The sequence below is a fragment of the Streptomyces sp. LUP47B genome (assembly GCF_001746295.1).
Taxonomy (GTDB): Bacteria; Actinomycetota; Actinomycetes; order Streptomycetales; family Streptomycetaceae; genus Streptomyces.
Genome location: NZ_MJAH01000017.1, coordinates 54,598 through 108,554, shown reverse-complemented (window position 1 = coordinate 108,554; position 53,957 = coordinate 54,598). Strand labels below are relative to the sequence as shown.

Sequence of the window (53,957 nt, the reverse complement as noted above, 5' to 3'; positions counted from 1 at the left end):
ATGCACGCGGGCCTCGTTGCGGATCTCCACCTCGGCCGGCAGGCCGGCGAACACCTCCTGCCCTGCCTTGATCACGGCATCCTCCGCCTCCCAGGAGAGGTCGGTGCCGTCGAAGTAGAAGATGTCGTAGTCCTTGATGCCGCCGGCCGGAGGCCTGTCGGTGACCACGTTCCACACCGTCTGGAACAGGCAGCCCGCCGTGACGTACCAGCCGGGCAGCTCCAGCGTCGCCGCCCTGGTCAGCACGTCGGTCAGGACCTCGTTCCGGGAGAGCACGGACCGCAGGCCATCGAGCTGCTCAACGAGCGGGAGTCGACCAAGCATCCGTACTCCCTACCACGGACAGCCGCTCTCGCAGGGCGCGTTGGCCGCAAGCAGGCGTCCCAGCCCGTGAGTCGGGCGAGGTCAGGAGCGGGCGGTCCGGAACGCCAGATACCGGCTGAAGGCCTCGTGGCTGTCGGGGGTGAAGCGCCACTCCAGCAGGGCCGACCGCAGCTCCGGCTCGGTCAGCCAGCCGTGCCAGGCGACCTCATCGGCATCGGCGGCCATGGCGTCCGGCACCACGGCTTCGTGCACGCCGAGCCAGTGAGGGCTCAAACCGCTGCGGTTGAGGAACGTGAACAGCAGGCGCGGCAGCACACGAATGCCCAGCTCTTCGGCCAGCTCCCGCGCGGCGGCCTGTACGTAGGACTCGCCGACGTTCACGGCGCCACCGACCATGACCTCGTAGAGCCCGGGGAACCGCGACAGCTGCTCCGACCGCCGGTGAACGAGGATCCGCCCACGCTCGTCACGACACACCGTCACGGCGACCCGGTGCAGCCAACCTTCCCGGATGGCCTGCCGGCGTCCGACCACCACCCCCAGCACGCGATCTTGATCGTCGACACGCTCCACCAGTTCATCCACGAGGCACACCCTGGCAGAGCCCACCGACACCTACCCTGCTCAGGCACGGGGCTCCGCCCCCGCGTGGCATGGCACACTTTTGCAAGCGGGTGCTTGCAATAGTTAGCGTGGGTGGTGCAGGGTGGAGACATGGCATCGCTCAACGTCGGCAATCTCGGTGAATACCTGCGTGAACAGCGGCGCACCGCGCAGCTGTCGCTCAGGCAGCTCGCCGATGCCGCCGGGGTGTCCAATCCGTATCTGAGCCAGATCGAGCGCGGGCTGCGCAAGCCGAGCGCGGAGGTGTTGCAGCAGGTCGCCAAGGCCCTGCGGATCTCCGCCGAGACCTTGTATGTGCGGGCCGGCATCCTCGACGCGGAGCGGGACCGGGACGACGTGGAGACACGTGCGGCCATCCTCGCCGATCCCACGCTCAACGAGCGGCAGAAGCAGGTGCTGATCCAGATCTACGAATCCTTCCGCAAGGAGAACGGGTTCGAGATAGCCCCGCCGGACGCGGTACCCGCCGCGCAGGGCGACGGTGCGGCCCTTCGGGGCAGCGACGTCCAGGACAGTGACGTACTGGACGACGACACCGCCGTAGAAGACCCCCGTAAGACCGACGGCAGCGACGCCGACCCGCACCGGACGGCCAGTTGAGACCCCACCGGAGACTCACTGGCACCGCGGGACCCAAAACCCTCATCAGAAAGCGACCCGGGAGGACCACCACCATGGCCATCACCGACGACATCCGCAAGGCCGTCAAGGACCCGACCCCGCTCTACTTCCTCGCCGGCGCCGGTGACCTCGCCCTTCAGGAGGCCAAGAAGGTGCCCGGCCTGGTGGAGCAGCTGCGCGCCGAGGCGCCGGCCCGTATCGAGGCCGTGCGCGGCACCGACCCGAAGGCCGTCCAGGAGAAGGCCCAGGCCCGTGCCAAGGAGGCCGGCGCCAAGGTCAAGGAGACGCAGGAGACCCTTCAGAGCAAGGTCGGTGAGTTCATCACCAGCCTGGACGGGGACATCAAGAAGCTCGGCACCACCCTCGACGCGGACCTGAAGAAGCTCGGCGAGTCCGCCCAGGACTTCGCCCTGCGCGGTGTCGGCGTCGCCGCCGAGTACGCCGTCAAGGCCCGGGAGACCTACGAGAAGGTCGCCGAGCACGGCGAGCAGGCCGTCAAGACCTGGCGTGGCGAGGCCGCCGAGGAGATCGAGGAACTGGCGATCGCCGTCGAGCCGAACGCCGAGCCGGGCGAGGTCAAGCAGCCGGCGACCGCGACTCCGGCCGCGAAGCCCGCCCCGGCCACGGCCACCGCCGCCGTCCCGGCCCCGGCGAAGAAGACGACCACCACCACCGCCAAGAAGACCACGCCGGCGCGCAAGACCACGACGGCGAAGAAGGCCCCGCCCGCCAAGTAAGGCGCCGCGGGACACTTCAGGACTCAGGGCCGGGCACTTACCGAGTGCCCGGCCCGTTCTGCGGGTAGCGGACACGCGGGAGCGGGTACGGTGACCGCGTAATCGCGAAATGACGAGCCGAGTCGGGTGGTGGACGTTGTGCTGATGCAGGGGTTCGCAGGCTTCATGTGGCTGCTGAGCATGGCCCTGATCGTTTTCAGCGGCTTCGCGCTGTTCGACGCTGCCATTCGCCGTGAGGACGCCTACCGCGCGGCCGACAAGAAGACCAAGCCCTTCTGGCTGATCATCCTCGGGCTCGCCTTCGTGGTGAACCTGATCTTCAACATCCTGTCGTTCCTGCCGATCATCGGTCTCATCGCGACGATCGTCTACATGGTCGACGTACGCCCGGCTATCCGCGCCCTCCCGGGCGGCGGCCGCAGCGGCCGGGGCAGGGGTTCGAGCAGCGACGGTCCCTACGGGCCGTACAACGGCGGCAGGTGATCACGCGGGCCGAGCGCAGCGCCCCTCAAGGGGCGCGGGCCGTGTCGACATGCGGCTCCGCCGCGTGGGTGCGACCAGCCGCAACGCATCCGCAGCCGGCACCCGGCCAACACCCCTGCGGCGCGAGCCGCTAACCCTCCCGGTCCAGCAGCAGTACCGCCACGTCGTCCGCCAGTTCGCCCCCGTTGAGCGAACGCACCTCGTTCACCGCGGCCCGCAGCAACGCCTCGCCCCGCAGCCCTTCGGAGAGCTGGCGACGGATCATGGCGACCATCCTGTCCTGCCCCAGGCGCTCCCGGCCCTCCCCGATCCGCCCCTCGATCAGCCCGTCGGTGTAGAGCATCAGACTCCACTCGGCCCCCAGCTCCACCTGCATCCGAGGCCACCGAGCCCCCGGCAGCAGGCCCAGCGCGGGCCCGTTGTTGTCGTACGGCAGCAGCCGCGCGGGCCGACCCGGCCGGGCCACCAGCGGCGACGGGTGCCCGGCGAGACACAGCCCCGCCCGCCGCCCGTCCGGCGCGATGTCGACCGTGCACAGCGTCGCGAAGATCTCGTCGTCGGAGCGCTCGTGCTCCAGTACCTCCTGCAGCGTGCCGAGCAGTTCGTCCCCGCACAGCCCCGCCAGGGTCAGCGCGCGCCAGGCGATGCGCAGCTCCACACCGAGCGCCGCCTCGTCGGGGCCGTGCCCGCAGACGTCGCCGATCATCGCGTGCACGGTCCCGTCGGGAGTCCGTACGACGTCGTAGAAGTCACCGCCGAGCAGCGCACGCGACCGGCCCGGCCGGTACCGCGCGGCGAACCGCAGCGACGACCCCTCCAGCAGCGGCGTGGGCAGCAGCCCGCGCTCCAGGCGCCGGTTCTCCTGCGCCCGCACCCGGCCCTCGGCGAGCCTGCGCTCCGCCGTGTCGGAACGTTTCCGCTCCACCGCGTACCGGATCGCCCGGCTCAGCAGCCGTCCGTCCAGCTCGTCCCGGAAGAGATAGTCCTGGGCGCCCACCCGCACCGCCTCCGCACCGCGCTCGGCGTCGCCGGAGGCGGTGAGCGCGAGGACGGCGTGCCGGGGTGCGAGCTCCAGGACATGACGCAGTACGGCGAGCTCGTCGTCGTCAGCGGAGCGGCCGGGCGCGGGCAGCGCGAGGTCGAGCAGGATGCAGTGGACGTCGTCCGTGAGCAGCCGCTCCGCCTCGGTGAGGTTGCGGGCGGTGCGGACGCGGATCGGCCTGCCGGCCGAGTCAATGAGTTCGGGGACGACTGTGGACCCGCCGGGATCGTCCTCGATCACCAGCAGGCTCAGTTGGGTGGTGGCGTTGTTGTCGACCGTGGCTTCCTTGCGCGGGGCTTCCGTGGAGGGGGCGTCCTTCGGTGCGGCCGGCGCCTGACCACTTTCCACGGCCGGGATCGCTCGCTGCCGCGGTATGGGTACGGGCATGGTCTCGGATTCCTTCCCTCCCCCCGAGGGCATGGTGGAGCGAGGGACCTCGATCCACCGACGGGGACCATAGCGGGTGCCGGGCCGGGAAAGGAATGGCGTGAGACACGCCGCTTGGCCGGTGGCCACTGTCATATGCCGCGTTATCCACCGCAGTTGGACAGTTGGGGGGTGTCGCGGGGATGACGAACGTCACGTCTGCGCAAGGTTTGCGGGGCCTTCACGCGTGCCCCGCATCACATGGTCCAGGTCTCATTCGCCTGCCCGGCGGCGCTCACGCGTCCGGCCGCACCACCCCGAGTATCGGCATCGACCCCGCCCCGGCCATCGTCACCGTGCGCCCCGGCCGCGGTGCGTGCACGATCGCGCCCTCGCCGAGGTACATCGCCACATGGCTGGCGTCGTCGAAGTAGATGATCAGGTCGCCGGGCCGCATGTCCTTGACGTCGATGTGCTTGAGCTGTTTCCACTGCTCCTGCGAGGTGCGCGGAATCGGCTTGCCGGCGCTCGCCCAGGCCTGTGAGGTCAGCCCTGAACAGTCGTACGAGTCAGGGCCCTCGGCGCCCCATTCGTACGGTTTGCCCATCTGGGTCGTCGCGAAGGCGACCGCGATCTTCCCGGCCGCGCTCGCCTTGCCGTCGATCTCGTCGAGGATGCCGGAGTCCAGCCAGGCGGTCTGCGCCTGATGCGCGGCCTGCTCCTCCAGTTCGGCGAGGCGCTTCTTCTCCTTCTGCTCCAGCTGGGACTCGAGCTTCTCGGCCGCCGCGATCTGCCGCTGGACCTTCTTCTTGGCCGTCGCCTTGGCCTTGCGGTTCGCCTCCAGCTTCGTCCACTGCGCCGAGGCGTCGTCGGCGTACTGCCTCAAGTCCTGCTGGGTGCGCGTCAGTTCCGCGATCAGTGTCTTGGTGGCGCGCTGGCCCTGCAGAACGCGGCCGGTGTTGTCCAGGAACTCCTGCGGATCGTCGCTCAGCATCAGCTGCGCCTCGTCCGACAGCCCGTAGCTGCGGTACTGGGCGGCGGCCGCGGCACCCGCGCGGGCCTTCAGCTTCGCCAGCTTCTCCTGGCCCTTGACGATCTTCTGGGCCAGCGCGACGATCTCCGCCGACTGCTGCTCGGCCTTCTCCTCGGCGGCGTTGTAGGCGTCGGTGGCCACGGCCGCGTCGTGATAGAGCGCGTCGAGCTGCTCGCGTACGGCTTCGATGTCCCTGTTGGTCACGGTGGTCGGCGAGGCCGTGGGACTGGGGGTCGGACTCGGGGCGGCGAAGGCGGTACCCGGTGCCGCCAGCACGGCCACCGCGCCGATCACGGTCACGGCCGTGGCGATCAGACCGCGCTTGCCCGTTCCCATACCCCTGCCCCCAAATCTGATTTACCGTCAGTAACTTACGGTGCTCGGGGGATCGTGCCACGTCATGGCCGAAAGCGACAGAGGCAGGCCTTGCCGGCACAGCCCTTCGCGACCCGGCGCTTGCCGGGTGCATCCCCCTCTCCCCGCCGCCCGAAGACGATCTCCCAGCCTTTGTGACGAACGACTCACGGAGATCGTTCCCCGCAGGTCACCACCGGAGCGGGTTCACCCGCAAGGCGCGCCGGAGTTCGCGCGTGCGGCACTCCGCCCGGTCCACCGGAGTTCACGCCTGCCGCCCTCCGCGCGGGGTCAACGCCCCCCACGCCACCGTCACTTCCCCCTGCCGCCACCGCGAAGGCCCGTCCACCACCGGCCAGTCGGCCGTCAGGTCCCGTACCGTCCGGATCCACCGCTGCCGGGCGCCGTACGACGCGTAGGGCGCGGCGGCCGCCCACGCGCGGTCGAAGTCGCGCAGGAAGGAGTGCACCGGCTCACCCGGGACGTTGCGGTGGATCAACGCCTTCGGCAGCCGCTCGGCGAGGTCGGAGGGCCGCTCCAGCGAGCCCAGCCGGGTCGCGAAGGTGACCGTCCGCGGCCCCTCCGGACCGAGCGCGACCCACACGTGCCGACGCCCGATCTCGTCGCAGGTGCCCTCGACGAGCAGCCCGCCGCGCGACCCCCGCGCCGGATCGGCCGGCGCCAGCCTGGCACACAGCCGCTCCCATACGGCGGCCACCTCGGCCTCGTCGTACTGGCGCAGCACATTGGCCGCCCGGACGAGCAGCGGTCGCTGGGGGACCGGGATCTCGAACCCGCCGTGCCGGAAGACGAGCCCGTCGCGCTCGTACGGCTTCGCCGCCGCCACCCGGGCCGGTTCGATCTCGACACCGACCACGCGCGTGCGTGGAGCTTCCTCGCGGAGCCGGGCGAGCAACTCGACGGCGGTCCAGGGGGCGGCGCCGTACCCGAGGTCGACGGCGACCGGATCGGCGGCGCGGCGCAGCTCGGCGCCGTGTGCGGCCGCGATCCAGCGGTCCATGCGGCGCAGCCGGTTGGGGTTGGTCGTCCCGCGCGTGACCGTGCCCACAGGGCGCGAGGCGGCGCGGGATGTCATGCCTATGAGGGTATGCGGAGGGCGACGGGCCACCGCGTGCCGTCCCGCCCGCCCGACGCACCCCACCCTCGAACGGTTGAGCGAAATCCGGTAATACCTCGGCAAAAACCGCCCCCGCACGGAATGGGAATGCCTACTTCCGTGTTGCCTCCGTCGGAGGGTCCCCACGCCCTCCGTCAGGCATGTCCGCAGCAAGGAGGAACGCCACGTGAGCCAGTACGTCAGCAGGCTCCAGCGTCGCTCCCAGGCCGCACCCCACCGGTTGCGCCTGCACCGCCGCCCCCGCCGCGTCGCCATGCTCTCCGTGCACACCTCACCGCTCCACCAGCCCGGCACCGGCGACGCGGGCGGCATGAACGTCTACATCGTCGAGCTCGCCCAGCGCCTCGCCGCGATCAACATCGAGGTCGAGATCTTCACGCGCGCGACGACGAGCGGTCTTCCCCCGACCGTCGAGATGGCCCCCGGCGTCCTGGTCCGCCACATCGACGCGGGCCCCTACGAGGGACTCAACAAGGAGGACCTCCCCGCCCAGCTGTGCGCCTTCACGCACGGTGTGATGCAGGCGTGGGCCGGCCACCGCCCCGGCTACTACGACCTGGTCCACTCGCACTACTGGCTCTCCGGTCACGTCGGCTGGCTCGCCGCCCAGCGCTGGGGCACTCCGCTCGTGCACGCCATGCACACCATGGCCAAGGTCAAGAACGCCAGCCTCGCCGACGGCGACACCCCCGAGCCCGCCGCCCGGGTCATCGGCGAGACCCAGATCGTCGCCGCCGCCGACCGCCTCATCGCGAACACCGCCGAGGAGCGCGAGGAACTCGTACGGCACTACGCCGCCGACCCCGCCAAGGTCGCCGTCGTCCACCCCGGCGTGAACCTCGAGCGCTTCTGCCCGGCGGACGGCCGAGCGGCGGCCCGAGCCCGTCTCGGTCTGCCCCAGGACGCCCTGATCCCCCTGTTCGCGGGCCGCATCCAGCCCCTGAAGGCCCCGGACATCCTCCTGCGGGCCGTGGCGGTGTTGCTCGACCAGCGCCCCGACCTGCGCTCCCGCATCCTCGTCCCGGTCGTCGGCGGCCTCAGCGGCAGCGGCCTCGCCAAACCCGAGGGCCTGCAGAAACTGGCCTCCCGCCTCGGCATCGCGGATGTCGTACGGTTCCAGCCGCCCGTCGGCCAGGAGCAGCTCGCCGACTGGTTCCGGGCCGCGTCCGTGCTGGTCATGCCCTCCTACAGCGAGTCCTTCGGACTGGTCGCCATAGAGGCCCAGGCGGCCGGCACCCCGGTGCTCGCGGCGGCGGTCGGCGGGCTGCCGGTGGCCGTGGCCGACGAACGCACCGGTTTCCTCGTACGCGGACACGATCCGGCCGCCTACGCGCGCGTGCTGTGCGATTTCGCCGACGACCCGGCGCTCACGCCCCGCATGGGCGAGGCGGCCGCGCGGCACGCCCAGTCCTTCGGCTGGGACACCGCGGCCGCAGCGACGGCGGACGTGTATGTGGCCGCGGCACAGTCGTACCGGCGTCACGTACGCTCCCACCATGGCTGAGGCAGAGAAGGCAGCGCAGGTCATCGAGGGCGTCCTCAAGGACGCCGAGGTCGAGTGGGAGAGCCCCGCACCCGGAAACTACGTGGTGCAGCTCCCCGGCACCCGCAAGCTGAAGACGACCGTCTCGCTCATCGTCGGCCGCCACTCCCTGTCGCTGAACGCCTTCGTCATCCGCCACCCCGACGAGAACGAGTCAGGCGTCCACCGCTGGCTCCTGGAGCGCAACCTCAAGCTGTACGGCGTGAGTTACGCCGTCGACCGGCTCGGTGACGTCTACGTCGCCGGCAAGCTCCCCCTCGCCGCGGTCACCGCCGACGAGGTCGACCGCCTCCTGGGCCAGGTCCTGGAGGCGGCCGACGGCAGCTTCAACACCCTGCTGGAACTGGGTTTCGCCACCGCGATCCGCAAGGAGTACGAGTGGCGGGTGGCCCGGGGCGAGTCGACGCGCAACCTGGACGCGTTCGCGCATCTGACCCAGCGCTCGCAGGACTGACTTCGGGCTTTCCGCGGTCCTGGGCCTAGTTGGGCGGAAGTGAGTCGGTGGGCTGCGGCTCGGTGGTCGGCTCTTCGGTCCCGCCGGGATCCCCGGGCGCGGTCGGCTTGTCCAGCTGGTCCGCGAAGGCCCGCAGCGCGTCGGCGAGTTCCTTCTTGGTGGGCAGCTCGTCGACCTTCCTGTCCGGCTCGGCGATCCGGCGGTTGAGCTCCTCCAGCTCGCTGGGCGTGGAGGGTTCGTCGGGGGACGTGGAGGTCGGACTGGGATCGGAACCGCCGGTGGTGCTCTCGTCGCCGCCACCGCTGACACCGACCGTGCCCTCGCCCGGCGGGAGGCTGGTCGACATGCTCGGCTCGGCGCTGCTGGGCTCGTCGTCCGAGTTCGCGGCGATGGCACCACCGACGCTGAGGGCGCCCAGGGCGGCCGCACCCGCGACGGCCACGGAGAGACGTCTGAACGGTAAGGAGTTCTGTCTGTCATCCATGCCGGCGACGCTGATCGGTGCCGATCGCCGGACGGACGCCTTCCGTCGAACTCCTGTCTGATCCGGTCCATGAGCTGTTGCGATAGCGCCCCGGCGTCACCCCCACCAGCCGCTTGAAGTGCCGGGTGAGATGGGCCTGGTCGTGGAAACCGGTGAGCGCGGCGACCTCGGCGGGACCCTGCCCCGCGAGCAGCAGACGCCGGGCCCGGCCGACCCGGCGGGAGGTGAGGTACTGGTGCGGCGCGATGCCGTAAGCGGCACTGAACGCCCGTACGAGATGCGCCGGATGAGCCTGGACGACCCCTGCCGCCTCCTCCAGCGACAGCCCCTCCACGACCCGCTCGTCGAGGAGTTCGCGCAGCCGGCGGGCGAGGGCGGGATCGCGGCGCGCGGGCCCCTCGTGCAGCGGCGGCCGTAGGAGCATCCTGAGCCGGTCGCCGATGAGCGTCAGCCGGCTCTCCGCCTCGAACTCCTCACCTGGCCTGGTCAGCGCCGTGTGCAACTGCCCCACCCGCTGCCGCAGTACGGGATCGCGCAGATCGGGGCCGTCGACGGCGGGCCCGATGAGCTCGTCGCCGAGATGGGTGCCGTCGAGATAGACGACCCGCTTGCGGAAGCCGTCCGGCGACACGGGCGAGCCGTTGTGCGGGACGTGCGGCGGCAGCAGCGACACGGTGTCGTCCGGCGTGCCGTGCTCGTGCCGGTCGAGGTCGTACCGTACGGCCCCGTCGTCCACGATGAGCAGCGTCCACGCCTCGTGCACATGCATCGGATAGGCGTACTCGGTGAAGTGGGCGTGGAAGACCTCGGTGACGCCCGGAACGGCGGGGCGCCACGCGGTGACCTCCTGCGCGGGCATGGTTGTGGCCGCCATGCAAAGAACGTACAAGACGAGGCCGTACGACGCCCGCGAGTCTCATTCCATGAGTACTGAACCCATCCGCTTCGACACCAAGATCGCCGTCCTGCTGCGTGAGGACCTGGAGACCTGGCAGCGCCTGAACGTCACCGCGTTCCTCGTCAGTGGCCTGGGCACCCAGGCCCCGGAGGTGGTCGGCGAGCCGTACGAGGACGCCGACGGCGTGCCCTACATGCCGATGTTCCGGCAGCCGGTGCTGGTCTTCGAGGGCACCAAGGAGACGTTGAAAACGGCCCACGCGCGCGTGCTGTCCCGTTCGCTCCCGCGCGCGCTCTTCACGAGCGACCTGTTCGCGACGGGCAACGACCGCGACAACCGGGCGGCGGTCCGGGCGGTCGCGACGGGAGAGCTGGACCTGGTGGGCCTCGCGGTGTACGGGCCGCGCAACGCCGTGGACAAGGTGCTCAAGGGCGCGCGGATGCATCCTTGAATCCTCCCCCTCGTAAAGCGAGGGGGATTCCTGGCTCAGGCTGCCTGGCGGAACTGCGTCCCGCCGGGTCTTGCGCCATCAGCACCAGCCGGGTTGAGACCAGCCCGGGCCAGCATCACGCGGGCGGAGTTCTTGTCTCTGGGCGAGACGGTTCCACACGCGGCGCAGGCATAGGTTCGTTCGGACAGCGGTAGCGCGTGCTTGGTTCTCGCTCCGCACCGGGCGCAGTCCATCGTGGTGTGCGCGGGATGGACCAGGTGCACGATCCTGCCGTGCTTGCGGGCCATCTCCAGCAGCGCCTTCTTGGTGGCACCGATGGCGGCATCGGCGGCCTTCCTCGCCACGGTCGACTTCGCGAGGAACTTCGGCCGGAAGTCCTCCACGGCGATGGCGTCGTGGTCGGCCACCACGCGCTTGGCCCACTTGCGGCCGGTGTCCTGGCGTTGCCGGGACACCTTCTTGTAGGCCTTGGCCCGCAGCTTCTTCGCCTCACGGTAGCCCTTGGAGGCTGCCTGTCCTGTGGCGGGTTTGCGGCGGGCCATCATGCGGTCGTACCGCGACAGCTTCGCCTGGGCCTTCTTCCCGTGCCCGGCGTGAGGGAGGTCGTGGGTGTCGCTGGTGGTGGTCGCGGTCTGACTGACGCCCCAGTCGACCCCGATCACCTGGCCGGTCCCGGGCAGCGGCTGGGCTTCGGCGGGCACGACGAACGAGGCGTACCAGTGCCCGAGGCTGTCGCGGTATACGCGCACCGAGGACGGTTCGGCGGGAAGATCCCGCGACCACACGACCGTCAGGGCTATGGTGCCTGCGAGGTGCAGACGGCCGTCCTTCAGCCGGAAGCCGCGCCTGGTGTAGTTCAGGCTCGGGTCGGCCTCACGCTTCTTCTTGTACTTCGGCATCCCGGCCCGGCGATGCTGCGGCAGACGTTCGCGGATGTCCTTGTGCGCCTTCGCGCGGGACTTGCCGAAGTCCCGGATGATCTGCTGCTGGGGAACCGATGACCCCTCACGCAGCCACGGCGTCTTCGCGCGGGCTTCGGTCAGCATCGTGTCGAGCCGGGCCGGACCGCACATCGCCTTGTCGGCGCCTTTAGGGCGATTCTTGTTCCACAGGTCGGTCTGCTGGGACTTGGCGACGCACTCGTTCCAGATCCACCGGCACCGGTCCCACTCCGCCAGCAGCGCACGCTCAGCGGTCGACGACACACGCAGCCGGAACGTCCACCGGGCATGGACGGCGTCGCCGGCCCCCTTCACCACCGACACGACATGCCCCTCCCACACCCCGCCCGATCGCCGCAGCTTCCACGAAGAGACCGTACGTGCGACACGCGCACACCCGTACCCCACTACGGCGAAGCCACCCCCACCAGCGAACACGGGCACACCCCTTCGCTTCCCGGCTCCGCCGGCGGCCTTGCGGGCGCTCCGCGTCGCCATCCACGGGATGCGATTCCTCCCCGGCGTGAACGCCGGGGCATCCTCGCAAGAATCAGGTGACGGATCTCAGGCCGGGGTGGCCTCGGGATCAGGCCGGGCTGGCCTCGGTGGCGGCGGACTTCTCGGCTACGGCGGTCTCGGCGGCCGTATCCCCGGGCAGGCGGCGCATGAGGGCGGCGTACCCCGTCGCCGCCACCGTCCCGACGACCGCGCACAGCCCCCACAGCCACTCCGCACCGAACCGGTCGATGACGAAACCGGACATGAGCGGTGCCACGAGGGCGGCGAGGGACCAGGACAGGGTGTACATGCCCTGGTAGCGGCCGCGGCCGTGGGCGGGGGAGAGACGGACGACGAGCCCGGTCTGGGTGGGTGCGTTGATCATCTCGCCCAGGGTCCACACGCAGACGGTGAGGGCGAAGAGGCCGACGGACCCGGCGAAGGCGGTGAGCCCGAAGCCGTAACCCGCCAGCAGGGACGAGACCACCAGGAGTCGCTGCGGGTCCCGGTCCTGGATGAACCGGGTCACCGGGATCTGCAGCGCGACGATCAGGACGCCGTTCAGGGCGATGGCCAGGCCGTAGTCCGCGGGCGTGAACCCGGCCTCGCCCATCGCGACGGGCAGTCCGATGGAACCCTGCTGGAAGATCACGGCGACCAGGAAGGACAGCCCCACGACGCTCATGAACCGCCGGTCGCGCAGGACGGTGCCGAGGCCGACGTCGTTGCGCGCCTGCGCCGCCTGCGGTGCGGCGGGCCGGGACTCGGGCAGCTTGAGGAAGACGAGGACCGCGCAGACGGCCGTCATCCCGGCCTCGATCAGGAAGCCCGCGAGATAGCTGTACTCGGCGATGAACCCGGCGGCCATGGAGGAGACGGCGAAACCGAGGTTGATGGCCCAGTAGTTGAGCGAGAAGGCCCTGACCCGGTCCTCGGGCCGCACGATGTCGGCCATCATCGCCTGCACGGCCGGCCGGGAGGCGTTCGAGGCCATGCCGACCAGGAACGCGACGGCGGCGATGGCGACGGGGTGGTGCATGAAGCCGAGCAGCACGACGGAGGCGGCGGTGGCGGACTGCGCGACGAGCAGGGTGGGCCGCCGTCCGAGCCGGTCGGTCATCACCCCCGCCCCGATCGACGAGACGACCCCGCCAAGACCGTGCAGTGAGGCGACGAGGCCGGCGTAGGAGGCGGAGTAGCCGCGGTCGAGGGTGAGGTACAGGGCCATGAAGGTGGCGACGAAGGCGCCCAGCCGGTTGACGAGGGTGCTGGTCCACAGCCACCAGAACTCGCGGGGGAGCCCGGAGACGGTCTCGCGGGTGGCGCGTCTCAGGGTGGCGAGTGGCATGGATGGTCCCCCATGTGTGTAAGCGGCTCAGGAAGTGAGCACAACTTACGAAGACCAGCTGACCACGGGCCACTCAATTAACAGATCCCGTCAACCGTCCGTCTGTCGAGCGGGCACCACCCGGACCGAAGGCGTGGATTACGCTCATACGCATGGCCGACGCACCGTACAAGCTGATCCTCCTCCGCCACGGCGAGAGCGAATGGAACGCGAAGAACCTGTTCACCGGCTGGGTGGACGTCAACCTCAACGAGAAGGGCGAGAAGGAGGCAGTCCGCGGCGGCGAACTCCTGAAGGACGCCGACCTCCTGCCCGACGTGGTCCACACGTCCCTCCAGAAGCGCGCGATCCGCACCGCCCAGCTGGCGCTGGAGTCCTCGGACCGCCACTGGATCCCGGTCCACCGCTCCTGGCGCCTGAACGAGCGCCACTACGGCGCCCTCCAGGGCAAGGACAAGGCCCAGACCCTCGCGGAGTTCGGCGAGGAGCAGTTCATGCTGTGGCGCCGCTCCTACGACACCCCGCCGCCCCCGCTGTCCGACGACTCCGAGTTCTCCCAGGCGTCGGACCCGCGCTACGCCACGATCCCCCCGGAGCTCCGCCCCCGCACGGAGTGCCTGAAGGACGTCGTCGTCCGCATGCTCCCGTACTGGTACGACGGCATCGTCCCGGACCTCCTGACGGGCCGCACGGTCCTGGTCGCGGCCCACGGCAACAGCCTCCGCGCCCTGGTCAAGCACCTGGACGGCATCTCCGACGCCGACATCGCGGGCCTGAACATCCCGACGGGCATCCCCCTGTACTACGAACTCGACGCGTCCTTCAACCCGGTCACCCCGGGCGGCAAGTACCTGGACCCGGAGGCGGCCGCGGCGGCCATCGAGGCGGTCAAGAACCAGGGCAAGAAGAAGTAGGGGTTGTGATCACGCCCCTGACCTGCGCATATAGCGCGGCTCAGGGGCGTTTTCATGCCCTGGGCCCACCAATTTCAACCGTGCTGTGGAACGGCATCGCTTGCCTGCTGCCACATTTCGTAGTTCCCGCATTCCGCTGTGATCTCGGCGGTCGTCTGGGCCGCGGTGATGAAGTCGTCGATCACTGGTGAGGTGTGCGATGCCGCTGTCGCGAGGCACACCTGGTCGGGTGTCAGGTCCGGGACGGGCACGTAGACGACGTCCGGATGTGAGTAGAAGACGGATGCCGAGCGGGCCAGGAAGGAGATGCCCCGGCCGGCCGCGACGTGCTCGAGGGTCTCGTCCACTCCGCGTACCAGGTACCCGGCGTTGGGGTGCGGGCGTCGGGTGGGCTGTGTGTTGGGGTCGGCGTGCCAGAGCAGGGGTTCGCCGGCCAGGTCGGCCTCGGTGAGCTCCTCCTTGCCGGCCAGCCGGTGGCCGGCGGGCAGTACCGCCACCCGCGGCTCGGTGTACAGCGGGAGGACGCGCAGGCCCACCTCGTCGAGGGGCAGCCGCACATAGGCGACGTCGATACGGCCGTCGAGGAGCATCGCGGCCTGGTCGTCCCCCTCGATGCGCTGTACGTCCACGACCACGTCCGGGTGCCGGGCCTCGAAGGCCCGCGCCGCCGGGATGACCGGGATGCCGGCCCGGAAACCGACCATCAGCCGCCGACCGCCCCGGGCCGCCGCGGACACCCGGCGGCGGGCCGCGTGCGCGGACGCGAGCAGCGGACCGGCGTCGGCCAGCAGCTGGCGGCCCGCGTCGGTCAACGCCACGCCGTGACGGTCCCTGGTGAACAGCGAGACACCGAGATCCTGCTCGAGCGCGCGGATCTGCCGGCTGAGCACCGGCTGCGCGATATGCAGCTCATCGGCGGCGCGGCCGAAGTGCAACCGGTCGGCCACGGCGACGAAGTAGCGCAGTTTACGCAGGTCCATATCCTCCATGGCATCTCCCAATCCGGTGATGCCTCCAGGGTATCACCGCGCCTAAAAGAGGTCTTGGACACCCGTTCAGATGGATGGCAGCCTTAATAAGTACCTATTGGGGCCGAATCGAATTCGGCAGAAGAATTCGGCATCGGAATTTTTTCGGATACCCATCAATTCAACGGAGTGATCGTGGGAAAGCTCGATGGCAAGGTAGCGGTGATCACCGGCGCATCCACCGGCATGGCACTGGCCGGCGCCAAACTGTTCGTCGAGGAAGGAGCACACGTCTTCATCCAGGCCCGGCGGCAGGAAGCACTGGACGACGCCGTCAAGCTGATCGGCCGCAACGTCACCGCCGTCCAGGGTGACGCGAGCGACCTGGACGACCTGGACCGCTTGTACGACACCGTCAAGCGGGAGAAGGGCTCGATCGACGTGCTGTGGGCCAGCGCCGGGATGGGCGAGCCCGCCGTCCTCGGCGAGATCACCGAGGAGCAGTTCGACCGCGCCTTCCTGCTCAACGCGCGCGGCACCCTGTTCACCGTGCAGAAGGCACTGCCGCTGATCAATGACAACGGCTCGATCTTCATGACCGGATCCAACGCCTCGCTCGGCGCCTTCCCCGGCTGGAGCCTCTACGCGGGAAGCAAGGCCGTCCAGCAGGCCTGGGCCCGCGTCTGGCTCAACGAACTGCGCGACCGCAAGATCCGGGTCAACGTTCTGACCCCCGGCCAGGTCGCCACCGCCAAGCAGGAGGAACTGTTCGACGAGGCGACCAGGGCCCAATTCGAATCCCTCATTCCTCGCGGAAAGATGGGCCGCCCCGAAGAAATCGCCACGGTCGCCCTGTTCCTCGCCTCCGACGACTCCAGCTATGTCAACGGCCTGGAACTGGTCACCGACGGCGGCACCACTGCTATCTGAATCACACCAGAAGTTCCGCGGGCACATCCCACAAAGGAAGAGAGCACACCTCATGAGCAGCATCACCCTCATCGGTACGGGCAACATGGCCCGCGCCATCGGCACGCTCGCGGTGGCGGGCGGCAACACCGTCGAGGTCATGGGACGCGATCAGTCCAAGGCCGACGACCTGGCCAAGGCTCTGGGCGGCGGCGCGACGACGGGCAAGTGGGGCGCCGTCCCGGCCGGGGACATCGTCATCACGGCCCTGTTGTACGACGGTGTCGTTCCGGTCGTCGCCGAGTACGGAGACGCCCTCGCGGGCAAGGTCATCGTCGACATCAGCAACCCGTTCAACGCCACGTTCGACGGACTGGCCCACAGCGAGGAGACCTCGGTCGCGCAGGAAGCCGCCAAGGTGGCCCCGGCCGGCGCCAGTGTGGTGAAGGCGTTCAACACCATCTTCCGCAATGTCCTGGAGAAGGGCCGGCCCACTGTCTTCATGGCCGGCGACAACGCGCAGTCCAAGGCGGACGTGGCGGCGTTCGTCGAGAGCCTCGGGCTGCGCCCGCTGGACGTCGGCGGCCTGAAGATGGCGCACTGGCTGGAAGGTATGGGCCTGGTCACGGTGAGCCTCGCCAACAACGGGGTCGGCCACTGGGACTTCGCCCTCGGCGTCGACGAGTTCACCGGCTGAGCCCGGGAGCGCGCAGATGCGTGCACGCGTCACCACGAGGGGCCCCGGTGTCACCCGGGGCCCCTCGTCGTCGTACAAGATCCAGCCGTACGAGATCCAGCCGTACGAGATCCAGTCGTACCGGATTCAGCCGCACTGGCACGGATTGCCCGACTGGCACCCGCACCCGCAGCCCGATCCGCAGCCGCACGCGCCGATGACCGTCAGGGTCCTGATCGCGGCGGGCTGCTCGGTCGGGCGTTCCTGCGTGGGGTCCGGCTGGGGAGTGCTGGGGGATTCGGCCATGGGTCCCTCCTCGAGGCGAGGGCCAGAACGTCCCGACGGTCGGACCAGGCCCTGTACCCATTGCATGCCCGCCCCGCTGGGCGCATCAACGGCGCACAGAGGCTCGCCCACGCCTCGAACATCCCCAAGGCGCCGGGTTCAGGCCCCCTCCACCCCTGTCACCGGCTGGATGTCCTGCTGGATCTCGTCCGCGTGCTCACCCGTCACCAGGTACACCACCCGCTTGGCGACCGACACCGCGTGGTCGGCGAACCGCTCGTAGTAGCGGCCGAGCAGCGTCACGTCGACCGCCGTCTCGATGCCGTGCTTCCACTTGTCGTCCAGCAGGTGCTGGAAGAGCGTGCGGTGCAGCAGGTCCATCTCGTCGTCGTCCTGCTCCAGCTGGAGCGCCAGGTCGACGTCCTTGGTGACGATGACCTCGGCGGCCTTCGCCATCAGGCGCTGGGCGAGCTGGCCCATCTCCAGGATGGTCGCGTGCAGGTCGTGCGGGATGGCCTTCTCGGGGAAGCGCAGGCGGGCCAGCTTCGCCACGTGCTGGGCCAGGTCGCCGGAGCGCTCCAGGTCGGCCGACATGCGCAGCGAGGTCACGACGATCCGCAGGTCCGTCGCCACCGGCTGCTGCCGGGCGAGCAGCGCTATCGCCCGGGCCTCCAGGTCGTGCTGGAGGTCGTCCACCTTCTGGTCGGCCTCGATCACACTCTCGGCCAGCTTCAGGTCGGAGTCGAGGATGGCCGTCGTGGCGCGTCCGATCGCCGAGCCGACCAGCCGGGCCATCTCCACCAGACCGTCGCCGATCGAATCAAGTTCCTCGTGGTACGCGTCCCGCATCAGGGTTCCCTCTCGTACGTCATTCCTGTGGGTTCCAGGGGCCAAAACCGGCCGCGAAACCGGTGCTGCGTACCCCACGCTCCCACGTTCGGCCCTGTACGCGTCCGTTTCCGCCCTCCCAAATGAACCAATACTGGCTCCAAGGTGAACTCTGGGCGACGAGTGTTCGAGCTCGCACTCGGACGGCTGTGGCCAGGACCGATCCCATGCCTAACCTGGAGGCATGGACGTGAACGCGGCGGTCGCCGCAGCGGCAGCGATCGCCGGTGTGCTCACCGGTGTCATCGCCATGCTGGCGTTCCGCTGGAGCGAGCGGGAGCAGAAACGCCCCACCCGCACCTCCCTGCACACGGACCCGGTGCTTCCGCCGGGCGTGGACACCGTCCTCTCCGTGCTCCGCTCCTCGGCCGTGGTCCTCGACGAGGCCGACGCCGTGGTCAAGGCCAGCTCCGCCGCGTACGCCCTCGGGCTGGTCCGCGGCGGCAAGCTCTCCGTGGAGCCGATGCTCCAGATGGCCCGGGACACCAGGAGGGACGGGGAGATACGGCAGGTCGAGCTGGATCTGCCCAGGCGGGGGACCGGACGCGGGGAGGCACTCGCGGTCTCCGCGCGTGTCGCGCCCCTCGGCTCCCGGCTGGTGCTGCTCCTCGTGGAGGACCTCACCGAGGCCCGGCGGATCGAAGCAGTACGACGCGACTTCGTCGCGAATGTCAGCCATGAGCTCAAGACCCCCGTCGGCGCGCTCTCCCTCCTTTCCGAGGCCGTCATGGACGCCTCGGAGGACCCGGAGGCCGTGGAGCGCTTCGCCGGCCGGATGCAGATCGAGGCCACTCGCCTGACCAGCCTGGTCCAGGAACTCATCGACCTCTCCCGGGTGCAGAACGACGACCCGCTGGAGGACGCCGAGCCGGTCCGGGTGGACGAGCTGGTCGCCGAGGCCATCGACCGGTGCCGGCACCAGGCGGGCACCAAGCAGATCACCATGGCCGCCGCCGGCGCGGCCGAGCTGCGGGTCTGGGGCAACCGCGGCCAGCTCGCCGCCGCTCTCGGCAACCTCGTCGAGAACGCCGTCAACTACTCGCCCGCCCGCACCCGGGTCGGCATAGCCGCCCGCCGGGTGTCCGTGCCGAGCGGCGACCTGATCGAGGTCGCCGTCACCGACCAGGGCATCGGTATCTCCGACAAGGACAAGGAGCGCATCTTCGAGCGCTTCTACCGCGTCGACCCGGCCCGCTCCCGCCAGACCGGCGGTACCGGACTCGGTCTCGCGATCGTCAAGCACGTGGCCGCCTCGCACGGCGGGGAGGTCACGGTGTGGAGTTCTGAGGGACAGGGCTCCACGTTCACTCTCAGGCTGCCGGAGGCGGGCGCGGCCCGCGACCGCGCGCTCCAGCACCCCGACCTCGACGACGAGGACGGGCCCACTCCCGAGTCGGCTTCTTACGACCCGCTTCCCGCCCCGGAGGTCCTTCCGTGACCCGAGTGCTCGTCGTCGAGGACGAGGAGTCCTTCTCCGACGCCCTTTCCTACATGCTCCGCAAGGAGGGCTTCGAGGTCGCTGTCGCGACCACGGGCCCCGACGGACTCGACGAGTTCGAGCGCAACGGCGCCGACCTCGTTCTCCTCGACCTGATGCTGCCGGGCCTGCCCGGCACGGAGGTCTGCCGCCAGCTGCGCGGCCGCTCCAATGTCCCCGTCATCATGGTGACCGCCAAGGACAGCGAGATCGACAAGGTCGTCGGCCTGGAAATAGGAGCCGATGACTATGTCACCAAGCCGTTCTCCTCGCGCGAGCTGGTCGCCCGCATCCGCGCCGTCCTGCGCCGCCGCGGCGAGCCCGAGGAAGTCACCCCGGCCGCCCTGGAGGCCGGTCCGGTCCGTATGGACGTGGACCGCCACGTGGTCACGGTCTCCGGCTCCAAGGTCGACCTGCCCCTCAAGGAGTTCGACCTGCTGGAGATGCTGCTGCGCAACGCCGGCCGCGTCCTGACCCGCATGCAGCTCATCGACCGCGTCTGGGGCGCCGACTACGTCGGCGACACCAAGACCCTCGACGTCCACGTCAAGCGCCTGCGCGCCAAGATCGAGCCGGACCCGGGTGCGCCGAGATACCTGGTGACGGTGCGGGGTCTCGGCTACAAGTTCGAGCCGTAAAGAAGAACGCCTCACGAACGCCGAAGGGCGGGACCTCCTCGGAGGTTCCGCCCTTCGGCGTACGACGATCCGGTACGGCCGCTCAGTGGCTCGCTGCCGACTCGGTCGCGGTCGCGCTCGCGGAGGCCGCGTCGGTCGGCGTGCCGGAGCCGCTCGGCGTGGCCGTGCCGGTCGGGGTCGCGGGGCCGGTCGGCTTCGGCGAGGTCTGCGGCGCCGACGGGACGGCGCTCGGGCCCCACTTGGTGTAGTAGCTGTCGGCCGGGACCACGAAGGCGCGCAGGCTCACGTCACCGGTCGTGCTGAAGGTGAAGGTGACCTTCTGCGCGTTGCCGTCCTGGACGTTCTCGCCGATCTCGGTCACCACGGCGGAGGCGTTGCCCTTGCCGCCCAGGAGCACGGAGCCGTGGGCCGGGACGGTCACCCTGCCCTTGCCCTTGGCGGGCGTGATCTCGGCGCTGCCGCCGCCCTCGATGCGCACGGCGTCCAGCGTCTGGGCGGTGCCGGTGTTGTTGAAGACGCTGGCCGAGACCACGGCGGGACCCTTGGTCTCGCCCGAGGCCTGAGTGGTGGGCTGGGTGATGACCACGACGTTCTGGAGCCTGATGCCGCCGACGCTGGTCTCCGCGTTGTCCGGCTTGACCTCCAGCGTCTGGGCGTTGGTCCCGGCCGCGCACGCGGAGAGCGCGGTGACCGAGAACGCGATGGCGGCGGCGGCGAGGACGCCGCGTCGAAGGCTGCTGCTCACGGCGGCGGCAACTCCTTGACTTGAGCGAGGCGGCCGTAAAGCCGCGCTAAGTGTCTGTCAGCGGCCTCAGGTTACCGAGCCGTTCCCGCCGGGCCGCACCCGACCCTCCCCAAGGGGCGTATCTCTCCGGTCACTCCGGTCCACAAGTGACTCGTGAGTCACTTCCGCCCGCACTCCGGCGCTCGTCCGGCATTCACATAAGAGCCTTCGGTATCCAGTAGCAAAACTTCCGTGAAGGAATGCGCGATCATCCTCGGAATTGATCACCGGCTGATCCGCCCGGCTCGTGTGATCAATTCCCGAATCGGCGTGGAGCCGACTCCGGACTCCGAACGGAGTAGCGTAAGTCGCACACCTGGAACCGGACATTTGTGGACGTTTGCCCGTCCGGAAGGGCTTCCGGATGTGTGTAACGTACGCGTTTCACCTCGCCCGGAGAGCCGCTCCGACCTGCGAATACCTTCTTCCGCTCGGCCCGCGCAGCACGTTCCTGTTGCTGTTGTCAAGCCCCGAGATATGCCCTGACCTGCGAAAACGCCATTCAGAACCCGCAGTTTCCGTGTTACCCTGGATAGCCACGGAAGGGGTACCTGTCACATGACGTTCAAGGTTGGCGACACCGTGGTCTATCCCCATCACGGGGCCGCGCTGATCGAGGCTATCGAAACTCGCCAGATCAAAGGCGTGGACAAGACCTACTTGGTTCTGAAGGTCGCCCAGGGTGACCTGACGGTGCGTGTGCCAGCGGACAATGCGGAGTTCGTCGGCGTGCGTGATGTGGTCGGTCAGGATGGGCTGGACCGGGTCTTCGAGGTGCTGCGCGCACCGTACGCCGAGGAGCCCACGAACTGGTCCCGTCGATACAAGGCAAACCTGGAGAAGCTCGCCTCCGGCGATGTCATCAAGGTCGCGGAAGTTGTGCGCGACCTGTGGCGTCGTGAGCGCGAGCGCGGACTCTCCGCAGGTGAGAAGCGCATGCTCGCCAAGGCTCGGCAGATCCTGGTGAGCGAACTCGCCCTCGCGGAGAACACGAACGAGGACAAGGCCGAGGCGCTGCTCGACGAGGTTCTCGCGTCCTGAGCGGTTCCTGTGCAGGCACCTTGCCCGCTCAGCTCAGCACACACTGAATCCGAATTGCCGCACTGAAATGCCGCGGTGCCCGATGACGCAACAGCTGTCGCCGGGCGCTGCGGCATGTCCGTCTCCGGATGCCGGGCCTACGACGCCCCGTATCGACGTGCGCGTGTTCCTCTCGGAGAGAGATCCCCCGATACTTGGCGTGCCGGGCCCGGGCAGCTGGCTCGACCGGTGTCACGGAAGGGTCCGGTCAAGGCGTCGCGCCCGGCACGCTGTGTCCGTACCCACGTTGGCCGAGCACACAAACCTGACAGGAACCGATGTCTGACGTTTCGCGCCCTTCGCCCGCCGAAGCACGTGCGGAAGCCCGCACCGCGGTGGTGATTCCCGCCGCCGGAAGGGGCGTACGCCTCGGTCCGGGCGCCCCCAAAGCACTCCGCGCGCTGAACGGCACCCCCATGCTGATCCACGCGGTCCGTGCGATGGCCGCGTCCCGCGCCGTCTCCCTGGTCGTCGTCGTGGCCCCGCCCGACGGCGCCGGCGAGGTCAAGTCGCTCCTCGACGCCCACGCGCTGCCCGAGCGGACGGACTTCCTCGTGGTCCCTGGCGGGGACTCCCGCCAGGAGTCGGTCAGGCTCGGCCTGGATGCCCTGCCCCCCGACTTCGGCATCGTCCTGGTCCACGACGCGGCTCGCCCGCTCGTCCCGGTCGACACGGTCGACACGGTCATCGAGGCCGTACGGGAGGGCGCGCCCGCCGTCGTCCCGGCGCTGCCCCTCGCGGACACCGTGAAGGAGGTCGAGCCGGCGACCGCTCCCGGTGCGCCGGAGCCGGTGGTGGCGACCCCGGTCCGCGCGCGCCTGCGTGCCGTACAGACACCGCAGGGCTTCGACCGGTCGACCCTGATCCGCGCCCACGAGACGGTCACCGAGGACGTCACCGACGACGCGAGCATGGTCGAGCAGCTCGGGCTCACGGTCATGGTCGTGCCCGGCCACGAGGAGGCCTTCAAGGTGACCCGCCCGCTGGACCTGGTCCTCGCGGAGGCGGTTCTGGCCCGCAGGAGGCTCAACGATGGCTTCTGAGTCCGTGTTGCCGCAGGTCGGCATCGGCACCGACATCCACGCCTTCGAGGAGGGCCGCGAGCTGTGGTGCGCGGGCCTGAAGTGGGAGGGCGAGGGCACGGGTCTGGCCGGCCACTCCGACGCGGACGTCGTCGCCCACGCCGCGTGCAACGCGCTCTTCTCCGCGGCCGGCCTCGGTGACCTGGGACAGCACTTCGGCACCGGCCGTCCCGAGTGGTCGGGTGCGTCGGGCGTCACGCTGCTGACGGAGGCGGCCCGCATCGTGCGTGCGGCGGGCTTCCGCATCGGCAACATCGCCGTACAGGTGGTGGGTCCCCGGCCCAAGATCGGCAAGCGCAGGGACGAGGCGCAGAAAATCCTGTCGGAGGCGGCGGGAGCCCCCGTGTCGGTGTCGGGGGCGACCACGGACGGCCTCGGCTTCCCGGGGCGCGGCGAGGGTCTGATGGCGGTGGCGACGGCCCTGGTCGTCAGGGGAGGGTGACAATCGGCCGTAAGGGAAGGGTGACAAAAGGACTGCTCCACGCACCCCCTTCGGCCCACTACCCTAGGTCCCGTGACTATTCGCCTGTACGACACCAGCGCCCGGCAGATCCGTGACTTCGCCCCGCTCACGCCGGGCTGTGTCTCGATCTACCTGTGTGGTGCCACCGTGCAGGCCGCCCCGCACATCGGTCACATCCGCTCCTACCTGAACTTCGACATCATGCGCCGCTGGTTCCGGTACCGCGGCTACGACGTCACGTTCATCCGCAACGTCACCGACATCGACGACAAGATCATCGCCAAGGCGGCCGACCAGAACCGCCCCTGGTGGTCCATCGGCTACGACAACGAGCGCGCCTTCAACGACGGCTACAACGCCCTCGGTTGCCTCCCGCCGACCTACGAACCGCGCGCCACCGGGCACGTCCCCGAGATGATCGAGATGATGCGCGGCCTCATCGAGCGCGGACACGCCTACGAGGCTGACGGGAGCATCTACTTCGACGTGCGGTCCTGGCCCGCCTACCTGGAGCTGTCCCGGCAGGACCTGGACGAGATGCGCCAGCCCGCCGAGGAGGGCATCACCGGCAAGCGGGACCCGCGGGACTTCGCCATGTGGAAGGCCGCCAAGCCCGGCGAGCCCGACTGGGAGACCCCGTGGGGCCGCGGCCGCCCCGGCTGGCACCTGGAGTGCTCGGCGATGGCCCACAAGTACCTCGGCTCCGTCTTCGACATCCACGGCGGCGGCCTGGACCTGATCTTCCCGCACCACGAGAACGAGATCGCCCAGGCCAAGGCCTACGGCGACGAGTTCGCCCGCTATTGGGTGCACAACGCCTGGGTCACCATGAGCGGCGAGAAGATGTCCAAGTCGCTCGGCAACTCGGTCCTCGTCTCCGAGATGGTCAAGACGTGGCGGCCGATCGTGCTGCGCTACTACCTCGGCACCCCGCACTACCGCTCGATGATCGAGTACAGCGAGGACGCCCTGCGCGAGGCCGAGTCGGCGTTCGCGCGGATCGAGGGCTTCGTGCAGCGGGTCACCGAGATGACCGGGAAGGCCGTGGAGCCCGCAGCGGAGGTGCCGCCCGCCTTCGCCGAGGCCATGGACGACGACCTGGGCGTCCCCCAGGCGCTCGCCGTCGTGCACACCACCGTCCGGCAGGGCAACAGCGCCCTCGCGGCCGACGACAAGGAGGCCGCGGTGGCCCGCCTCGCCGAGGTGCGCGCCATGCTCGGCGTCCTCGGCCTCGACCCGCTCGACGCGCACTGGGCCGGTGAGTCCGACCGGGGCGAGGACCTGCACGGCGTGGTCGACAGCCTCGTACGCCTGGTCCTCGACCAGCGGGAGGCGGCCCGCGCCCGCAAGGACTGGGCCACCGCGGACGCCATCCGCGACCAGCTGGGCCAGTCGGGACTGACCATCGAGGACGGTCCGCAGGGGCCGCGCTGGTCGCTGGGTCCCCGCTAGCCGCTTTCTTGATCGATTGTGCCGCCCGGCCCTCCGGGCGGCACACTGCATAGACGTACGAACATTTCACCGACGCAGACACTCACGTAGAACAGGTAGGTCATGGCAGCCAACAACCGCCGCATGTCCGGCAAGAAGGGCGCGCAGGTCGGCAGTGGCGGCCAGCGGCGCAGGGGCCTGGAGGGCAAGGGACCCACCCCGCCCGCCGAGATGCGCAAGGGCCACAAGAAGAACCGCGTCGCCAACGCCAAGGCGAAGCAGGCGGTACGCCGGCCCGTGGCGCGCGGCCGGGGCGGCAAGGGCACCTCGGAGATGGTCGTCGGCCGCAACCCCGTCGTCGAGGCGCTGCGCGAGGGCGTGCCCGCGGTGACGCTCTACGTCCAGCAGTTCATCGACAACGACGAGCGAGTGCGCGAGGCGCTCCAGCTCGTCGCCGACCGGGGCGGCGTCCACCTCATGGAGGCCCCCCGCCCCGAGCTCGACCGCATGACCAACGGGCTCAACCACCAGGGCCTGGTCCTCCAGGTCCCGCCGTACGAGTACGCCCACCCCGAGGACCTCGCCGGCGCCGCCTACGACGAGGGACAGGATCCGCTGATCGTGGCCCTCGACGGCGTGACCGACCCGCGCAACCTCGGTGCCGCCGTGCGCTCCGTCTCCGCCTTCGGCGGCCACGGCGTCCTCGTGCCCGAGCGGCGCGCGGCCGGCATGACCGCCGGTGCGTGGAAGTCGTCCGCCGGTACGGCCGCCCGCACCCCTGTCGCCCGCTGCACCAACCTGACGCGCGCGCTGGAGGCGTACAAGAAGCAGGGCATCGCGGTCGTCGGCCTCGCCGCCGACGGCGAGCACGAGGTCGGCGAGCTGGAGGCCCTCGGCGGCCCCGTCGTCATCGTGGTCGGCAGCGAGGGCAAGGGCCTGTCCCGCCTGGTCGGCGAGACCTGCGACTTCCGGGTGCGGATCCCGATGCCGGGCGGTGCCGAGTCGCTGAACGCCGGTGTGGCGGCGGGAATCGTGCTGTACGAGGCGGCTCGCCGACGGGCCTGAACGGCCGTTCGGCGCCGTCACCCACACGGGGTGTTCCTGGCGTACGGGGCAAGCTTGACGGAGTCCGGACAGATCCGGCGAGTCAAAGCAGTGTCCTAAGCACACGTCACTCGGTTAGATGAGTGTGGACACCAGAACACCCCGCACACCCACGGGGGGCCGCTCGTCGGGATTCGATACCGGGCTCGATGACGCTCCCGCGCTGAGCATGGTGAAGGTGCCGAGCGATCCGGCGCAGATCATCGTCAACCACGCCAGTTTCCGCGTCCAGTTGGGCGCGTCGACGCGGCGTGCCGCTCAATCCCCGCGGATCGCACGGCACTTGAGCGCCACCGAGGACACCGCACGTATCCCGGCCGGCGCCGCCGCGCCCGCCGCGGGGCGCCGCCGGCCCGTCGTGTGGAGCGGCAGGTCCGCCCCCGACGACACCGGCGCCCACCGCCTGCTGCAGGCCGTGCGAGGCGGCAGCGTCGGCCATGCCGAGCCGCCCGCCGCCGACGCCGGAGCCACCCAGGTCATCCCCCGCATCGACGTCGACCACGGCTACCACGCCGACTACGGCGGCGAGTTGGCCCAGACCATGGAGACCCCGCTCGTCGGCGCCCAGCGCACGGGCGACGGCACCCGACTCCTGCCCCACATGCGCACGGCCGGCAGCGCGTACGACGAACCGGCCTACGAAGGCGAGGAGTTCGACGAGGGCCTCGACGAGACCCCCGCCGAGCGCGCCACGAGACGACAGAACGACGAAGCCGCGCGGCACGCCTACTACCCGGGCCGCCGGATGAACCTGGGCGTCGTCCTCCTCCCGCTCCGGATCTTCCTCGGCTTCATCTCCATCTACGCCGGCATGGGCAAGCTCTGCGACCCCGTCTACTTCGACGGCGGCAAACGCGGCTCCATGGTCAAGTGGCTCAACACCCTGCACCCGTGGGAAGTGGCCGAACCACTGCGCCAGTTCGCCCTCCAGCACCCCGTCGGCTCCGGCCTCGTCATCGCCTTCTTCCAGGTCATCGTGGGCGTCCTCACGATCCTGGGCTGCTGGCAGCGCGTCGCCGCGGTCGTCGGAGCAGGCCTGTCCGCCGCGCTCCTCGTCACCGTCAGCTGGAAGAGCGTCCCCGCCTACGACACCCCCGACATCATCTACCTCGCCGCCTGGTCCCCGCTGATCATCGCCGGCGCCCCCGTCTACTCCATCGACGGCCGCCTCGCGGGCAGCGCCTGGCGCCGCCTCGGACCCCTCTCCGACATCTGGGAGCTGCGCCGCTACGTCCTGCGCCGCGGCGCCCTCATCACCGCCATCGCCACCGGCCTCACCCTCCTGATCGGCTCCGTCCTCGGCGGTGCCGTCCGGGACGCCGACCGGGTGATCGTGCCCGGCCCCGGCGAGGCCCCGCGCAACGAACTGCCCGGCTCCCCGCTCCCGCAGGACTCCCCCAAGGCCCACAAGAAGAGCCCGTCGGCGTCCACCTCGCCCAGCCAGGGCGCCACCAGCGGACCGTCCGCCGGCACCTCGGCCGCCCCCGGCGCCACCCGCGACACCGGCGCCACCGCCGGCGGCTCGCCCAGCCAGACCCAGGGCACCACGGGCCGGACCTCACCCCAGCAGTCCTCCCCGGTCCAGCAGGCCCCCAGCACCACTTCGGGCCCCACCGGAGGCACGAGCGCCTCCGGCGGCTCAACAGGCGGCTCCGACACGGGAGGCTCCTCCTCCGGCGAACCGGGCCTGGTGGGCGGCCTGTTGGGGTAGGCGGGCCGGTGGGCGACATACTGGGCGACCCCACCGGCTGAGAGACACGGGCCCACCAAAAGGTCCCGCACCCATGGAGGTGCGGGACCTTCTCGGCGTACGACGCCTCGCTCGACGACGCCTCTATGACGACGCCGCTATCGACCGAGCGCTGCCAGCTCCTTAGCCGCCTCGCTCAGGTCCTTCGCCGTGTCGATGGCCCGCCAGTACGCCCCCTGAGGGATCGGGAACCCGGCCAGCCGCAGCTCACGCGCAAGCGTGGGAAACGTCGTCCGCTCATGGTCCCCCCGCTCCGGCAGCAGATCGGCGAACCCGGGCGAGAAGACGTACACACCCGCGTTGATCTCGAACGTCGACGGCGGCGCCTCTATGAAGTCCGTGATGTGCCCGAACCCGTCGGTCTGCACCGCCCCCCACGGAATCCGCGGCCGCGCCAGAGCGAGGGTCGCCACCGCGTCGCGCTCGGCGTGGAAGTCCGCCATGTCGCGCAGCGAGAAACGGGTCCAGATGTCACCGTTCGTCGCGTACCACGCCCGCTCCGGATGCGGCAGATGCGCGGCCGCGTACTTCAGACCACCACCCCGCCCCAGCGGCTCCGTCTCGATGACGGTCTGCACGCGCACCGGCAGCTCGGCCGTCTTCAGCCAGTCCTGCAGCACCTCGGCGAGATGCCCACAGCTGACCACGACGTCCGTCACACCCTCCTCGGCGAGCCAGACAAGCTGATGGCCGATGATCGGAGTCCCCGTGCCGGGGATCTCGACCATCGGCTTGGGCCGGTCGTCGGTGTAGGGACGCAGCCGGGAACCCTGGCCGCCGGCCAGGATCACGGCCTGGGTGGGACGGGACGCGCCGTTCGGATCGGTCATGACCGGAACTCTACGGCGCGCCCCTTCCCCGACCTCGGTCGGTGTCCTCTCTCACGGAGTCAGCTGTGCGCGGCCGCCACACCCGTCGCGAAGGACGTGTCGCAGACGGGGCGGGCATAGGACTGCGCGCGCGTGGGGCCGTACACACGGACCGCCGCGCGGCCCAGGGCCTTCGCGATGGACACGCAGTGCCTGGCGAGCGACGGACGGTCGTTCACGGCCTCCTGGAGGTGCGTGAGGGCGGTGCCCGGGTCCTTCTCCTGGAGCTCGGTCAGGAGCTGCTCGCGCAGGACGTCCTGCGGCGCCATGGGCGCGCTGTGCGGCTTGCTGTCCGAGACCGAGGCGTCCGCGGCGGTGAGCACCGAGGAGCTCGAGGGATCCCCCGACCAGTTGACTCGGGTGACCGCGAGGGTCCCGGAGAGCACCAGGACGACGGGCAGGACAAGGGCGAGGGAGCGGCCGATACGGCGGGCGGGGCCCCGGCCGCGTCGCGTCTGTTGGTTAGTGGTGTGCTTCACGCGTGTGAGGGTAGCGTGCGGTAATGATTTGGCGACATTTAGTCACCGGTTCGGGGGATGAGACGGTGCCGATTTTTGGGTAGGGCGTTGACGCACACTGCTCGAAATGACCGGTGTGCCGGGGTATTTGTCGACACCCTCCGGACGCGAGAAGGGCCCCGCGGACGCTCCGCGGGGCCCTCTTCGTCAACCAGGGTGAATTGCTGCCGTACGTCCTCAGTCGGTGAGGCGCTCGCCCGTGGAGGTCGAGAACACGTGGGTCTCGCCCGGACGCGGCACCACGTGCAGCGTGGCGCCCTTCTCCGGGACCGCGCGGCCGCTGACGCGGACGACCAGGTCCTTCAGGTCGCCGTCGACCTTGGCGGAGCCGTAGACGTAACCGTCGGCGCCGAGCTCCTCGACCACGTTCACGGAGACCGCGAGACCGGCCGGGGCGTCCTCGGTGTCCTTGGACAGGGCCGAGGCGGCGGCGCCGTTGTGCTCGACGATGTCGAAGTGCTCGGGGCGGACACCCACGGTCACCGTGGTGTCACCCTTGTCGGAGGCGGCCTTGAGAGCCTCGCGGTTGACGGGCACCACGCTGTTGCCGAACTTCACACCGCCGTCGGTGATCGGGACCTCGACGAGGTTCATCGCCGGGGAGCCGATGAAGCCGGCGACGAAGAGGTTCGCCGGGCGGTCGTACATGTTGCGCGGGGAGTCGACCTGCTGGAGCAGACCGTCCTTGAGCACGGCCACGCGGTCGCCCATCGTCATGGCCTCGACCTGGTCGTGGGTGACGTAGACGGTGGTGATGCCGAGACGGCGCTGGAGCGAGGCGATCTGCGTACGCGTCGACACACGGAGCTTGGCGTCCAGGTTGGACAGCGGCTCGTCCATGAGGAAGACCTGCGGCTCACGGACGATCGCGCGACCCATCGCGACACGCTGGCGCTGACCACCGGAGAGCGCCTTCGGCTTGCGGTCCAGGTACTCGGTGAGGTCGAGGATCTTCGCGGCCTCCTCGACCTTCTGCCGGATCTCCGCCTTGTTGATGCCGGCGATCTTGAGCGCGAAGCCCATGTTGTCGGCGACCGTCATGTGCGGGTAGAGCGCGTAGTTCTGGAACACCATGGCGATGTCCCGGTCCTTCGGCGGCAGGTGCGTCACGTCGCGGTCACCGATGCGAATGGCACCGCCGTTGACGTCCTCGAGCCCCGCCAGCATGCGGAGCGAGGTGGACTTGCCACAGCCGGACGGGCCGACCAGGACGAGGAACTCGCCGTCCTCGATGTGGATGTCGAGACCGTCGACGGCGGGCTTCGTGGAACCCGGGTAAATGCGGGTCGCCTTGTCGAACGAAACAGTGGCCATGGCTCAGAGGCCCCCTTCTACCGGCAGGAACGTGCCGGACGATCCGTTGTAGGAAGGTGGTGGTGTAGTCCACACGAGTGGACTGGCTTGGACGGTACCCGGCGTTCACGCGTATGTCAGTACCTGGAGGACTGTGAACTTCGCGGAAACTTTCGAACGGGGCAGAGCGACGCACTTTTGACCTTGCTCTTCGGCTTCCTGCTTCATCACCCACAGCCGACCACGCCCAGCCCTGGTGAGCTGCGTCTGACCGGTCTTACACGGACTCCACAGGCATTCCGGCCGACGGCCCGTCGGTCCGTACTGCAACGGCCGCGCTCTACGCGGCCAGCAAACGCAAACCCTCGTCTCGGAGGTTCACGGCGGCGTTCACATCGCGATCATGCAGGATCCCGCACCCGGCACACGTCCACTGCCGAACCGAGACATCCATCCTCGGACCCATGACGTGACAGGCGGAGCACCGCCTCGTCGAAGGGAAGAACCGGTCCACGACCACAAGCGTCCGGCCGTACCACTCGCACTTGTAGCGCAACTGCCGAAGCAACTCGCCCCACGAAGCGTCGACGATCGCCTGGTTCAGCTTCGCCTTCCGCCGCCGCCCCTTGCCGCGCACCGCAGACATCAAGGTCGCCACCGACAGGTCTTCCACCACGAGCACTTGGTTCTCGCGCACGAGACGGGCGGTGAGCTGGTTCAGCATGTCCCTGCGTACGTCACTGATCAGGGCGTACAACCGCGCGATCTTCTCCCGGACCTTCTGCCGGTTCTTCGACCCCCGCACCTTGCGGTGCAGATCCCGCTGCAACCGCGCCAACTTCTCCGCGTACCGCTTCAACAGCCGTGGATGAGCGAACTTCGTCCCGTCGTCCAGGATCACCAGTGACGCCAGCCCGACATCCACCCCCACTGCCTTCGGCTCCCGCGTCCCCGGCACGAACACCACAGGCAGCGGAGCTATCCGCTCCTCCACCAGCACGGACACGAAGTACCGGCCAGCCCGGTCCCGCGTCACCGACAACCGCACGGGAACCTCCCCAGCAGGCAGCGCCCGAGACCACCTGATGTCCAGCGGCTCAGACTGCTTGGCCAACGTGATCAGCCCAGTTCCCGGCCGCGCCGGATCCTCCACCCACTTGAACCCTGTACGCACATACGTCGCCGTATCCCGCGAACGACCCTTCTTCTTCCGCCTCGGAGACCTGGCCTCACCCTTGAAGAAACGGCCGTACGCCTGATCCAGGTGACGCAGCGACTGCTGAAGCACCGTCGACGACACATCTCTCAACCACGCCGTCTCCTCCTTCCGCTTCCACCCCGTCAGCGCCCGACAGGTCTCCGCAAACCCCACGTTCACTCGGTGCCGTTCCCAGGCCCCCGAACGCAGCGCCAGTCCCTCGTTGTAGACCCACCGACATGCTCCGAACGTCCGCTCCAACTGCTCGGCCTGCTCCGCGGTCGGGTAGAAGCGAAACCGATAGAGGCGGTGATGCGTGTCGTGCGCCTTGGCGTGGGCCTTCAGCGGAGTCGCCTTGCGTGTGTGGTGCTTTTGGCGGTCGCCGATGCCGAGGTCCTCGCGTTTGACGCGCTCGGTCTCTGTCTCCCCCACGACCCCTCCCTGACGATCCGATCTTCGGAACAGCACGTCAGCTCGATCAACGAACGGGTGCACGGATGGTTACGCACGGTTTTGGAAGCGCGTGGTGTGCGGAACTTCGTGGCTAGAGGAAACGGGCGCTGTGTACAGTGGAGGCGCCTTCGCGTACGGCGTTCTGGTACGCGGCGCCTCCTTAGCTCAGCTGGAACGAGCAGCTCACTTGTAATGAGCAGGTCGTCGGTTCGAATCCGACAGGGGGCTCTGTCGAAGCCCAGCTCAGACCCTGTCTGAGCTGGGCTTTTTTGCTCAGAGGAGGCGGCGACGGGCGCGTGCCGCGAGGCTGTCCGTGCTCTCGGTCCTGGGAGAATGTGATCTGCCCTTCACGTACCTGCGGGTCTGGCTGATCTGGGTGTGCCGGAGGATCTCCATGATGGTTGGCATATCCACCCCGAGTTCGTTCAGCATCGTGCCGGTGGTGTGGGGGCTGCCGTCGTAGAGGCGGCGGTCGTCGATCCCGGCTTCTTCGAGCAGTTCCTTGAACTCTTCCCAGTCCTGGCGGGTGAAGACCAGCCTGTGTTCCTGCCACTTGTCTCCAGCCGCCACTTGCTCAACGGCGGCGGATGGGCACGGCGTTCCTGCTCTTCTTGGTCTTCGGGCGAGTGAAGACCAGGCCCCCCGCCCTTGCGTTCCGGGCAGGCGCTCGCGTGCTTTGTGCAGTCCTTCGGGCACGGCTTGGGGCACCCGCGCTTGTAGTTCTTGTGCGTCTGGCAGTCCGGCGGGCACGGATCGAACCGGTGAAGGCGCTCACCGCAGGCGTGGCTACGTTCCCGGCGACCTGCCGGTGGAGGTCCGAGCGGCGCCCCAGAGCGCGGCAACCACCGCGAACCGCAGGAGCGCCCGCAATGGCGGTCAGGGGTTTCTCCTGACCGCCGCCGAGCGCGGGGCCATCGAGGAGCGCAGTGTCCTGCTCGCCGCAGAGCACTTCGAGACCCAGGGTAGCCACTCGGTCCACCACCATCCGCTGTCGTCCGATGGGTCCGTCGATCCTTCTGACCTGGTTGGGAGTGTCTTTCGCGAACACCCCTGGACGCCCCCGGAACAAGTTCGGACAACTTGTAATGCGTAGGTCGTCGGTTCGAATCCGACAGGGGGCTCTGTCAATCCCCAGGTCAGACCTCGTCTGAACTGGGGATTTGTGTTGGCAGCTCCACGCTGATCCGGAGGCCGCCGGCCGGGCGCGGGGCGAGGGTGAGCATTCCGTCGTGGGCGTGGGCGATGGTCTTGACGATGGCCAGGCCGAGGCCGACGCCCGCGTGGTCGGTGTGGATGCGTTCGGTGCCGCGCTGGAAGGGTTCGGTGAGGGTCGAGACCAGTGCCGGGGTGAGTCGCTCACCGGTGTTCTCGACGGTGAGCACCGCCGTCCCGGGGCGGGCGTCGGTATGGACCCACACGGTGCCCCCGTCGGGCAGGTTGTGGACGATCGCGTTGTGCACGAGGTTCGTGGTCAGCTGGAGCAGAAGTGCCCGCGATCCGGTCGTGATGGTGATCTCGCCGCCGGTTTCGAGGGTGACGCCGTGCTTCTCCGCGAGGGGGAGGAGTGTTTCGGTGGCCTCCTCCGCCAGGAGGGACAGGTCGACGCGTTGTCGGGTGAAGGATCGCTGTTCGGCGCGGCTGACCAGGAGCAGTGCCTCGGTGAGGTCGATCGCCCGGGTGTTGACGGTGTGGAGGCGGTCGATGAGTTCGGCGGTGTCGTGGTGGGGGTCGGTGCGGGCCACGTCGAGAAGTGACTTCGAGATGGCGAGCGGGGTGCGTAGCTCGTGGGAGGCGTTGGCCGCGAATCTGCGCTGTTCGGCGACGTGTGCTTCGAGGCGGGCGAGCATCGCGTCGAAGGCGTCGGCGAGTTCGCGGAACTCGTCGTTGTGGCCCGGGAGCTTGATCCGGTGGGAGAGGGATCCGTGTGTGGCCCTGCGTGTGGCGTCGGCGATGCGCGTCAGGGGGGCGAGCATGCGGCCGGCGAGGATCCAGCCCCCGACGAGGCCGAACACGAGCAGGAAGGCGAGTACGGCGGCCGCCCTCGGAGCGAATACGGCGAGGAGGGCGGAGCGGATCGGGAAGACGCCGCCCGTGGGACCGTCGTCGGGGTTGTAGAGCATCCCGCGGTCGGGGACGTAACGCAGGAGGAAGAGCCATACCGCGGCAAGCAGCAGGACCCCGGCCAGCATGAGGAATCCGGCGTAGCTGAGGGTGAGTTTGAGGCGGACGCTCATGCCTGGTGCCCTATCCACGCTCGTCTCCCCCGAGGCAGTGGCCGGTGTCCGGCCGGGCGTCGATGCGGTATCCGGCGCCGGGCACGGTGGCGATGACCCAGGGTTCGCCGAGCCGTTTGCGCAGGGCCGAGACGGTGATGCGTACGGCGTTGGTGAACGGGTCGGCGTTCTCGTCCCACGCGCGTTCCAGGAGTTGTTCGGCGCTGACGACTCCGCCTTCGGCGGCGACGAGGACTTCGAGGACGGCGAACTGTTTCCTGGTCAGTGCGACGTAGCGGCCGTTGCGGTAGACCTCTCGGCGGAACGGGTCGAGGCGCAGATCCGCGATCTGCCGTACGGGGGGCCTGCTGTGGGCGCGTCGGCGGTCGAGTGCTCTGAGTCTGAGTGCGAGTTCCTGGAGCTCGAAGGGTTTGGTGAGGTAGTCGTCGGCGCCGAGTTCGAAGCCGGTGGCCTTGTCGTCGAGGCGGTCGGCGGCGGTGAGCATGAGGATCGGCATGCCGCTGCCGGAGTCGATGATGCGTTTGGCGATCTCGTCTCCGGAGGGGCCGGGGATGTCCCGGTCGAGGATGGCGATGTCGTAGGGGTTGATGCTCAGCAGTTCCAGTGCGGTGTCGCCGTCGCCCGCGATGTCGGCGGCGATGGCTTCCAGGCGTAGGCCATCGCGGATGGCTTCTGCCATGTAGAGCTCGTCCTCGACGATCAACACACGCATGCCTTCGATGCTACGAGCGGGTGCATATCGTCGGCGTATCGAAAACCGCATACGGGCCGGCAACACCGTGCTGTCTTGACTGGTCGTATGACGAGAAACCCGCCCTCGGTCCGGACTGCGACCCGCCGGACCCACCCGTCTTCACAGGGTGGCTCCGGTGTCCGGTGGGCCGGCCTCCGTCGGGTGGTCCGCGCCTGCTCCGGGCCGGGTCCCTGGAAGCGCGGCCCGGTGCTCGCGGCGCTGGCGCTGCTGCTGGGCCTGCTGATGCTGCTGCACGCGGAGATCACTGACTACGGGGGTCTCGGCAGTCTGGTGGAGACTTTCCTGCCGTGGTTCGGGCTGTTCGTGCCGGTGCTGCTGGCCGGGGCGCTGTGGCGCCGCTCCGCCTCCGCGGTGGTCGCGTTGCTGCTGCCGGTCATGGTGTGGCTGAGTCTCTTCGGCGGGCTGCTCGGCGACAGGTCCCACTCGGGCGGTGAACTCGTCGTGGCCGGCCACAACGTCGGTGCCGACAACCCCGACCCGGCCGGCACGGCCCGCGACCTGGCGGCCTCGGGGGCGGACGTGTTGGGCGTGGAGGAGATCACCGCGCAGGCGAAGCCGGTGTACGAGAAGGCGCTGGCGAAGGCGTATCCGTACCACGCGGTGCTCGGCACGGTCGGGCTGTGGAGCAGGCTGCCGCTGTCGGACGTCCGGCCGGTGGACACCGAGATGGACGCCGGGCCGCTGGGGGACACCAAGCCGGCCGCCGTCAAGCTGTCCTACAACCGTGCTTTGCGCGCGACGGTGGCGACGAGCCGGGGTCCGCTGGCGGTGTACGTGGCCCACCTGGGGTCCGTACGCGTGATGCCCAGGATGGGCTTCTGGACGGACAGCCGGGACCGTAATGCGAAGGCGCTCGCCAAGGCCGTGGCCGCAGAGCCGAGCGGGCGGGTGGTGCTGCTCGGCGATTTGAACGGCACGACGGACGACCGCGCGTTCGCCGGCCTGACCTCACGGCTGCAATCGGTCCAGGACACGGCGGGGGAGGGCTTCGGTTTCACCTGGCCGGCGAAGTTCCCGGTGGCGCGGATCGACCAGATCCTGGTGCGCGGTGTGAAGCCGGAGAGCTCCTGGGTACTGCCGGCCACGGGCAGCGACCACCGACCGGTGGCGGCAGGGATCAGCTGGTGACGCCCGCGCGAGGGCTCTCTATGTGCCGGACGCCTCGACGAGGGCCTCGTCCGTCAGGCGGTACACCGTCCACTCGTTCTGGGGGCGGGCGCCTAGGGCCTCGTAGAAGTCGATCGCGGGGGTGTTCCAGTTCAGGACGGACCATTCGAGGCGCTGGTAGCCGCGCTCGACGCAGATGCGGGCGAGCTCGGTGAGCAGGGCCTTGCCGTGGCCGCCGCCGCGGGCCGTGGGGCGGACGTAGAGGTCCTCCAGGTAGATGCCGTGGACTCCGCGCCAGGTGGAGAAGTTGAGGAACCAGATCGCGTAGCCGATCACCGAATCCGTGGAGTCGGTCGCCACGTGCGCGTAGGTGGCGGGACGGGGGCCGAAGAGGGCCTCGTGGAGTTGCTCCTCGGTCGCCTTCGCCTCCTCCAGCGCCCTTTCGTATTCGGCGAGTTCGCGGATGAGGGCGTGGATCGCGGGGAGGTCGGCGGGGGTGGCGGGACGGATCACGGCTGTCGGCTCCGGTGGGTGCGCAGGCGGTGGGCGATCTCGAGTTGGCGGGGTTCTGTGGGGCGGCCGTCCTCGATGTCCCAGAGGCTGTTCTGGAGCAGCCGTCCCAGCGTCCAGGCACGCGCGCGTGCGCGATCCAGGCCGAGGACGTCGGTCATGGCGTCGAAGCGCCAGGTGATCTCGTCGGCTTCGAAGCGGTTGTCGAGGGCGGGCCAGAGTTCGAAGCCGGGGTCGCCGGCGAGGGGTTTGGGGTCGATGGCGAGCCAGGGTGCGCGCTCGGCGGCGAGGACGTTCTCGTCGTGCAGGTCCCAGTGCAGGAGCCGGTCGCCGGGTTCGTCGGCGACTTCGCGTACGGCGGCCGCGCAGTCGGCGAGGGTGCGCCGGACCTCGGGGTCGGGGACGCGCTTGAGGGCCTCGGGGGTCCGGTCCAGCATGGCTCGCGCGATGTCACCGAGCCGGCGCATCCCGGCGGGGGCGGGCTCCGCGGTCAGATGGGCGAGCAGATGGGCGATGACGAGGACCGCGTCACGGGTGCCGGGCAGCGTGGACAGCATGCGGTCGGAGTCGAGGCGCTCCAGGAGCATGGAGTGGGTGACCGGGTCGTGGTCGAGGAGGCGGACCGCGCCGTCGCCGTCCCACAGGCGCAGGGCGACGGGTTCGCCGACACTCTCCTCGTCGAGGAGCTGGAGTTTGAGGGCGGCCGGGGTGCCGTCGGTCCGGCGGACGACGGGCAGGACCAGCGCGGCGACGCCGTGCATGGGGGAGCCGTCAGGTCTGAGCTGCCAGCGCTCCAGGAAGTCCTCGATCAGGGCCGGCAGTCCGGCGATGAACTCCCGGCCCTTGTCGCCGTTGTAGAGCTCCTGTGTCGCCGCCAGTTCCTCCGGGATGTCGATCACGTGCCGGACCCTACCGGCGTGGGTGAATCGCCTCATGCGAATTAACCGGGGTGCCCACCGGGTGTGGGCCTACATCCGCAGCGCCCCCGGCACCTATGTGTGGCTGGCGGTTCTTTTCGTGACGACGGTGGCGCTGCACCACATGTCGCCGGAGTTCGAGGAGGAGTTCCTGCGGCAGCGTTCGACCAACATCCATGAGCTGTCGAGCAATCCGGTGCGGGTGCTGATCGCCAGCGCGATGTGGATCGACGGCGGGCACTGGCTGCCGTACGTCGTCCTCTATTCCGTCTTCCACGCGCCGGCGGAGCGCTGGCTGGGGACCGCGCGCTGGCTGGCCGTGTGCGCGGCGGCGCACGTGCTGGCCACGCTGATCAGCGAGGGGGCGCTGCTGTGGGGGATCCGGCAGGGGATGGCGCCCGCGTCCGCGGTCGACACGCTGGACATCGGGGTGAGTTACGCGCTGGCCGGGGTGGTCGGCGTGTTGGTGTACCGGATTCCGGCGCCTTGGCGGTACGTCTACGGGTTCGCGGTTCTCGTCGTGTACGGGGTGCCGCTGGTGACCGGGCGGACCTTCACCGATCTCGGCCACTTCACCTCCGTACTGATCGGATTCGCGTGCTGTTCCCTGGTGAGAGTGCGGAATCCGAAGGAGACAGCGGGCGCGCCGGCGGGTTAACGTCCCAGGCCATGAGCAGCACTGCCGTGAACGGCGGCATCTCCTTCTGGTACGCGGACGACGGCTTTCCCGAGGCGCGGGAGCCCCTAGGCGGTGACGCGTCGGCGGATGTGGTGATCGTCGGCGGCGGGTACACGGGACTGTGGACGGCGTATTACCTGAAGAAGGCCGTGCCCTTCCTGCGGATCACCGTCCTGGAGCAGAAGTTCTGCGGCTACGGCGCCTCCGGGCGCAATGGTGGCTGGCTCTACAACGGCATCGCGGGCCGCGACCGGTACGCCAAGGTGCACGGCCACGAGGCCGCCGTACGCCTGCAGAAGGCCATGAACGACACCGTCGACGAGGTCGTCCGGGCCGTCGGCGAGGAGGGCTTCGACGCCGGGCTCCACAAGGGGGGCGTCCTCGAAGTCGCGCGTACGCCAGCGCAGTTGGCGCGGCTGAGGGCCTTCCACGAGCACGAGCTGGCGTACGGCGAGAAGGACCGTGAGCTGTACGGCGCACGGGAGACGGCCGAGCGGATCCGGGTCGCGGACGCGGTGGGGTCGTCGTGGACGCCGCACGGGGCGCGGGTGCACCCGGTGAAGCTGGTGAAGGGGCTCGCGGCGGCCGTCGAGGCGCTGGGCGTGACCGTCCACGAGCAGACGCCGGTGACGGAGATCCGGCCCAAGCACGCGGTCACGCCGTACGGCACCGTCCGCGCGCCCTATGTCCTGCGCTGCACCGAGGGCTTCACCGCCGCTCTGAAGGGCCAGAGGCGGACCTGGTTGCCCATGAACTCCTCCATGATCGCCACCGAGCCGCTGACCGAGGCGCAGTGGGCGGCGATCGGCTGGGAGGGGCGCCAGACGCTTGGGGACATGGCGCACGCCTACATGTACGCGCAGCGCACCGCCGACGGGCGGATCGCGCTGGGCGGGCGGGGGGTGCCGTACCGCTTCGGTTCGCGCACCGACAACGACGGGCGGACGCAGGCGGCGACGGTCGAGGCGCTGCGGGAGATTCTCGTGGGGTTCTTCCCGATGCTGGCCGGGACGCGGATCGCGCACGCCTGGTCGGGGGTGCTCGGGGTGCCGCGCGACTGGTGCGCGTCGGTGACGCTGGACCGTTCGACGGGTATCGGCTGGGCGGGCGGTTACGTCGGTTCGGGCGTCGCCACCGCCAACCTGGCCGCCCGGACCCTGCGCGACCTGGTCCAGCGGGACTCCGGGCAGGGCGGCCGGACCGAGCTCACCGAACTGCCCTGGGTCGGTCACAAGGTGCGCAAGTGGGAGCCGGAGCCGCTGCGGTGGCTGGGCGTGCAGGGCATGTACGCCACGTACCGCACGGCGGACCGGCGCGAACTCACGAGCCACCGCGCGGAGTCGTCCCGGCTGGCGCGGTGGGCGGACCGGGTCGCCGGACGGCACTGACCTTCCCGAGGCCGGGGTCTCATGGCTCCAGGACCACCTTTCCGGTCGTGCCGCGGGTTTCCAGCGCCCGGTGTGCGGCGGCTGCCTCGGCGAGCGGGAAGCGCTGTACGGCGGGGGTGAGACGGCCCGCGGCGGCTTCGGCGAGGGCGCGCAGTTCGAGGGTGCGGATCGGATTGGGCCCGCCGGCCTTCTGCGCCATGACGGGTCCGAGGACCTGCTGGGAGACGCCTTCGACGAGGTACGGCTGTCCGTTGTGGATGCCCTCGCCTGACCAGCCGAAGACGATGTGCCGGCGCTGGTGGCCGAGAAGGGCGACGCACTCTCGGGCGACTTGGCCGCCCACGCCGTCGAAGACCACGGTGGCGGGCCGGCCGCCGAGGAAGGCGCGGACCTTCCCGGGCCACGCGGAGTCCTGGTAGTCGATGGCGAGGTCGGCGCCGTTGGCGTGCACCTGTGCCGTCTTCGACGGTCCGCCCGCGAGGCCGATGACGGTCGCTCCGGCGTTCTTCGCGTACTGCACGAGCAGCGTGCCGATGCCTCCGGCGGCCGCCGGGATCACGGCCACCGAGTCCGGGCCGAGCTCGGCGAACTGCAGGATCCCCATCGCCGTACGGCCCGTGCCGATCATGGCGACGGCCTGGGCGAAGTCGAGGTTGTCGGGGATCTCGTGGACGCGGTCGACATCGGTGACGGCGAGTTCCGCGTAGCCTCCGGGGGCGAAGCCGAGGTGGGCGGCCACGCGCTTGCCGAGCCACAGCTCGGCGACGCCGTCACCGAGGGACTCGACGACTCCGGCGACCTCCCGGCCGGGGACGGTGGGCAGCGTGGTCGGCCTGGGCAGCGGGCCCTGATGCCCCTCGCGCAGGGCGGTGTCCAGGAGGTGGACACCGGCCGCCCGTACGGCGATACGGACCTGGCCGGGGGCCGGTGCCGGGTCGTCGGTCTGCTCGTAGGTGAGGTTCTCGGCGGGGCCGAAGGTGTGCAGGCGGATGGCGTGCATGGAGGGACTCCCTCTGTGGGCAGGAGCTCCGCGGGCTGGGGCGGGGCTCTGTCGGCAGGACACCCACCCTCCGACCTCAAGCATGCTTGAGGTCAAGGGCGTTCCGGCCGAGTGCCAGCGATACGGCGGTGAGCGCGCTGTTGAAGGAGACCTCCGAGAGCACCCCGGGCGCCGCGACCTGGTCGCCCGCGAGATAGACGCCGTCGCCCCGGTCGACGGCCGGCCGGTCGCGCCAGTTCGTGCCGGGCAGGTCGACGGCTCCCGTACGGCCGTTCGCGACGGACTCGCGCCGCCAGGTGACGCGTTCGCGCCAGCCGTCGAAGGCGAGATCGAGCAACTGCTCCGCGCGCGCGACCCCGTCCGCCCTGGTCTCGTGCGGGGCGATCGGGATCTGCCCCTGCAGGAGCTGCTCGCCCGCGGGTGCCAGGGTGCGGTCCTGGGCGGTGAACCGTTCGATCCAGCCGGGGGAGTCGAGGTCGGAGACGGCGAAGGCGTCACCCCGCCGAGTGCGCAGGGCGAGGTCGAGAAGTGCCGTACGGCCGCTCGGCCAGGTCAGCGAGTCGTCGCCGAGGAGCCGGCGGGCCGCGTGGAGGGAGGTGGCGACGACGACCGGGGTGTCGGTGGGCAGGGTGTCGACGCGGGAGAGGGTCTCCATGCGGACGCCCAGGTTCCAGGCGCGGGCGGCCATCCGGTCGACGACGCCGGCCCAGCCGCCGCGCGGGTAGTGCGCCTCGGGCGGCAGCTTGGTGGCCCGCCGCAGCCGCTCCTGCACGAACGCGGCGGACAGGGCGCCCGGGTCGTGATGGAACAGGGCGACGGCCGAGTAGTGGGCGGCGGCACGGGCGCCCTCCTCCCCGGCCTGCCCGGTGGCCCAGGACAAGAAGTCCACGTCGACCGGGGCCTGTTGGGCACTGTGGCGCAGCAGCTTGAGCATCGCGAAGGGCGGGGTGCGGCGCAGTGCGCCCTTGTGCCGCAGCCGCAGCCGGGCCGCCTCCAGAGGGGGGAGCGGTGCGAGCGGTCCGATGAGGTCGCGCTGCCGGAGCCAGGACCAGTGCGGGCCGCCGTTGTACAGAGCGTGCGGGCCGTCGTTCGTGCGGTACGGCCCGTCGGCTGTCCGGGCCCGGCCGCCGAGCGTGTGATGGGCCTCGTGCACGGTGACCTTGGCGCCCGCCTCGGCTGCGGAGATCGCCGCGGTCAGCCCGGCGAGGCCGCCGCCGATGACGGTGATGCGGTGCATGGCTGGGGGTCTCCCTCTTCTCGGGGTGGGGTCCGTCGTCGGTATGACTGATTGAGGGCACCGGAATGTGACATGGGGAGTGTCCGTGCAGGTCAGGGGGATTGTCAGTGGTGGGGTGCAGGATGGGGGCATGGCGAGGAGAGCGACGGCTGGGGCGAGCGGGTCCGGTAGTGCCGGCGGGGGCGGCGGTGCGGGTGGCTCGCGGGTGAAGGGGGCACGGCGGCCGGAGGTGCGGCTGCCGGCGCTGGAGCCGCACGGCGGAGGGGAGCTGGAGCCGGACGGGGACTACGACGGGCTGGAGTTCCTGGAGGCGGACTTCGCGGGGCAGGACGGGGCGGGGGCCCGTTTCATGGACTGCGCGCTGAGAAGCTGCGCGCTGGACGAGACCCGGCTGCACCACGCCCGCTTCCTCGACTCGGTCCTCACCGGCATACGGGGCGTGGGCACCGACCTGGCGGAGTCGACCCTGCGTGACGTCGAGCTGATCGACGCCCGCCTGGGCGGAGTGCAGTTGCACGGCGCGGTCCTGGAGCGCGTCGTGATCCGAGGCGGCAAGATCGACTATCTGAACCTGCGCACGGCCGTCCTGAAGGACGTCGTCTTCGAGAGCTGCGTCCTGGTGGAGCCGGACTTCGGCGGCGCGCGGCTGGAGCGCGTGGAGTTCGTGGACTGCACCCTCAAGGGCGCGGACCTCACGGCGGTGACCCTGAAGGACGTGGACCTGCGAGGCGCCGCGGTACTGGAGATCGCCCGGGGAATCGACCGGCTGGCCGGAGCCGTGATCAGCCCGTCACAACTACTGGATCTGGCACCGGTGTTGGCGGCGGAGGTGGGGATCCGGGTGGAGGGGTGACGGGGGCGCGGGCGGGCCCGCACGTTCTCTTATGAGCTGCCGGAAGTGGGGCCGGGCCTTGGGTTCCGGGCGCAGCTCTCCATGATCACTTCACCCTGGGGAACCGTGCCTGGAGCGTCCAGATCGCCGGGTTCTCGCCCAGGTCTTCGTGGAGGTCGATCAGGTCGGCGATGAGGTCGTGCAGGAAGTCGCGGGCCTCGCGGCGCAGGTCCCCGTGGGAGAAGGTGAGCGGGGGCTCCTCCACCGGCATCCAGTCGGCCTCGATGTCCACCCAGCCGAAGCGGCGCTCGAAGAGCATGCGATCGGTGGACTCGGTGAAGTCGAGTTCGGCGTGCTGGGGGCGGGAGGCGCGGGAGCCCGCGGGGTCGCGGTCGAGGCGTTCCGCGATGTCGCACAGCGCCCACGCGAAGTCGAGCACCGGCACCCATCCCCAGGCTGTGGACAGTTCCCTGTCCTCCTTGGTGTCCGCGAGATAGACGTCTCCGCAGAACAGGTCGTGCCGCAGCGCGTGGACGTCCGCGCGGCGGTAGTCGGTCTGCGGCGGGTCCGGGAAGCGGTTGGAGAGGGCGTAGCCGATGTCGAGCACGTACGAGATGGTGCCACGCGGCCTCTCATAGGATCACCACGTGTCCCGATCCGCCCTGCTCGTCCCCACCGCCCTGCTCCTCGCGAGCGCCCTCACCGCGTGCGGCGGCGGAGTGCACGGCACCCCCGGCGGCCCCGGTCTGCGCGACCCGTACTTCCCGAAGGCCGGCAACGGCGGCTACGACGTCACCCACTACGATCTCGACCTCGCCTACGACCCGGACACCGCGAAGCTCTCCGGTACCGCGACCCTCACCGCCCGCGCCACCCAGGACCTGTCCGCCTTCGACCTGGACCTCGACGGCCTGGACATCAAGACGGTCACCGTAGGAGGCGACAAGGCCCGCTGGAACCGCGCCGGCCAGGAGCTGACCGTACGCCCGCACGACGACCTCGACGAGGGCAGCGCCTTCCGCGTGACCGTCGCCTACTCCGGCACCCCGAAGACGATCACCGACCCGGACGGCTCCGAGGAGGGCTGGCTGCCCACCGAGGACGGCGCGGTGGCCCTCGGCGAACCGAACGGCTCGGTGGCCTGGTTCCCCGGCAACCACCACCCCTCCGACAAGGCGTCCTACGACCTCACGATCACCGTCCCCGAGGGCCTCCAGGCCGTCTCAAACGGCGAGTTGACGGCGAGCAGGACCAGCGGCGGCCGTACGACCACCACCTGGCACACCGCCGAACCCATGGCGAGCTACCTCGCCACGCTCGCGATCGGCCACTACGACGTCCACCGCAGCACCACCTCCGATGGGCTGCCCGTGTTCACCGCGGTCGACCCGGCGGAGGCGGCTGCGAGCCGGAAAGTACTGGCGCAGATCCCCTCTGTGATGAAGTGGGAGCAGGCCACCTTCGGCCCGTACCCCTTCTCCTCCACCGGCGCGATCGTGGACCGCGAGGGCGACGCCGGTTACGCCCTGGAGACCCAGAACCGCCCCTTCTTCCCCGGCGCCCCCGACACCGGGACCCTCGTCCACGAACTCGCCCACCAGTGGTACGGCGACTCGGTCACCCCGAAGACCTGGCGCGACGTGTGGCTCAACGAGGGCTTCGCGACCTACGCCGAGTGGCTGTGGGCCGAGGACCACGGCGGCGACAGCGCCCAGAAGACCTTCGACGAGCTGTACACACACGGCGAGGACGTCTACAAGGACCTCTGGGACTTCCCTCCGGGCAAGCCGTCGAGCGCCGCGCACCTCTCCGACAGCCCCGTCTACCAGCGCGGCGCGATGGTCCTCCACAAGATCCGCCAACGGCTCGGCGACACCGCCTTCCGTGCCCTCCTCCGCGACTGGCCCACCACCCACCGCCACGCCACCGCGGACACCGACGACTTCACGGCATACGTCGAGGACCTCGCCCCCGACGAGGACTTCGGCCCGATCTGGAAGGAGTGGCTGTACGGCGACGGGAAGCCGGAACGGGCGTAGCCGCCGGTCCCGTGGTCCTTGTCAGCCCTCGGTCAGCGGCTTGCGCAACACCGAGCAGGGGCGCCCGTGCTGCAGGTCCGAGCGGTGGTCGATGACCTCGTAGCCGAGGTCCGTCCAGAAGGCGAGGGCGCGGTCGTTGCCGTCGAGGACGGCGAGACGTACGGCGGTCCGGCCCTCGGTGCGGAAGCGGTCCTCGACGAGGGCGGCGAGCCGACGCCCGTAGCCCTGCCGGTGTACCTCGGCGGCCACCATCAGTAGCCCGATCCACGGGTCCGGGTCGGCCGGGTCCGGGTGCCGGGCGAGCGTGATGGCCACCCCGACCAGCCGGCCCTCACTGCGCGCCAGCAACACCTCCGCGTCCGGATGCGCGAGTTCCTCGGCCAGCGCCGCCGCCACCTGCTCCGGCCGGATGTCGTCCGGATCCGGGAAGTCCCCGCTGAGAGCCATGAAGTCACGGTTGGCGGCGTACAGGGCGGTGAGTTCGGTCAGGAGGGGGCCGGGGATGTCGTGGTCGGGGGTGAGGTGGAGGGGGGTGAGGAGCATGCGGGGCAGAGTAGTTGAGGCTACGTTCGAACCTATGACGCACGCCGTGACATCCCGGCCGGTGGCCCATTGAGCGGCTGGTGGGCTTACCTCGAGGAACGGACCTGTCAGCAGGTCGACGCCGACGTGCTGCGGGATCGCCGGCTGTCGGCGGTCAGGACCGTCTGGGAGGCGTTGCGTCCGCTGGGGGTGGGCCTGCACGAGGCCGAGCGGGTGGTTCACGCGCGATACGAGGCCCTCGGCGACCGAGTGCAGCGCACACCGCCCGATCCGCTCGACCTCGCGTCACTTGCAGCGCGCGTCGCAGCCCTCCCGGGCCGTGTGGCGGCGGTGGAGGCCTATTGGGACGGCGACACCGTGCACGACTGGTTCGTACTTCTGGTCGCGGTCACGGACTCCCCGGACGGGGAGAGCCACCTGGCTACCGTGTACCACCGCCCCGACGGCTCTCCGCCGGCCGCTGCCGCCGCCAAGGCGGGCCGGGAACTGGCCGGCCATCTTGGCGTGCCGTTTCACTTCGCTTCCCCGGACGTCCCGGATGACGAGGCACCACGCTGGCGGACGGGGCGGCGGCCGGAGGAGGGGCCGTGCGTCCGGAGCGAGGGCTGAATCCCTGTGCCTCAACGAGGGCGGGCGTCTACAAACGGCTGCCGATGCGGGCCCTCGACGGCACCCGCGAGCGGGTGTTCACCGCTCTGATGGCGCAGGCCGATGCCAACGAAGAGCCGGAGTGGGTCGTCTCACCAGACTCCACGTCACGTGCGATCCGCGAGCTCCTTGTAGCGCGGCAGGTCGTCCGTGGAGATTGTCCAGTCGCCGATGGTGACATCCTCGCCGTAGACGAAGTCCTTGCGGGTGGCGTAGCGGGGGCCGTCGGGGGTGGGGTGGATGTCGGTGAGGACGGCTCCGGTGCCGGTTCGGGGATCGAAGATCGCGTAGATGGGGATGCCGATCAGTGGGTAGTCGCGCATCTTGCCCACCCAGTCGTTGTCTGGATTTGAACGGGAGACCACCTCGATGGCGGCGACGAGGGCGCAGGGAACGAAGGAACCCGGGATGTCCATGTCCGCCCAGGCGATCACAATCACGTCGGGCCGCCGCATGATGCCCCCGAACTCGTCTTCGACGTCGGGTCTTCCGGTGTGGGCGACGATCTCCACCGGCATGGCCTTCTCCAGCCGCTTCCGGAGCACAAGCCTCGTCAGCTCGTGAGGGCTGTTGGGCGAGATCATGTCGTGGACGATCCCTTCCCTGGTGATCTCGAACTTGCCGGGGAGGACGTCGTCCAATGCCTGAACGACCTCCCGCATGGCTCGGTAGACCTGGATCGCCACATTCATGGTCAGAACCCTAGATAGGAACGCTGATGGTCTCGACCACTCCGGAAGTCGTGGCCACGGTGGGTGGAGTGAGCCTCTTTGAGCTGGCTGCTTGAACGTATGCTCTTCCTCGTTGCAGACAAAGAAGGAAAACGCTGGAGTGAGGCGGGGGCATGGTTCTCTTCATAAGCGCATCTCTGGACACATTGACTGCGGGCGGAATCGGGAATTCCGTAGCAGGGTGGTACAGGGCTGCTCTTGCCGGGCCACTGTCGGGCCTGCGGCAGGTGGAGGAACAGGGTGGCCAAGTGTCTTCTATCGCGTGTACGCAAAGGGATGAATCGAGCCGCGAGTTGGATTATTCGCCGGTTTCGCAGAAATGGTCACTCATGGAGCGGGAGCTTTCGGATGCCCCCGAATCGGGGGACTTGCTCTTCTTTAGAGGGGGCGGAGACGGGCCTACGGCGCATGTCAAGAACTCCAGTATTACAGTTCGCCATCCCAAAATGTCTCTCTCGGTATTGCTCGAAGTTGGCGATGGCGAGATGGCGGACCCGGGCTACTGTTCAGGTATTACAGATTTCCTTGTCGTAAGTCTGAATGGTGTGAATCCTGCATTCGCTCGTGTTGATGTGACAGGTCCGTGGGGAGATGGCACAAATCTCGACGTGGTTCTGGAGCGACGGCCGCGTTATTCCGTTGATGAAGCAAGGGAATTTCTGCGCGGCTATTCATGGATCACGGTGTGTCCGGACGAACTGTGCGGGAGGCTGGGCGGGGCTTCCGGGCTTGCTGCCAGTGGCGCTTTCTGCAGGGTGATCCCACTTGCGGCCGGCGGCGCCGTACTGCAGGCCACCGAGACGCTATCGGGTTTTTCCGACGACGCCATGCGGGACGTATTTCGTGTCCTGGCCCCGGTGCTTCCTGCGGGCATGCCTCGTTTCGATCCCGCCCATCCAAAAGTGCGCTATGTCCCGGAAGACGCCAGCGCCATGTGAGTGAACCTCTTTCATCACGGACTGTCGGGGGTGAGCAGTGTTGGTCAAGGGCAGTGACGGGGCGAAGCCCCTCGTCTTTGGGTGGTGATCTCACAACACGCCGACGGCCGGGGGGTAGGGCTTCGTCGTTCTCGGGTTCGGATGGGAATGATCACGTGAGTCCGAGGTCGCCAGCGGCCGGGTCATGTTCCGATCGCGAGAACTGCAGAGCCCTGCTCGCGAACTGCCTTCAGCGCTTCCTCCAGGACTGCGCTCAGCTCTCGGATGGCCGCCTGCGCAATGGCTGGATCCTCGTGGTCCAGGTTGTTCTCCGCCTGGGTGTAGCGGCTGGACAGGTCCGGTCGCCGGGCGATCTTGATGTCCCTGGCCCAGATGAGGACCCAGCTCTGCACCGGGCTGAGGGATTGCCACTCGACGGCTTTGGCGAAGGCATCGTCCTTCATGTTCTGCATTTCGTCGAGACGACCCGGAGCGACCACGGCAAGGCCTGCACGCAGGGCGTCCGGCGTCAGCCCAGGACGGGGGATCACCTCGTGCCCATGGTCGGCCTGACTACGGGACGGAGCGGTCTCAGGTGGTGGTGATGGGAGTGCGGCAGTCACGGCAGAGTCCTGGAGTCGGTGAGCGGAAGACGCGGGTGCAGCCGTCGCAGTTCTGGAACGGGTGCCGTACAACCGGGGGTGGGGCCGGAGGCCGGTATGGCGGCAGGGGTGGCAGCTGGGCGGCGAGGCGGTGGGCCAGGAGGGCCGCCGGGCGGTGCAGGGGCTCAGTGGGGAGGCGGGCGGTCAGGGCGTCTCGTACGGCGGTGGGGGTGAGGTCCCGTTCCAGCCAGGCGGCGACTCCGGGGGCAAGGTGTTCCGCGTCGGTGGCCGAGAGGAGCAGGCGGGGGTCGTGGCGGCGGAGGCCCGCCAGGACGTCGGTGGCCTGCTGGAGGAGGGCGGGGGCGGGATAGCCCGGCTGCGGTACGGCCGGGAGGAGCCTCTTGCGGGGCGGTTGCCGTTTCTTCGGTGGTCCGGGGGCCTGGTCTTCGCCGGCCCGGCCGCGATGACCAGGCCGGTTGCAGGAGACCGTGCGGGTGACGATACGACCGCCGGGGACGCGTTCGCGGGTGCGGCGGAGATAGCCATGGGTCTCCAGATCCCGCAGGGCCGCGGCGATACGGTCCCTGCCCTCGGGGAAGCGGGCCGCGAGGGTCTTGATGTCCACCGGAGCGCCTGTGGGGAGGGACTGGATGTACAGGGCCAGCCCTCTGGCGACGAGCGAGAGGTCGGGGTGTTGGGCGAGGTGGTTGCCGATCACCGTGAAGCGGGTGGTGTGGCGGGCGTTGTCGTGGAGCAGGCCACCCACGCGGGAGTGGTTTTTGTCCGCGGTACGGGACTGGGCGCGCGTCGGCGCGCTAGGGTTTTGGGTGTCCATCGGGAAGGTCCTGACTTCCTTGGTGGTCAGGCCCTCGCATCGGGATGCCAGTCCCGGCGAGGGCCGTTGCATGTCTGCGGTTGTGTTGCGCCGACTGTAGGGCAGGCAACCGGGGCGAAATCCAGCTGAGTTGGCGATGTTCACTCGGGCGAGTGAGCTGCAACTTCGCGGCGGGAGGAGGGGTGGGGCTTGGTTGGTTTCTTTCAGCCCGGAGTTCTTTGGGAAAGGCCGCCCGCGCCACCGAAGTACGGGTTCTCGGGATGCGGTGAAGGGTCGAGTTCCGCCCACACCGTCTTGCGGGGGCGGGGCCCCGGCGCCACGCCCCAACGGTCGGCGAGCGCGTCCACGAGCACGAGACCTCGGCCCGACTCGGCTTCCAGCGCGGGGAGTTCGGCGCGCGACTTCCGCCTCACCCTTTACGTCGTCGGCGACACCCTGCGCCGCGACTCCAGGAACGCCCCCACCGGCCCCGCCTCGTTCGTGTCGCAGGCGTAAAGACAGAACGCCGAAGCCCCCGGCCGACACGACCAGGGGCTCCAACGGCACAGCTCAGCGCAGCTGACGTCAGACGTTCACGCCGAAGTCCGTCGCGATGCCCACCAGGCCGGACGCGTAGCCCTGGCCCACCGCGCGGAACTTCCACTCCGCGCCGTTGCGGTACAGCTCGCCGAAGACCATCGCCGTCTCCGTGGCCGCGTCCTCGGAGAGGTCGTAGCGGGCGATCTCGGCGCCGCCGGCCTGGTTGACGATGCGGATGTAGGCGTTGCGGACCTGGCCGAAGTTCTGCGAGCGGTTCTCCGCGTCGTAGATCGAGACCGGGAAGACGATCTTGTCGATGTCGGCGGGGAGGCCGGCCAGGTTGACGTTGATCGCCTCGTCGTCGCCCGCGCCCTCGCCGGTGCGGTTGTCACCGGTGTGGACGATGGTCTTGTCCGGGGTCTCCTTGTTGTTGAAGAAGACGAAGTGGCCGTCGGAGTAGACCTTGCCCTGCGGGTTGACCGCGATCGCCGAGGCGTCGAGGTCGAAGTCCGTGCCGGTGGTGGTGCGGACGTCCCAGCCGAGGCCCACGGTGACGGCGGTCAGGCCCGGAGCCTCCTTGGTGAGCGAGACGTTGCCACCCTTGGACAGGCTTACAGCCATGGTTTGGGAGTCCTTCCCTCGTTTTTGTACGGCAAGTACGGGCTTGAAGTTACAGCTACCCCTATGAACGCCGCGAGGGGCGTCGAAGGTTCCCCGTGTCTTTACTTTCTTTACCAAAGAGAGGGCGGCCACCGGGCGATATTCGGGTGACGTGGACCGGACAGAGCCGGGAACATGGAGTCCATGTCCGGTCCCCACGTCATCCGCGGCTCCGTCTCGCTCCCCGAGGCCGAGCTCATGTGGCGTTTCTCGCGCTCCTCCGGCCCCGGTGGCCAGCACGTCAACACCAGTGACTCCCAGGTGGAGCTGCGCTTCGACCTGGCCCGCACCGAGTCCCTGCCCGACGTGTGGAAGCAGCGTGCGCTGGACAGGCTGGCCGGGCGGCTCGTCGACGGCGTCGTCACCGTCCGCTCCTCCGAGCACCGTTCACAGTGGCGCAACCGCGAGACCGCCGCCGTACGGCTCGCGGCGCTGCTCGCCGAAGCCACCGCTCCGCCGCCCAAGCCGCGGCGGGCGACGCGCATCCCGCGCGGGATCAATGAGCGGCGGTTGAGGGAGAAGAAGCAGCGCTCGGACACCAAGCGGGGGCGGCAGGGGCGGGACTGGGGATAACTCCGGCCCCGTAAACGACCCGCAACCGCCCCGCGTGTGTCACATCTCCACCGTCCCGTCCGTCAACTCACCGACGGCGGACGACGACGAGAGCGGTGACCCATGGGCGACGACGACTTCCTTGCCGAACGGTTCGAGGCGCACCGGGGGCAGCTGCGGGCGGTGGCGCGGCGGATGCTCGGGTCGGGGGCCGAGGCCGAGGACGCGGTGCAGGAGACGTGGGTGCGGATGAGCCGGTCGGACACCACGCACGTCGACAACCTCGGTGGCTGGCTGACGACCGTCGTGGGCCGGGTCTGCCTCGACATGCTCCGCTCCCGCAGGTCCCGTGCCGAACAGCCCCTGGAGCCAGAGGTGCCGGTCCCGGCCGTAACCCCAGACCCCGAGCAGGACGCCGTCCTCGCCGACTCCGTCGGCAGCGCCCTCCTCGTCGTCCTCGACACCCTCAGCCCCGCCGAACGGCTCGCCTTCGTCCTCCACGACCTCTTCGCCGTCCCCTACGACGAGATCGCCGGCGTCATCGGCAAGTCCCCGGCGGCCACCCGCCAGCTCGCCAGCCGGGCCCGGCGCCGGGTGCGGGGCGCCCAGGTCAGCGACACCGATCGAACGCGCCGGCGTGAACTCGTCGACGCCTTCCTCGCCGCCGCGCGCGAAGGTGACTTCGACGGGCTGCTGAAGGTCCTCGACCCGGATGTCGTGGTGCGCACGGAGGTCGGGGTGACGACGGGCGCCCTGGCCGTGGCCAAGGGGGCGACGAGCTACTCGCGGCACATCGTCGGCGTCGCGGTGCCCGTTCTCGTCGAGGGCCGTATCGGCATCGCGCTCCTGCGGGACGGCCGCGTGGAGCGGACGCTCGCGTTCACGTTCGTACACGACCGGATCGCGGTGATCGACATCACCACGGACCCGGTCCGGGCGGCCCGGCTGGAGATCACCTTCGTCTAGTCGAGGCTCAGCACTCCGACGGTCTCGCCCCCGCTCAGCTCCCCGGTCCGGCGGAAACCGAGCCTCAGGTAGAACTCCGCCGGGCCGTCGTCGCCCTCGTGCCAGGTGACGTACAACTCCTTCGTGCCCCGGCGGCGCAGCTCCGCGGCGACGGACTCGACGGCGAACCGGCCGTAGCCCCTGCCCTGGGCGTCGGCCGCGATGTTCAGCCGCCACAGGCCGGAGCGGACGACGGTGCCGCCGTCGCCGCGCCAGTCGATGTCGAGGAAGGCCATCAGGAAGCCGACCGTGCGGTCACCGTCGACGATCAGACGGGGCCAGGCGACGCCCGCGGGATGCACGTAGGCCTCGGCGAGGGACTGCATGACCGGGGAGGCGGCGAATTCCTGCTCGGGACGGACCCGTATAGCGGTCGCCGTTTCGAAATTCCCGGGTGTGACCTCTTCGAGGCGGGGTGCGAATGTCATCCGGGGACCTTATGCCGGAGTGCTGGCGCGCGGCCACGGAATTCATCCCAGCTGGCGGTACCTGCCCCGGAAATAGGTCAGCGGCCCTCCGTCCGCGCTCGGCACGTCGGCCGTCAGGACGCGGCCGATCACCAGGGTGTGGTCGCCGGCCTCCACGCGCTGTTCGGTGCGGCACTCCAGGGTGGCGAGGGCGCCGCCCACCAGTGCGGCGCCGGTGGTCGCGCCGCGGACGTAGGGGATGTCCTCGAACAACAGGCGGTCGCTGATGCGGCCCTTCATGGCGAAGCGGCCGGCGATGTGGCGCTGGCTCTCGGACAGGACGGAGACCGCCCAGTGGGGCTGCTCGTCGAGCAGGTCGTCCATCCGGGAGCCCGTACGCAGGCTGACCAGCACGAGAGGTGGATCCAGGGAGACCGAGAGGAACGCCGTGGCCGTCATGCCGACGTCCTCGCCGCCCGGTCCCTCGGCGTCGAGCGGGGGCTCGAACGCGGTCACCAGGACCACGCCCGCGGCCAGCCGGGACATGGCGGCGCGGAACTCGTCGTTGCTCACCCCCACAGCATGCCCGGAAGCGGGCGGAGGGATCATCGGGGCGGTGGCGGGGGGAGTGTTCGGCACGCGGGAAACGCTAATGTCCGGTCCGGGCGCTCCGCATCGGGCCTTCGTCCGAGGCGGGACCTAGGTCCACCGGCGGAGATGGACAGGGTGTCCACAAACGCCCAAAGTTTGCGTTCAGTAAACGCACAGGGAAAGCGCAGAAACTCCACTCAATTGTTCATCTTCCGCTGTGACTTGAGTCACAAGGGGCGGTATTTGTTGACCCTGTGTACCGAGTGGGCAGCGCGCTGTGATTCAGTGGCGGGGAAGTACCGACGAAGCCGCACCAACGAAGCCGCACTGAAGATACGCCGAAGAGAACCCTTGATTCGCTGCGAGGTCTCGGGGGGAGGGCGAGCAATGGAGAGCGAGTCGGAGCCGTACGTCCGTCTTGCGTCCCTGCGACAGCTGCATCAGGTCATGGCCGACATGAACACGGCCCGCAGCCTGGCCGACACACTGCAGACCGTCGCGAACGGCGTGGTCACCGCACTCGGTTACGAACTGGCGTGCGTCAATCTCGTGCGCCCCGACGGCGACCTCGTGGTCGCCGCCTTCTCCGGGAACCAGGCCGCCGAGTCGCTGATCACCGGCCGGGTGGGCTCCCGTGAGTCCTGGGAGCGCCGGCTGAGCATGGGGGAGACCTGGGGCGACCTGGTCTTCATCCCGCACACCGAGGGCTGGGTCCTCGACGACGACGACGTCCCGCAGTGGTACACCGACGGCCCCGCGCCCCGCTTCGAGGACGAGTGGCACCCCTCGGACCGGCTGTTCGCGCCGATGTACACGCCGGGTGTGCAGGGCGGCCAGTGCGGCGAACTGATCGGCGTGCTCTCCGTGGACCGGCCGCGCAACGGCCGCAGGCCGGGGGCATGGGGACGCGAAGCGCTCCAGATGTACGCGTTCCAGGCCGCCATCGCGATCAGCAACGCGCGTCTGCGGTCGAACATGCAGCGTGCACTGGTCAGGCTCGAAAGGGAGCAGCAGGCTCTCAGGGCCAGCGAAGAGAGCTTTCGGCAGGCCTTCGAGTACGCCCCCTCCGGCATGGCCATCGCCGAGATGGGCGGCGACCAGCACGGCCGGATCCTGCGCACCAACGACGCC

General features: G+C 69.7%; 59 protein-coding genes, 2 tRNA genes and 1 pseudogene (2 of these 62 only partly in view). 29 read left to right on the top strand and 33 right to left on the bottom strand.

Translation table 11 applies throughout. The annotated features are described in order from the left end of the window. Positions 1-324: the 5' portion of a nucleotidyltransferase family protein gene (locus BFN33_RS39290; RefSeq protein ID WP_069764995.1), read on the bottom strand. Its footprint begins 273 nt before the window's first position; the window shows 324 of its 597 coding nt (coding positions 1-324); its start codon is at positions 322-324; its stop codon lies beyond the left edge, outside the window. A gap of 81 nt (positions 325-405) precedes the next feature. Beyond that, on the bottom strand, positions 406-909 hold the full coding sequence (locus tag BFN33_RS39285; RefSeq protein WP_370743353.1) for an NUDIX hydrolase: 504 nt from the start codon (positions 907-909) through the stop codon (positions 406-408). A 129-nt stretch (positions 910-1,038) separates the two neighbouring features. On the opposite strand from BFN33_RS39285, the gene BFN33_RS39280 reads away from it, so the two are divergent. The 3 genes from BFN33_RS39280 to BFN33_RS39270 all read left to right on the top strand — a co-directional run bounded on the left by BFN33_RS39280 (position 1,039) and on the right by BFN33_RS39270 (position 2,789). After that, complete coding sequence (locus BFN33_RS39280) at positions 1,039-1,548, top strand: helix-turn-helix domain-containing protein (protein WP_069764993.1); 510 nt, start codon at positions 1,039-1,041, stop codon at positions 1,546-1,548. Positions 1,549-1,622: 74 nt separating this feature from the next. After that, complete coding sequence (locus BFN33_RS39275; RefSeq protein WP_069764992.1) at positions 1,623-2,306, top strand: hypothetical protein; 684 nt, start codon at positions 1,623-1,625, stop codon at positions 2,304-2,306. 144 nt (positions 2,307-2,450) lie between these two features. Then, a complete protein-coding gene (locus BFN33_RS39270; RefSeq protein WP_030318102.1) occupies positions 2,451-2,789 on the top strand; it encodes a DUF2516 family protein in 339 nt (112 codons plus the stop codon). Positions 2,790-2,919: 130 nt separating this feature from the next. Here the strand turns inward: BFN33_RS39270 and BFN33_RS39265 are convergent, their stop codons facing one another. The 3 genes from BFN33_RS39265 to BFN33_RS39255 form a co-directional block, all read right to left on the bottom strand. Beyond that, positions 2,920-4,218 (bottom strand): PP2C family protein-serine/threonine phosphatase, encoded by a 1,299-nt coding sequence (locus BFN33_RS39265; RefSeq protein WP_069764991.1) that lies wholly within the window; start codon positions 4,216-4,218, stop codon positions 2,920-2,922. Positions 4,219-4,492: 274 nt separating this feature from the next. After that, positions 4,493-5,566 carry a C40 family peptidase gene (locus BFN33_RS39260; protein ID WP_069764990.1) on the bottom strand — a complete coding sequence of 358 codons (1,074 nt, stop codon included), beginning with the start codon at positions 5,564-5,566 and terminating at the stop codon, positions 4,493-4,495. Between the two features lie 283 nt (positions 5,567-5,849). Next, positions 5,850-6,680, bottom strand: a complete 831-nt coding sequence (locus BFN33_RS39255) for a class I SAM-dependent methyltransferase (protein WP_176742585.1) — start codon at positions 6,678-6,680, stop codon at positions 5,850-5,852. A gap of 208 nt (positions 6,681-6,888) precedes the next feature. Between BFN33_RS39255 and mshA the strand changes: the two genes are divergently transcribed. Both mshA and BFN33_RS39245 read left to right on the top strand, forming a co-directional pair. After that, positions 6,889-8,226 carry a D-inositol-3-phosphate glycosyltransferase gene (mshA, locus tag BFN33_RS39250; RefSeq protein WP_069764988.1) on the top strand — a complete coding sequence of 446 codons (1,338 nt, stop codon included), beginning with the start codon at positions 6,889-6,891 and terminating at the stop codon, positions 8,224-8,226. Continuing rightward, positions 8,219-8,719 (top strand): YbjN domain-containing protein, encoded by a 501-nt coding sequence (locus tag BFN33_RS39245; protein WP_069764987.1) that lies wholly within the window; start codon positions 8,219-8,221, stop codon positions 8,717-8,719. Before mshA ends, BFN33_RS39245 begins: the two co-directional genes overlap by 8 nt. Positions 8,720-8,744: 25 nt before the next feature. Here the strand turns inward: BFN33_RS39245 and BFN33_RS39240 are convergent, their stop codons facing one another. Then, entirely contained in the window at positions 8,745-9,203 is a 459-nt protein-coding gene (locus BFN33_RS39240) for a hypothetical protein (protein WP_176742584.1), read from the bottom strand. Further along, a complete protein-coding gene (locus BFN33_RS39235) occupies positions 9,196-10,077 on the bottom strand; it encodes an AraC family transcriptional regulator (RefSeq protein ID WP_069764985.1) in 882 nt (293 codons plus the stop codon). The genes BFN33_RS39240 and BFN33_RS39235 overlap by 8 nt, the downstream gene beginning before the upstream one ends. Positions 10,078-10,126: 49 nt before the next feature. Here BFN33_RS39235 and BFN33_RS39230 point away from each other — a divergent pair, with 49 nt between their 5' ends. Continuing rightward, on the top strand, positions 10,127-10,552 hold the full coding sequence (locus BFN33_RS39230) for a DUF2000 domain-containing protein (RefSeq protein WP_069764984.1): 426 nt from the start codon (positions 10,127-10,129) through the stop codon (positions 10,550-10,552). A 35-nt stretch (positions 10,553-10,587) separates the two neighbouring features. Here BFN33_RS39230 and BFN33_RS39225 read toward each other — a convergent pair whose 3' ends face one another. Both BFN33_RS39225 and BFN33_RS39220 read right to left on the bottom strand, forming a co-directional pair. Then, positions 10,588-11,817 (bottom strand): RNA-guided endonuclease TnpB family protein, encoded by a 1,230-nt coding sequence (locus tag BFN33_RS39225; protein ID WP_069764983.1) that lies wholly within the window; start codon positions 11,815-11,817, stop codon positions 10,588-10,590. A gap of 262 nt (positions 11,818-12,079) precedes the next feature. Then, positions 12,080-13,339 carry an MFS transporter gene (locus BFN33_RS39220; RefSeq protein WP_069764982.1) on the bottom strand — a complete coding sequence of 420 codons (1,260 nt, stop codon included), beginning with the start codon at positions 13,337-13,339 and terminating at the stop codon, positions 12,080-12,082. A gap of 152 nt (positions 13,340-13,491) precedes the next feature. Between BFN33_RS39220 and BFN33_RS39215 the strand changes: the two genes are divergently transcribed. Beyond that, positions 13,492-14,253: a phosphoglyceromutase gene (locus BFN33_RS39215; protein ID WP_069764981.1), complete on the top strand. Its 762-nt coding sequence runs from the start codon at positions 13,492-13,494 to the stop codon at positions 14,251-14,253. Between the two features lie 74 nt (positions 14,254-14,327). On the opposite strand, the gene BFN33_RS39210 is transcribed toward BFN33_RS39215, so the two are convergent. Then, the gene (locus tag BFN33_RS39210) at positions 14,328-15,242 is read right to left on the bottom strand and encodes a LysR family transcriptional regulator (protein WP_069764980.1); all 915 of its coding nucleotides are present in this window, start codon (positions 15,240-15,242) and stop codon (positions 14,328-14,330) included. 174 nt (positions 15,243-15,416) lie between these two features. Here BFN33_RS39210 and BFN33_RS39205 point away from each other — a divergent pair, with 174 nt between their 5' ends. Together BFN33_RS39205 and BFN33_RS39200 are read left to right on the top strand one after the other, a co-directional pair. Then, positions 15,417-16,151, top strand: a complete 735-nt coding sequence (locus BFN33_RS39205) for an SDR family NAD(P)-dependent oxidoreductase (protein WP_069764979.1) — start codon at positions 15,417-15,419, stop codon at positions 16,149-16,151. Positions 16,152-16,203: 52 nt separating this feature from the next. Further along, a complete protein-coding gene (locus BFN33_RS39200; protein WP_069764978.1) occupies positions 16,204-16,827 on the top strand; it encodes an NADPH-dependent F420 reductase in 624 nt (207 codons plus the stop codon). Between the two features lie 126 nt (positions 16,828-16,953). On the opposite strand, the gene BFN33_RS53725 is transcribed toward BFN33_RS39200, so the two are convergent. Together BFN33_RS53725 and phoU are read right to left on the bottom strand one after the other, a co-directional pair. Beyond that, the gene (locus BFN33_RS53725) at positions 16,954-17,112 is read right to left on the bottom strand and encodes a hypothetical protein (RefSeq protein ID WP_167348002.1); all 159 of its coding nucleotides are present in this window, start codon (positions 17,110-17,112) and stop codon (positions 16,954-16,956) included. Between the two features lie 138 nt (positions 17,113-17,250). After that, on the bottom strand, positions 17,251-17,940 hold the full coding sequence (gene phoU / locus BFN33_RS39195; protein ID WP_069764977.1) for a phosphate signaling complex protein PhoU: 690 nt from the start codon (positions 17,938-17,940) through the stop codon (positions 17,251-17,253). A 223-nt stretch (positions 17,941-18,163) separates the two neighbouring features. Here phoU and BFN33_RS39190 point away from each other — a divergent pair, with 223 nt between their 5' ends. Then, positions 18,164-19,417 (top strand): cell wall metabolism sensor histidine kinase WalK, encoded by a 1,254-nt coding sequence (locus tag BFN33_RS39190; RefSeq protein ID WP_057608683.1) that lies wholly within the window; start codon positions 18,164-18,166, stop codon positions 19,415-19,417. Then, complete coding sequence (locus BFN33_RS39185; RefSeq protein WP_015659563.1) at positions 19,414-20,094, top strand: response regulator transcription factor; 681 nt, start codon at positions 19,414-19,416, stop codon at positions 20,092-20,094. Before BFN33_RS39190 ends, BFN33_RS39185 begins: the two co-directional genes overlap by 4 nt. A gap of 82 nt (positions 20,095-20,176) precedes the next feature. On the opposite strand, the gene BFN33_RS39180 is transcribed toward BFN33_RS39185, so the two are convergent. Next, positions 20,177-20,839: a DUF461 domain-containing protein gene (locus BFN33_RS39180; protein ID WP_069764976.1), complete on the bottom strand. Its 663-nt coding sequence runs from the start codon at positions 20,837-20,839 to the stop codon at positions 20,177-20,179. Positions 20,840-21,436: 597 nt separating this feature from the next. On the opposite strand from BFN33_RS39180, the gene BFN33_RS39175 reads away from it, so the two are divergent. The 6 genes from BFN33_RS39175 to BFN33_RS39150 all read left to right on the top strand — a co-directional run bounded on the left by BFN33_RS39175 (position 21,437) and on the right by BFN33_RS39150 (position 27,749). Then, positions 21,437-21,919 (top strand): CarD family transcriptional regulator, encoded by a 483-nt coding sequence (locus BFN33_RS39175; protein ID WP_003953493.1) that lies wholly within the window; start codon positions 21,437-21,439, stop codon positions 21,917-21,919. Between the two features lie 317 nt (positions 21,920-22,236). After that, positions 22,237-23,001 (top strand): 2-C-methyl-D-erythritol 4-phosphate cytidylyltransferase, encoded by a 765-nt coding sequence (gene ispD / locus BFN33_RS39170; RefSeq protein ID WP_069764975.1) that lies wholly within the window; start codon positions 22,237-22,239, stop codon positions 22,999-23,001. Further along, entirely contained in the window at positions 22,991-23,482 is a 492-nt protein-coding gene (gene ispF / locus BFN33_RS39165) for a 2-C-methyl-D-erythritol 2,4-cyclodiphosphate synthase (RefSeq protein WP_069764974.1), read from the top strand. The genes ispD and ispF overlap by 11 nt, the downstream gene beginning before the upstream one ends. A gap of 72 nt (positions 23,483-23,554) precedes the next feature. Next, complete coding sequence (gene cysS, locus BFN33_RS39160) at positions 23,555-24,955, top strand: cysteine--tRNA ligase (RefSeq protein WP_069764973.1); 1,401 nt, start codon at positions 23,555-23,557, stop codon at positions 24,953-24,955. A gap of 102 nt (positions 24,956-25,057) precedes the next feature. Beyond that, positions 25,058-25,999, top strand: a complete 942-nt coding sequence (gene rlmB / locus BFN33_RS39155) for a 23S rRNA (guanosine(2251)-2'-O)-methyltransferase RlmB (protein ID WP_069764972.1) — start codon at positions 25,058-25,060, stop codon at positions 25,997-25,999. Between the two features lie 118 nt (positions 26,000-26,117). Further along, positions 26,118-27,749 (top strand): DoxX family protein, encoded by a 1,632-nt coding sequence (locus BFN33_RS39150; RefSeq protein WP_079141257.1) that lies wholly within the window; start codon positions 26,118-26,120, stop codon positions 27,747-27,749. A gap of 137 nt (positions 27,750-27,886) precedes the next feature. Here the strand turns inward: BFN33_RS39150 and BFN33_RS39145 are convergent, their stop codons facing one another. The 4 genes from BFN33_RS39145 to BFN33_RS39130 all read right to left on the bottom strand — a co-directional run bounded on the left by BFN33_RS39145 (position 27,887) and on the right by BFN33_RS39130 (position 32,098). Further along, positions 27,887-28,618, bottom strand: a complete 732-nt coding sequence (locus BFN33_RS39145; protein ID WP_069764970.1) for a nucleotidyltransferase family protein — start codon at positions 28,616-28,618, stop codon at positions 27,887-27,889. Between the two features lie 59 nt (positions 28,619-28,677). Continuing rightward, positions 28,678-29,136 (bottom strand): hypothetical protein, encoded by a 459-nt coding sequence (locus BFN33_RS39140; protein WP_069764969.1) that lies wholly within the window; start codon positions 29,134-29,136, stop codon positions 28,678-28,680. A gap of 216 nt (positions 29,137-29,352) precedes the next feature. Continuing rightward, positions 29,353-30,489 (bottom strand): ABC transporter ATP-binding protein, encoded by a 1,137-nt coding sequence (locus tag BFN33_RS39135; RefSeq protein WP_069764968.1) that lies wholly within the window; start codon positions 30,487-30,489, stop codon positions 29,353-29,355. 319 nt (positions 30,490-30,808) lie between these two features. Next, the gene (locus BFN33_RS39130; protein ID WP_069764967.1) at positions 30,809-32,098 is read right to left on the bottom strand and encodes an RNA-guided endonuclease TnpB family protein; all 1,290 of its coding nucleotides are present in this window, start codon (positions 32,096-32,098) and stop codon (positions 30,809-30,811) included. 175 nt (positions 32,099-32,273) lie between these two features. On the opposite strand from BFN33_RS39130, the gene BFN33_RS39125 reads away from it, so the two are divergent. Further along, positions 32,274-32,347, top strand: a tRNA-Thr gene (locus tag BFN33_RS39125). A 45-nt stretch (positions 32,348-32,392) separates the two neighbouring features. Here the strand turns inward: BFN33_RS39125 and BFN33_RS50665 are convergent. Further along, positions 32,393-32,904, bottom strand: a pseudogene (locus tag BFN33_RS50665) (tyrosine-type recombinase/integrase); the annotation flags it as partial. Positions 32,905-33,175: 271 nt separating this feature from the next. Between BFN33_RS50665 and BFN33_RS53445 the strand changes: the two are divergent. Next, a tRNA-Thr gene (locus tag BFN33_RS53445) sits at positions 33,176-33,240 on the top strand. A 15-nt stretch (positions 33,241-33,255) separates the two neighbouring features. Here the strand turns inward: BFN33_RS53445 and BFN33_RS39115 are convergent. Beyond that, the gene (locus BFN33_RS39115) at positions 33,256-34,353 is read right to left on the bottom strand and encodes a HAMP domain-containing sensor histidine kinase (RefSeq protein WP_069764965.1); all 1,098 of its coding nucleotides are present in this window, start codon (positions 34,351-34,353) and stop codon (positions 33,256-33,258) included. 10 nt (positions 34,354-34,363) lie between these two features. Next, positions 34,364-35,065 (bottom strand): response regulator transcription factor, encoded by a 702-nt coding sequence (locus BFN33_RS39110; protein WP_069764964.1) that lies wholly within the window; start codon positions 35,063-35,065, stop codon positions 34,364-34,366. Between the two features lie 264 nt (positions 35,066-35,329). Between BFN33_RS39110 and BFN33_RS39105 the strand changes: the two genes are divergently transcribed. Beyond that, positions 35,330-36,235, top strand: a complete 906-nt coding sequence (locus BFN33_RS39105) for an endonuclease/exonuclease/phosphatase family protein (protein ID WP_370743356.1) — start codon at positions 35,330-35,332, stop codon at positions 36,233-36,235. An 18-nt stretch (positions 36,236-36,253) separates the two neighbouring features. Here the strand turns inward: BFN33_RS39105 and BFN33_RS39100 are convergent, their stop codons facing one another. Next, positions 36,254-36,727 (bottom strand): GNAT family N-acetyltransferase, encoded by a 474-nt coding sequence (locus tag BFN33_RS39100; protein WP_069764962.1) that lies wholly within the window; start codon positions 36,725-36,727, stop codon positions 36,254-36,256. After that, the gene (locus BFN33_RS39095; RefSeq protein ID WP_069764961.1) at positions 36,724-37,659 is read right to left on the bottom strand and encodes an aminoglycoside phosphotransferase family protein; all 936 of its coding nucleotides are present in this window, start codon (positions 37,657-37,659) and stop codon (positions 36,724-36,726) included. The genes BFN33_RS39100 and BFN33_RS39095 overlap by 4 nt, the downstream gene beginning before the upstream one ends. Here BFN33_RS39095 and BFN33_RS39090 point away from each other — a divergent pair. Beyond that, a complete protein-coding gene (locus BFN33_RS39090; RefSeq protein ID WP_088245478.1) occupies positions 37,658-38,299 on the top strand; it encodes a rhomboid-like protein in 642 nt (213 codons plus the stop codon). The two genes, BFN33_RS39095 and BFN33_RS39090, sit on opposite strands and share 2 nt — an antisense overlap. A gap of 11 nt (positions 38,300-38,310) precedes the next feature. After that, positions 38,311-39,708: an FAD-binding oxidoreductase gene (locus BFN33_RS39085; RefSeq protein WP_176742582.1), complete on the top strand. Its 1,398-nt coding sequence runs from the start codon at positions 38,311-38,313 to the stop codon at positions 39,706-39,708. A gap of 19 nt (positions 39,709-39,727) precedes the next feature. Here BFN33_RS39085 and BFN33_RS39080 read toward each other — a convergent pair whose 3' ends face one another. After that, entirely contained in the window at positions 39,728-40,708 is a 981-nt protein-coding gene (locus tag BFN33_RS39080) for a zinc-binding dehydrogenase (RefSeq protein ID WP_069764959.1), read from the bottom strand. A 76-nt stretch (positions 40,709-40,784) separates the two neighbouring features. Next, positions 40,785-41,945, bottom strand: a complete 1,161-nt coding sequence (locus BFN33_RS39075; RefSeq protein ID WP_069764958.1) for an NAD(P)-binding protein — start codon at positions 41,943-41,945, stop codon at positions 40,785-40,787. A gap of 130 nt (positions 41,946-42,075) precedes the next feature. Between BFN33_RS39075 and BFN33_RS39070 the strand changes: the two genes are divergently transcribed. Further along, positions 42,076-42,798 (top strand): pentapeptide repeat-containing protein, encoded by a 723-nt coding sequence (locus tag BFN33_RS39070; protein ID WP_176742581.1) that lies wholly within the window; start codon positions 42,076-42,078, stop codon positions 42,796-42,798. Positions 42,799-42,883: 85 nt separating this feature from the next. Here the strand turns inward: BFN33_RS39070 and BFN33_RS39065 are convergent, their stop codons facing one another. Next, positions 42,884-43,384 (bottom strand): hypothetical protein, encoded by a 501-nt coding sequence (locus BFN33_RS39065; protein ID WP_069764956.1) that lies wholly within the window; start codon positions 43,382-43,384, stop codon positions 42,884-42,886. A 40-nt stretch (positions 43,385-43,424) separates the two neighbouring features. Between BFN33_RS39065 and BFN33_RS39060 the strand changes: the two genes are divergently transcribed. After that, positions 43,425-44,816 carry a M1 family metallopeptidase gene (locus BFN33_RS39060; protein ID WP_069764955.1) on the top strand — a complete coding sequence of 464 codons (1,392 nt, stop codon included), beginning with the start codon at positions 43,425-43,427 and terminating at the stop codon, positions 44,814-44,816. A 21-nt stretch (positions 44,817-44,837) separates the two neighbouring features. On the opposite strand, the gene BFN33_RS39055 is transcribed toward BFN33_RS39060, so the two are convergent. Beyond that, positions 44,838-45,359 (bottom strand): N-acetyltransferase, encoded by a 522-nt coding sequence (locus tag BFN33_RS39055; RefSeq protein ID WP_069764954.1) that lies wholly within the window; start codon positions 45,357-45,359, stop codon positions 44,838-44,840. 69 nt (positions 45,360-45,428) lie between these two features. Here BFN33_RS39055 and BFN33_RS39050 point away from each other — a divergent pair, with 69 nt between their 5' ends. Then, positions 45,429-45,968, top strand: coding sequence for a hypothetical protein (locus tag BFN33_RS39050; protein ID WP_069764953.1), 540 nt, complete (start codon positions 45,429-45,431; stop codon positions 45,966-45,968). 146 nt (positions 45,969-46,114) lie between these two features. On the opposite strand, the gene BFN33_RS39045 is transcribed toward BFN33_RS39050, so the two are convergent. Then, positions 46,115-46,699, bottom strand: a complete 585-nt coding sequence (locus BFN33_RS39045) for a Uma2 family endonuclease (protein ID WP_069764952.1) — start codon at positions 46,697-46,699, stop codon at positions 46,115-46,117. A 287-nt stretch (positions 46,700-46,986) separates the two neighbouring features. Here BFN33_RS39045 and BFN33_RS52795 point away from each other — a divergent pair, with 287 nt between their 5' ends. Continuing rightward, positions 46,987-47,676 (top strand): hypothetical protein, encoded by a 690-nt coding sequence (locus tag BFN33_RS52795; protein WP_141758037.1) that lies wholly within the window; start codon positions 46,987-46,989, stop codon positions 47,674-47,676. Between the two features lie 182 nt (positions 47,677-47,858). On the opposite strand, the gene BFN33_RS39040 is transcribed toward BFN33_RS52795, so the two are convergent. The 4 genes from BFN33_RS39040 to BFN33_RS39030 all read right to left on the bottom strand — a co-directional run bounded on the left by BFN33_RS39040 (position 47,859) and on the right by BFN33_RS39030 (position 50,232). Beyond that, entirely contained in the window at positions 47,859-48,206 is a 348-nt protein-coding gene (locus BFN33_RS39040; RefSeq protein ID WP_176742580.1) for a hypothetical protein, read from the bottom strand. Between the two features lie 40 nt (positions 48,207-48,246). After that, on the bottom strand, positions 48,247-49,092 hold the full coding sequence (locus BFN33_RS39035; protein WP_069764950.1) for a helix-turn-helix domain-containing protein: 846 nt from the start codon (positions 49,090-49,092) through the stop codon (positions 48,247-48,249). Positions 49,093-49,295: 203 nt separating this feature from the next. Beyond that, complete coding sequence (locus BFN33_RS50660; protein ID WP_079141254.1) at positions 49,296-49,505, bottom strand: hypothetical protein; 210 nt, start codon at positions 49,503-49,505, stop codon at positions 49,296-49,298. A gap of 151 nt (positions 49,506-49,656) precedes the next feature. Beyond that, complete coding sequence (locus tag BFN33_RS39030) at positions 49,657-50,232, bottom strand: TerD family protein (RefSeq protein WP_069764949.1); 576 nt, start codon at positions 50,230-50,232, stop codon at positions 49,657-49,659. Between the two features lie 174 nt (positions 50,233-50,406). Here BFN33_RS39030 and arfB point away from each other — a divergent pair, with 174 nt between their 5' ends. Beyond that, entirely contained in the window at positions 50,407-50,844 is a 438-nt protein-coding gene (gene arfB / locus BFN33_RS39025) for an alternative ribosome rescue aminoacyl-tRNA hydrolase ArfB (RefSeq protein ID WP_069764948.1), read from the top strand. 102 nt (positions 50,845-50,946) lie between these two features. After that, on the top strand, positions 50,947-51,789 hold the full coding sequence (locus BFN33_RS39020; protein ID WP_069764947.1) for a sigma-70 family RNA polymerase sigma factor: 843 nt from the start codon (positions 50,947-50,949) through the stop codon (positions 51,787-51,789). Here BFN33_RS39020 and BFN33_RS39015 read toward each other — a convergent pair. After that, the gene (locus BFN33_RS39015; protein ID WP_069764946.1) at positions 51,786-52,256 is read right to left on the bottom strand and encodes a GNAT family N-acetyltransferase; all 471 of its coding nucleotides are present in this window, start codon (positions 52,254-52,256) and stop codon (positions 51,786-51,788) included. The genes BFN33_RS39020 and BFN33_RS39015 overlap by 4 nt on opposite strands. Positions 52,257-52,298: 42 nt before the next feature. Continuing rightward, the gene (locus BFN33_RS39010) at positions 52,299-52,874 is read right to left on the bottom strand and encodes a flavin reductase family protein (protein ID WP_079141253.1); all 576 of its coding nucleotides are present in this window, start codon (positions 52,872-52,874) and stop codon (positions 52,299-52,301) included. 339 nt (positions 52,875-53,213) lie between these two features. Between BFN33_RS39010 and cdgB the strand changes: the two genes are divergently transcribed. Further along, on the top strand, positions 53,214-53,957 hold the 5' end (the start) of the coding sequence (cdgB, locus tag BFN33_RS39005; protein WP_069764944.1) for a diguanylate cyclase CdgB. Its footprint extends 918 nt past the window's final position; only the first 744 of its 1,662 coding nucleotides appear in the window; the start codon lies at positions 53,214-53,216; its stop codon lies beyond the right edge, outside the window.

What these genes read in the sequence shown, in the direction of transcription:
- BFN33_RS39280 (WP_069764993.1), top strand. Translation starts at nt 1,039, where the DNA reads ATGGCATCGCTCAACGTCGGCAATCTCGGTGAATACCTGCGTGAACAG.
- BFN33_RS39275 (WP_069764992.1), top strand. Translation starts at nt 1,623, where the DNA reads ATGGCCATCACCGACGACATCCGCAAGGCCGTCAAGGACCCGACCCCG.
- BFN33_RS39270 (WP_030318102.1), top strand. Translation starts at nt 2,451, where the DNA reads ATGCAGGGGTTCGCAGGCTTCATGTGGCTGCTGAGCATGGCCCTGATC.
- BFN33_RS39265 (WP_069764991.1), bottom strand. Translation starts at nt 4,218, where the DNA reads ATGCCCGTACCCATACCGCGGCAGCGAGCGATCCCGGCCGTGGAAAGT.
- BFN33_RS39260 (WP_069764990.1), bottom strand. Translation starts at nt 5,566, where the DNA reads ATGGGAACGGGCAAGCGCGGTCTGATCGCCACGGCCGTGACCGTGATC.
- BFN33_RS39255 (WP_176742585.1), bottom strand. Translation starts at nt 6,680, where the DNA reads ATGACATCCCGCGCCGCCTCGCGCCCTGTGGGCACGGTCACGCGCGGG.
- BFN33_RS39245 (WP_069764987.1), top strand. Translation starts at nt 8,219, where the DNA reads ATGGCTGAGGCAGAGAAGGCAGCGCAGGTCATCGAGGGCGTCCTCAAG.
- BFN33_RS39240 (WP_176742584.1), bottom strand. Translation starts at nt 9,203, where the DNA reads ATGGATGACAGACAGAACTCCTTACCGTTCAGACGTCTCTCCGTGGCC.
- BFN33_RS39235 (WP_069764985.1), bottom strand. Translation starts at nt 10,077, where the DNA reads ATGGCGGCCACAACCATGCCCGCGCAGGAGGTCACCGCGTGGCGCCCC.
- BFN33_RS39230 (WP_069764984.1), top strand. Translation starts at nt 10,127, where the DNA reads ATGAGTACTGAACCCATCCGCTTCGACACCAAGATCGCCGTCCTGCTG.
- BFN33_RS39220 (WP_069764982.1), bottom strand. Translation starts at nt 13,339, where the DNA reads ATGCCACTCGCCACCCTGAGACGCGCCACCCGCGAGACCGTCTCCGGG.
- BFN33_RS39215 (WP_069764981.1), top strand. Translation starts at nt 13,492, where the DNA reads ATGGCCGACGCACCGTACAAGCTGATCCTCCTCCGCCACGGCGAGAGC.
- BFN33_RS39210 (WP_069764980.1), bottom strand. Translation starts at nt 15,242, where the DNA reads ATGGAGGATATGGACCTGCGTAAACTGCGCTACTTCGTCGCCGTGGCC.
- BFN33_RS39200 (WP_069764978.1), top strand. Translation starts at nt 16,204, where the DNA reads ATGAGCAGCATCACCCTCATCGGTACGGGCAACATGGCCCGCGCCATC.
- BFN33_RS53725 (WP_167348002.1), bottom strand. Translation starts at nt 17,112, where the DNA reads ATGGCCGAATCCCCCAGCACTCCCCAGCCGGACCCCACGCAGGAACGC.
- phoU (WP_069764977.1), bottom strand. Translation starts at nt 17,940, where the DNA reads ATGCGGGACGCGTACCACGAGGAACTTGATTCGATCGGCGACGGTCTG.
- BFN33_RS39190 (WP_057608683.1), top strand. Translation starts at nt 18,164, where the DNA reads ATGGACGTGAACGCGGCGGTCGCCGCAGCGGCAGCGATCGCCGGTGTG.
- BFN33_RS39175 (WP_003953493.1), top strand. Translation starts at nt 21,437, where the DNA reads ATGACGTTCAAGGTTGGCGACACCGTGGTCTATCCCCATCACGGGGCC.
- ispD (WP_069764975.1), top strand. Translation starts at nt 22,237, where the DNA reads ATGTCTGACGTTTCGCGCCCTTCGCCCGCCGAAGCACGTGCGGAAGCC.
- ispF (WP_069764974.1), top strand. Translation starts at nt 22,991, where the DNA reads ATGGCTTCTGAGTCCGTGTTGCCGCAGGTCGGCATCGGCACCGACATC.
- rlmB (WP_069764972.1), top strand. Translation starts at nt 25,058, where the DNA reads ATGGCAGCCAACAACCGCCGCATGTCCGGCAAGAAGGGCGCGCAGGTC.
- BFN33_RS39150 (WP_079141257.1), top strand. Translation starts at nt 26,118, where the DNA reads ATGAGTGTGGACACCAGAACACCCCGCACACCCACGGGGGGCCGCTCG.
- BFN33_RS39145 (WP_069764970.1), bottom strand. Translation starts at nt 28,618, where the DNA reads ATGACCGATCCGAACGGCGCGTCCCGTCCCACCCAGGCCGTGATCCTG.
- BFN33_RS39135 (WP_069764968.1), bottom strand. Translation starts at nt 30,489, where the DNA reads ATGGCCACTGTTTCGTTCGACAAGGCGACCCGCATTTACCCGGGTTCC.
- BFN33_RS39115 (WP_069764965.1), bottom strand. Translation starts at nt 34,353, where the DNA reads ATGAGCGTCCGCCTCAAACTCACCCTCAGCTACGCCGGATTCCTCATG.
- BFN33_RS39110 (WP_069764964.1), bottom strand. Translation starts at nt 35,065, where the DNA reads ATGCGTGTGTTGATCGTCGAGGACGAGCTCTACATGGCAGAAGCCATC.
- BFN33_RS39105 (WP_370743356.1), top strand. Translation starts at nt 35,330, where the DNA reads ATGCTGCTGCACGCGGAGATCACTGACTACGGGGGTCTCGGCAGTCTG.
- BFN33_RS39090 (WP_088245478.1), top strand. Translation starts at nt 37,658, where the DNA reads ATGCGAATTAACCGGGGTGCCCACCGGGTGTGGGCCTACATCCGCAGC.
- BFN33_RS39095 (WP_069764961.1), bottom strand. Translation starts at nt 37,659, where the DNA reads ATGAGGCGATTCACCCACGCCGGTAGGGTCCGGCACGTGATCGACATC.
- BFN33_RS39085 (WP_176742582.1), top strand. Translation starts at nt 38,311, where the DNA reads ATGAGCAGCACTGCCGTGAACGGCGGCATCTCCTTCTGGTACGCGGAC.
- BFN33_RS39080 (WP_069764959.1), bottom strand. Translation starts at nt 40,708, where the DNA reads ATGCACGCCATCCGCCTGCACACCTTCGGCCCCGCCGAGAACCTCACC.
- BFN33_RS39075 (WP_069764958.1), bottom strand. Translation starts at nt 41,945, where the DNA reads ATGCACCGCATCACCGTCATCGGCGGCGGCCTCGCCGGGCTGACCGCG.
- BFN33_RS39070 (WP_176742581.1), top strand. Translation starts at nt 42,076, where the DNA reads ATGGCGAGGAGAGCGACGGCTGGGGCGAGCGGGTCCGGTAGTGCCGGC.
- BFN33_RS39055 (WP_069764954.1), bottom strand. Translation starts at nt 45,359, where the DNA reads ATGCTCCTCACCCCCCTCCACCTCACCCCCGACCACGACATCCCCGGC.
- BFN33_RS39045 (WP_069764952.1), bottom strand. Translation starts at nt 46,699, where the DNA reads ATGAATGTGGCGATCCAGGTCTACCGAGCCATGCGGGAGGTCGTTCAG.
- BFN33_RS39035 (WP_069764950.1), bottom strand. Translation starts at nt 49,092, where the DNA reads ATGGACACCCAAAACCCTAGCGCGCCGACGCGCGCCCAGTCCCGTACC.
- BFN33_RS39030 (WP_069764949.1), bottom strand. Translation starts at nt 50,232, where the DNA reads ATGGCTGTAAGCCTGTCCAAGGGTGGCAACGTCTCGCTCACCAAGGAG.
- arfB (WP_069764948.1), top strand. Translation starts at nt 50,407, where the DNA reads ATGGAGTCCATGTCCGGTCCCCACGTCATCCGCGGCTCCGTCTCGCTC.
- BFN33_RS39020 (WP_069764947.1), top strand. Translation starts at nt 50,947, where the DNA reads ATGGGCGACGACGACTTCCTTGCCGAACGGTTCGAGGCGCACCGGGGG.
- BFN33_RS39015 (WP_069764946.1), bottom strand. Translation starts at nt 52,256, where the DNA reads ATGACATTCGCACCCCGCCTCGAAGAGGTCACACCCGGGAATTTCGAA.